The sequence below is a fragment of the Bacillus sp. AR13-1 genome (genome assembly GCF_008042285.1).
Lineage (GTDB): Bacteria > Bacillota > Bacilli > Bacillales > Bacillaceae_G > Bacillus_A > Bacillus_A mycoides.
The window spans coordinates 1-57,671 of the sequence record NZ_QNUA01000023.1 but is presented as its reverse complement, the minus strand read 5'-3'; the positions used below and the strand labels follow the sequence as shown (position 1 = coordinate 57,671).

Annotated in this window: 57 protein-coding genes, 9 tRNA genes, 1 rRNA gene, 1 pseudogene and 3 riboswitches (1 of these 71 running past the window's edge); of the genes and pseudogenes, 22 read left to right on the top strand and 46 right to left on the bottom strand. The window is 35.7% G+C overall.

Going from position 1 to position 57,671, the window contains the following annotated elements:
- Positions 1–1,276: the 5' portion of a ribosomal protection-like ABC-F family protein gene (gene abc-f / locus DN408_RS18465; protein ID WP_078178055.1), read on the bottom strand. It extends 611 nt beyond the left edge of the window; only the first 1,276 of its 1,887 coding nucleotides appear in the window; the start codon lies at positions 1,274–1,276; its stop codon lies off the left edge, out of view.
- 124 nt (positions 1,277–1,400) lie between these two features.
- Complete coding sequence (locus tag DN408_RS32350) at positions 1,401–1,535, bottom strand: RAxF-45 family protein (protein ID WP_000650295.1); 135 nt, start codon at positions 1,533–1,535, stop codon at positions 1,401–1,403.
- Positions 1,536–1,955: 420 nt separating this feature from the next.
- On the opposite strand from DN408_RS32350, the gene DN408_RS18455 reads away from it, so the two are divergent.
- Positions 1,956–2,084: a hypothetical protein gene (locus DN408_RS18455; protein WP_002029408.1), complete on the top strand. Its 129-nt coding sequence runs from the start codon at positions 1,956–1,958 to the stop codon at positions 2,082–2,084.
- A 133-nt stretch (positions 2,085–2,217) separates the two neighbouring features.
- Positions 2,218–3,012 (top strand): DUF4931 domain-containing protein, encoded by a 795-nt coding sequence (locus DN408_RS18450; RefSeq protein ID WP_147740284.1) that lies wholly within the window; start codon positions 2,218–2,220, stop codon positions 3,010–3,012.
- 11 nt (positions 3,013–3,023) lie between these two features.
- On the opposite strand, the gene DN408_RS18445 is transcribed toward DN408_RS18450, so the two are convergent.
- Positions 3,024–3,557 (bottom strand): transglycosylase SLT domain-containing protein, encoded by a 534-nt coding sequence (locus tag DN408_RS18445; RefSeq protein WP_000713256.1) that lies wholly within the window; start codon positions 3,555–3,557, stop codon positions 3,024–3,026.
- Between the two features lie 248 nt (positions 3,558–3,805).
- Between DN408_RS18445 and DN408_RS18440 the strand changes: the two genes are divergently transcribed.
- Positions 3,806–5,455, top strand: a complete 1,650-nt coding sequence (locus tag DN408_RS18440; RefSeq protein ID WP_078178054.1) for a DUF2334 domain-containing protein — start codon at positions 3,806–3,808, stop codon at positions 5,453–5,455.
- A gap of 32 nt (positions 5,456–5,487) precedes the next feature.
- Here the strand turns inward: DN408_RS18440 and DN408_RS18435 are convergent, their stop codons facing one another.
- The 5 genes from DN408_RS18435 to DN408_RS18415 form a co-directional block, all read right to left on the bottom strand.
- Positions 5,488–6,258 carry a TatD family hydrolase gene (locus DN408_RS18435; RefSeq protein ID WP_002009903.1) on the bottom strand — a complete coding sequence of 257 codons (771 nt, stop codon included), beginning with the start codon at positions 6,256–6,258 and terminating at the stop codon, positions 5,488–5,490.
- A gap of 747 nt (positions 6,259–7,005) precedes the next feature.
- Positions 7,006–7,362, bottom strand: coding sequence for a YxeA family protein (locus DN408_RS18430; protein ID WP_078178053.1), 357 nt, complete (start codon positions 7,360–7,362; stop codon positions 7,006–7,008).
- A gap of 261 nt (positions 7,363–7,623) precedes the next feature.
- The gene (locus DN408_RS18425) at positions 7,624–8,460 is read right to left on the bottom strand and encodes a YitT family protein (protein ID WP_002009911.1); all 837 of its coding nucleotides are present in this window, start codon (positions 8,458–8,460) and stop codon (positions 7,624–7,626) included.
- A 117-nt stretch (positions 8,461–8,577) separates the two neighbouring features.
- The gene (locus tag DN408_RS18420; RefSeq protein ID WP_002091410.1) at positions 8,578–8,907 is read right to left on the bottom strand and encodes a PH domain-containing protein; all 330 of its coding nucleotides are present in this window, start codon (positions 8,905–8,907) and stop codon (positions 8,578–8,580) included.
- A 160-nt stretch (positions 8,908–9,067) separates the two neighbouring features.
- Complete coding sequence (locus DN408_RS18415; protein ID WP_002124775.1) at positions 9,068–10,045, bottom strand: LacI family DNA-binding transcriptional regulator; 978 nt, start codon at positions 10,043–10,045, stop codon at positions 9,068–9,070.
- Between the two features lie 305 nt (positions 10,046–10,350).
- Between DN408_RS18415 and DN408_RS18410 the strand changes: the two genes are divergently transcribed.
- Entirely contained in the window at positions 10,351–10,443 is a 93-nt protein-coding gene (locus DN408_RS18410) for a DUF3948 family protein (RefSeq protein WP_012260201.1), read from the top strand.
- A 71-nt stretch (positions 10,444–10,514) separates the two neighbouring features.
- Here the strand turns inward: DN408_RS18410 and DN408_RS18405 are convergent, their stop codons facing one another.
- Positions 10,515–11,120 carry a lysophospholipid acyltransferase family protein gene (locus DN408_RS18405; RefSeq protein ID WP_002124771.1) on the bottom strand — a complete coding sequence of 202 codons (606 nt, stop codon included), beginning with the start codon at positions 11,118–11,120 and terminating at the stop codon, positions 10,515–10,517.
- A gap of 336 nt (positions 11,121–11,456) precedes the next feature.
- On the opposite strand from DN408_RS18405, the gene DN408_RS18400 reads away from it, so the two are divergent.
- Positions 11,457–11,552: a DUF3948 family protein gene (locus DN408_RS18400; protein ID WP_002124767.1), complete on the top strand. Its 96-nt coding sequence runs from the start codon at positions 11,457–11,459 to the stop codon at positions 11,550–11,552.
- A gap of 68 nt (positions 11,553–11,620) precedes the next feature.
- Here DN408_RS18400 and DN408_RS18395 read toward each other — a convergent pair whose 3' ends face one another.
- A complete protein-coding gene (locus DN408_RS18395) occupies positions 11,621–11,761 on the bottom strand; it encodes a YrzO family protein (RefSeq protein ID WP_002063481.1) in 141 nt (46 codons plus the stop codon).
- A gap of 21 nt (positions 11,762–11,782) precedes the next feature.
- Positions 11,783–12,751 carry a DMT family transporter gene (locus tag DN408_RS18390; protein WP_002124765.1) on the bottom strand — a complete coding sequence of 323 codons (969 nt, stop codon included), beginning with the start codon at positions 12,749–12,751 and terminating at the stop codon, positions 11,783–11,785.
- A 127-nt stretch (positions 12,752–12,878) separates the two neighbouring features.
- Between DN408_RS18390 and DN408_RS18385 the strand changes: the two genes are divergently transcribed.
- Together DN408_RS18385 and DN408_RS18380 are read left to right on the top strand one after the other, a co-directional pair.
- Complete coding sequence (locus tag DN408_RS18385) at positions 12,879–13,745, top strand: LysR family transcriptional regulator (RefSeq protein ID WP_002029391.1); 867 nt, start codon at positions 12,879–12,881, stop codon at positions 13,743–13,745.
- Between the two features lie 255 nt (positions 13,746–14,000).
- A complete protein-coding gene (locus DN408_RS18380) occupies positions 14,001–14,102 on the top strand; it encodes a DUF3948 family protein (protein WP_002124760.1) in 102 nt (33 codons plus the stop codon).
- 65 nt (positions 14,103–14,167) lie between these two features.
- Here DN408_RS18380 and DN408_RS18375 read toward each other — a convergent pair whose 3' ends face one another.
- Positions 14,168–15,115 (bottom strand): helix-turn-helix transcriptional regulator, encoded by a 948-nt coding sequence (locus tag DN408_RS18375; RefSeq protein WP_078178052.1) that lies wholly within the window; start codon positions 15,113–15,115, stop codon positions 14,168–14,170.
- A 131-nt stretch (positions 15,116–15,246) separates the two neighbouring features.
- Between DN408_RS18375 and modA the strand changes: the two genes are divergently transcribed.
- The 3 genes from modA to DN408_RS18360 all read left to right on the top strand — a co-directional run bounded on the left by modA (position 15,247) and on the right by DN408_RS18360 (position 17,875).
- Complete coding sequence (gene modA / locus DN408_RS18370) at positions 15,247–16,044, top strand: molybdate ABC transporter substrate-binding protein (protein ID WP_002169309.1); 798 nt, start codon at positions 15,247–15,249, stop codon at positions 16,042–16,044.
- Positions 16,045–16,049: 5 nt separating this feature from the next.
- Positions 16,050–16,724, top strand: coding sequence for a molybdate ABC transporter permease subunit (gene modB, locus DN408_RS18365; RefSeq protein ID WP_002169310.1), 675 nt, complete (start codon positions 16,050–16,052; stop codon positions 16,722–16,724).
- A gap of 299 nt (positions 16,725–17,023) precedes the next feature.
- Positions 17,024–17,875 carry a GRP family sugar transporter gene (locus DN408_RS18360; RefSeq protein WP_000353554.1) on the top strand — a complete coding sequence of 284 codons (852 nt, stop codon included), beginning with the start codon at positions 17,024–17,026 and terminating at the stop codon, positions 17,873–17,875.
- Positions 17,876–17,942: 67 nt separating this feature from the next.
- Here the strand turns inward: DN408_RS18360 and pnuC are convergent, their stop codons facing one another.
- The gene (pnuC, locus tag DN408_RS18355; RefSeq protein ID WP_002091429.1) at positions 17,943–18,593 is read right to left on the bottom strand and encodes a nicotinamide riboside transporter PnuC; all 651 of its coding nucleotides are present in this window, start codon (positions 18,591–18,593) and stop codon (positions 17,943–17,945) included.
- A 196-nt stretch (positions 18,594–18,789) separates the two neighbouring features.
- Here pnuC and proC point away from each other — a divergent pair, with 196 nt between their 5' ends.
- The 4 genes from proC to DN408_RS18335 all read left to right on the top strand — a co-directional run bounded on the left by proC (position 18,790) and on the right by DN408_RS18335 (position 24,608).
- Complete coding sequence (gene proC / locus DN408_RS18350; protein ID WP_002124750.1) at positions 18,790–19,593, top strand: pyrroline-5-carboxylate reductase; 804 nt, start codon at positions 18,790–18,792, stop codon at positions 19,591–19,593.
- 1 nt (position 19,594) lies between these two features.
- A complete protein-coding gene (locus DN408_RS18345; protein ID WP_002063472.1) occupies positions 19,595–20,428 on the top strand; it encodes an aldo/keto reductase in 834 nt (277 codons plus the stop codon).
- Positions 20,429–20,581: 153 nt separating this feature from the next.
- A riboswitch (SAM riboswitch) is annotated at positions 20,582–20,686 on the top strand.
- Positions 20,687–20,821: 135 nt separating this feature from the next.
- Positions 20,822–22,462, top strand: a complete 1,641-nt coding sequence (locus DN408_RS18340) for a peptide ABC transporter substrate-binding protein (RefSeq protein WP_002187524.1) — start codon at positions 20,822–20,824, stop codon at positions 22,460–22,462.
- Between the two features lie 505 nt (positions 22,463–22,967).
- The gene (locus DN408_RS18335) at positions 22,968–24,608 is read left to right on the top strand and encodes a peptide ABC transporter substrate-binding protein (RefSeq protein ID WP_078178050.1); all 1,641 of its coding nucleotides are present in this window, start codon (positions 22,968–22,970) and stop codon (positions 24,606–24,608) included.
- Between the two features lie 45 nt (positions 24,609–24,653).
- On the opposite strand, the gene DN408_RS18330 is transcribed toward DN408_RS18335, so the two are convergent.
- The 3 genes from DN408_RS18330 to DN408_RS18320 are packed head-to-tail and all read right to left on the bottom strand — an operon-like array spanning position 24,654 to position 26,022.
- Positions 24,654–24,926 carry a hypothetical protein gene (locus DN408_RS18330; protein WP_002091435.1) on the bottom strand — a complete coding sequence of 91 codons (273 nt, stop codon included), beginning with the start codon at positions 24,924–24,926 and terminating at the stop codon, positions 24,654–24,656.
- Complete coding sequence (locus tag DN408_RS18325) at positions 24,913–25,104, bottom strand: hypothetical protein (RefSeq protein WP_002124741.1); 192 nt, start codon at positions 25,102–25,104, stop codon at positions 24,913–24,915. Before DN408_RS18325 ends, DN408_RS18330 begins: the two co-directional genes overlap by 14 nt.
- Positions 25,105–25,122: 18 nt before the next feature.
- Positions 25,123–26,022, bottom strand: a complete 900-nt coding sequence (locus DN408_RS18320) for a helix-turn-helix domain-containing protein (RefSeq protein WP_002124740.1) — start codon at positions 26,020–26,022, stop codon at positions 25,123–25,125.
- A gap of 172 nt (positions 26,023–26,194) precedes the next feature.
- Between DN408_RS18320 and DN408_RS18315 the strand changes: the two genes are divergently transcribed.
- On the top strand, positions 26,195–26,662 hold the full coding sequence (locus DN408_RS18315; RefSeq protein WP_002187526.1) for a YusW family protein: 468 nt from the start codon (positions 26,195–26,197) through the stop codon (positions 26,660–26,662).
- A 24-nt stretch (positions 26,663–26,686) separates the two neighbouring features.
- Here DN408_RS18315 and DN408_RS18310 read toward each other — a convergent pair whose 3' ends face one another.
- The 5 genes from DN408_RS18310 to DN408_RS18290 are packed head-to-tail and all read right to left on the bottom strand — an operon-like array spanning position 26,687 to position 31,986.
- Complete coding sequence (locus DN408_RS18310) at positions 26,687–28,297, bottom strand: peptide ABC transporter substrate-binding protein (protein ID WP_002124737.1); 1,611 nt, start codon at positions 28,295–28,297, stop codon at positions 26,687–26,689.
- A 13-nt stretch (positions 28,298–28,310) separates the two neighbouring features.
- Positions 28,311–29,084, bottom strand: coding sequence for an ABC transporter ATP-binding protein (locus tag DN408_RS18305; protein ID WP_059037503.1), 774 nt, complete (start codon positions 29,082–29,084; stop codon positions 28,311–28,313).
- Positions 29,081–30,091 carry an ABC transporter ATP-binding protein gene (locus DN408_RS18300; RefSeq protein ID WP_147740283.1) on the bottom strand — a complete coding sequence of 337 codons (1,011 nt, stop codon included), beginning with the start codon at positions 30,089–30,091 and terminating at the stop codon, positions 29,081–29,083. Before DN408_RS18300 ends, DN408_RS18305 begins: the two co-directional genes overlap by 4 nt.
- A complete protein-coding gene (locus DN408_RS18295; RefSeq protein WP_002169315.1) occupies positions 30,048–31,052 on the bottom strand; it encodes an ABC transporter permease in 1,005 nt (334 codons plus the stop codon). The genes DN408_RS18300 and DN408_RS18295 overlap by 44 nt, the downstream gene beginning before the upstream one ends.
- Before the next feature lie 16 nt (positions 31,053–31,068).
- Complete coding sequence (locus DN408_RS18290) at positions 31,069–31,986, bottom strand: ABC transporter permease (RefSeq protein ID WP_147740282.1); 918 nt, start codon at positions 31,984–31,986, stop codon at positions 31,069–31,071.
- Between the two features lie 137 nt (positions 31,987–32,123).
- Positions 32,124–32,229, bottom strand: a riboswitch (SAM riboswitch).
- A gap of 171 nt (positions 32,230–32,400) precedes the next feature.
- Between DN408_RS18290 and DN408_RS18285 the strand changes: the two genes are divergently transcribed.
- Entirely contained in the window at positions 32,401–32,616 is a 216-nt protein-coding gene (locus DN408_RS18285) for a DUF3951 domain-containing protein (RefSeq protein ID WP_002169316.1), read from the top strand.
- Positions 32,617–32,634: 18 nt separating this feature from the next.
- On the opposite strand, the gene DN408_RS18280 is transcribed toward DN408_RS18285, so the two are convergent.
- Positions 32,635–33,147: a hypothetical protein gene (locus DN408_RS18280; protein ID WP_002187529.1), complete on the bottom strand. Its 513-nt coding sequence runs from the start codon at positions 33,145–33,147 to the stop codon at positions 32,635–32,637.
- A 274-nt stretch (positions 33,148–33,421) separates the two neighbouring features.
- On the opposite strand from DN408_RS18280, the gene DN408_RS18275 reads away from it, so the two are divergent.
- Positions 33,422–33,883: a hypothetical protein gene (locus DN408_RS18275; RefSeq protein ID WP_147740281.1), complete on the top strand. Its 462-nt coding sequence runs from the start codon at positions 33,422–33,424 to the stop codon at positions 33,881–33,883.
- Positions 33,884–33,902: 19 nt separating this feature from the next.
- Here the strand turns inward: DN408_RS18275 and DN408_RS18270 are convergent, their stop codons facing one another.
- The 5 genes from DN408_RS18270 to DN408_RS18250 form a co-directional block, all read right to left on the bottom strand.
- Positions 33,903–35,162, bottom strand: coding sequence for a multidrug effflux MFS transporter (locus DN408_RS18270; RefSeq protein ID WP_003186924.1), 1,260 nt, complete (start codon positions 35,160–35,162; stop codon positions 33,903–33,905).
- Between the two features lie 117 nt (positions 35,163–35,279).
- Positions 35,280–36,998 (bottom strand): DUF3981 domain-containing protein, encoded by a 1,719-nt coding sequence (locus DN408_RS18265; RefSeq protein WP_033709756.1) that lies wholly within the window; start codon positions 36,996–36,998, stop codon positions 35,280–35,282.
- A 90-nt stretch (positions 36,999–37,088) separates the two neighbouring features.
- Entirely contained in the window at positions 37,089–37,622 is a 534-nt protein-coding gene (locus DN408_RS18260; protein WP_002091456.1) for an MFS transporter, read from the bottom strand.
- Complete coding sequence (locus DN408_RS18255) at positions 37,619–39,055, bottom strand: FAD-binding oxidoreductase (RefSeq protein ID WP_002167147.1); 1,437 nt, start codon at positions 39,053–39,055, stop codon at positions 37,619–37,621. The genes DN408_RS18260 and DN408_RS18255 overlap by 4 nt, the downstream gene beginning before the upstream one ends.
- A 112-nt stretch (positions 39,056–39,167) precedes the next feature.
- Positions 39,168–39,932, bottom strand: coding sequence for a DUF6612 family protein (locus DN408_RS18250; RefSeq protein WP_002009840.1), 765 nt, complete (start codon positions 39,930–39,932; stop codon positions 39,168–39,170).
- A gap of 145 nt (positions 39,933–40,077) precedes the next feature.
- Here DN408_RS18250 and DN408_RS18245 point away from each other — a divergent pair, with 145 nt between their 5' ends.
- The 4 genes from DN408_RS18245 to DN408_RS18230 all read left to right on the top strand — a co-directional run bounded on the left by DN408_RS18245 (position 40,078) and on the right by DN408_RS18230 (position 43,774).
- Entirely contained in the window at positions 40,078–40,986 is a 909-nt protein-coding gene (locus tag DN408_RS18245) for an NAD(P)-dependent alcohol dehydrogenase (protein ID WP_078178046.1), read from the top strand.
- Positions 40,987–41,066: 80 nt separating this feature from the next.
- Positions 41,067–41,180: riboswitch (SAM riboswitch) on the top strand.
- Between the two features lie 85 nt (positions 41,181–41,265).
- On the top strand, positions 41,266–42,078 hold the full coding sequence (locus DN408_RS18240; RefSeq protein ID WP_002009844.1) for a MetQ/NlpA family ABC transporter substrate-binding protein: 813 nt from the start codon (positions 41,266–41,268) through the stop codon (positions 42,076–42,078).
- 12 nt (positions 42,079–42,090) lie between these two features.
- Positions 42,091–43,131: a methionine ABC transporter ATP-binding protein gene (locus tag DN408_RS18235; protein ID WP_002124721.1), complete on the top strand. Its 1,041-nt coding sequence runs from the start codon at positions 42,091–42,093 to the stop codon at positions 43,129–43,131.
- Positions 43,106–43,774 carry a methionine ABC transporter permease gene (locus DN408_RS18230; protein ID WP_002124718.1) on the top strand — a complete coding sequence of 223 codons (669 nt, stop codon included), beginning with the start codon at positions 43,106–43,108 and terminating at the stop codon, positions 43,772–43,774. Before DN408_RS18235 ends, DN408_RS18230 begins: the two co-directional genes overlap by 26 nt.
- Before the next feature lie 48 nt (positions 43,775–43,822).
- Here the strand turns inward: DN408_RS18230 and DN408_RS18225 are convergent, their stop codons facing one another.
- Positions 43,823–44,599: an SDR family oxidoreductase gene (locus DN408_RS18225; RefSeq protein ID WP_002124715.1), complete on the bottom strand. Its 777-nt coding sequence runs from the start codon at positions 44,597–44,599 to the stop codon at positions 43,823–43,825.
- Between the two features lie 374 nt (positions 44,600–44,973).
- Here DN408_RS18225 and DN408_RS18220 point away from each other — a divergent pair, with 374 nt between their 5' ends.
- Entirely contained in the window at positions 44,974–45,480 is a 507-nt protein-coding gene (locus DN408_RS18220; protein ID WP_000236347.1) for a DoxX family membrane protein, read from the top strand.
- Positions 45,481–45,661: 181 nt separating this feature from the next.
- Here DN408_RS18220 and DN408_RS18215 read toward each other — a convergent pair whose 3' ends face one another.
- The 18 genes and pseudogenes from DN408_RS18215 to rrf form a co-directional block, all read right to left on the bottom strand.
- Positions 45,662–47,629, bottom strand: coding sequence for a S9 family peptidase (locus DN408_RS18215; protein WP_078178045.1), 1,968 nt, complete (start codon positions 47,627–47,629; stop codon positions 45,662–45,664).
- A gap of 417 nt (positions 47,630–48,046) precedes the next feature.
- The gene (glmS, locus tag DN408_RS18205) at positions 48,047–49,849 is read right to left on the bottom strand and encodes a glutamine--fructose-6-phosphate transaminase (isomerizing) (protein ID WP_002091471.1); all 1,803 of its coding nucleotides are present in this window, start codon (positions 49,847–49,849) and stop codon (positions 48,047–48,049) included.
- 12 nt (positions 49,850–49,861) lie between these two features.
- Positions 49,862–50,047: pseudogene (locus tag DN408_RS18200) on the bottom strand (hypothetical protein).
- A 286-nt stretch (positions 50,048–50,333) separates the two neighbouring features.
- On the bottom strand, positions 50,334–51,680 hold the full coding sequence (glmM, locus tag DN408_RS18195; RefSeq protein WP_002029377.1) for a phosphoglucosamine mutase: 1,347 nt from the start codon (positions 51,678–51,680) through the stop codon (positions 50,334–50,336).
- A complete protein-coding gene (locus DN408_RS18190) occupies positions 51,673–53,160 on the bottom strand; it encodes a CdaR family protein (protein WP_002169321.1) in 1,488 nt (495 codons plus the stop codon). The genes glmM and DN408_RS18190 overlap by 8 nt, the downstream gene beginning before the upstream one ends.
- A complete protein-coding gene (gene cdaA, locus DN408_RS18185) occupies positions 53,153–53,974 on the bottom strand; it encodes a diadenylate cyclase CdaA (RefSeq protein ID WP_002124707.1) in 822 nt (273 codons plus the stop codon). Before cdaA ends, DN408_RS18190 begins: the two co-directional genes overlap by 8 nt.
- A gap of 248 nt (positions 53,975–54,222) precedes the next feature.
- Complete coding sequence (gene rocF, locus DN408_RS18180; protein ID WP_002029355.1) at positions 54,223–55,116, bottom strand: arginase; 894 nt, start codon at positions 55,114–55,116, stop codon at positions 54,223–54,225.
- Positions 55,117–55,386: 270 nt separating this feature from the next.
- Positions 55,387–56,532: a glycerate kinase gene (locus DN408_RS18175; protein WP_078178044.1), complete on the bottom strand. Its 1,146-nt coding sequence runs from the start codon at positions 56,530–56,532 to the stop codon at positions 55,387–55,389.
- Positions 56,533–56,657: 125 nt separating this feature from the next.
- Positions 56,658–56,730, bottom strand: a tRNA-Ala gene (locus DN408_RS18170).
- Between the two features lie 10 nt (positions 56,731–56,740).
- Positions 56,741–56,812 (bottom strand) — tRNA-Gly (locus tag DN408_RS18165).
- Between the two features lie 5 nt (positions 56,813–56,817).
- Positions 56,818–56,893 (bottom strand) — tRNA-Lys (locus DN408_RS18160).
- A gap of 5 nt (positions 56,894–56,898) precedes the next feature.
- Positions 56,899–56,973 (bottom strand) — tRNA-Gln (locus tag DN408_RS18155).
- 65 nt (positions 56,974–57,038) lie between these two features.
- Positions 57,039–57,122 (bottom strand) — tRNA-Tyr (locus DN408_RS18150).
- A gap of 16 nt (positions 57,123–57,138) precedes the next feature.
- Positions 57,139–57,214: transfer RNA gene (locus DN408_RS18145), tRNA-Val, on the bottom strand.
- Between the two features lie 5 nt (positions 57,215–57,219).
- Positions 57,220–57,294 (bottom strand) — tRNA-Glu (locus DN408_RS18140).
- Positions 57,295–57,316: 22 nt separating this feature from the next.
- Positions 57,317–57,389, bottom strand: a tRNA-Thr gene (locus DN408_RS18135).
- A gap of 4 nt (positions 57,390–57,393) precedes the next feature.
- Positions 57,394–57,468: transfer RNA gene (locus DN408_RS18130), tRNA-Asn, on the bottom strand.
- A gap of 9 nt (positions 57,469–57,477) precedes the next feature.
- Positions 57,478–57,593: ribosomal RNA gene (gene rrf, locus DN408_RS18125) — 5S ribosomal RNA — on the bottom strand.
- Between the last annotated feature and the right edge of the window lie 78 nt (positions 57,594–57,671).

The following is a 57,671-nucleotide window of genomic DNA, read 5'->3' as shown; positions in this document are numbered from 1 at the left end:
CTGTTACAGCCACGCAATCTCTGAAAGCTTCCAATACATTGTTCTTCATATTCCCGTACGCATGTTGCGATAAATAACCAATTTTCACACTACTACCAATCCGAATTTCTCCAGCATCTTGCTGCATTTCTTTTAGTAATAGTTTTAATAACGTAGTCTTTCCTGTACCATTACGTCCAACGATAGCTGCGCGCTCCTGAAAACGAATATGCAAATTTACTTTCTCGAATAAAGACCGTTCATCAAATCCTTTACTCACTTCTTTCATTACAACAACATCTTTCCCGCTTCTCTCTTGCCCTTCAAACTGAAGTCCCATCTGTTTTCTATCCAAAATGGGTCTCTTTAGTTTCTCTATGCGCTCTAATGCACGTTCCATATTTCTGGCTCTCTTATGCAATCCTTCATTCGGCGGATTCGCTTGATTTGCCCATTCACGTAGACGCTTAATTGCTTCTTTCATTTTCTTTATTTTCTTTTGCTGTTCTTGATACGCTTGAAATTCTTGAAGCAGCCTTTCTTCCTTTTCCTCAACAAACTGTGAATAGTTCGTATGATATACGTGAATTTCTCCATCTTCTAAATCAAAAATTTTCGTTACAACTTCATCAAGGAAATAGCGATCATGCGAAATGACCATAACTGTTCCTGTATATTCTTTTAGAAATTGCTCTAACCACTCGACTGCAAATAAGTCCAAATGATTTGTTGGTTCATCTAACAAAAGTAGATCTGGTTTCTGCAATAGCATATACGCAAGGCTTACTTTTGTTTGTTCTCCACCACTTAACTCCATAAATGATCTTTGAAATAGTTCCGTCACCTGTAGACCATTTGCTACCTTCATAATATTCGCTTCTATTTCATAACCACCGAGAAACGCGTACCTTTCTTGAATTACTCCGTATCTCTCCATCAATTTTTGTAAAGCAGATGATTCCTGTTCTTCCGCCATATTTTTTTCTAAAGCATGCATTTCTATCTCCAACTCTTTTTCCTTTTTAAAAGCGGAGCTTAATACATCATATACATTCATTTCATTATTAAATTTTGGAATTTGTGCTACATGACCGATGCATGTACCTTTCTTCATATGAATGGCTCCTGCATCCAAACTCTCCATTCCTGTTAGAAGCTGAAAGATAGTTGTCTTCCCACTACCGTTACGACCAACTAATCCAATACGTTCTCCATTCTTTATTTCAAGCGATATATTTTCAAATATGATGTTTCCACCAAAAGATTTCTTTACATTATTTACACTACAAATTGTCATTTTCCGTACTCCTTTCAATATAAAAAACCATGGGAAAGAAACATTCCCCATGGTTTTTGTCATAGAAAAAGGAAGCCAAATAGCTCCCTTTTCACACGTTTATCAAAAATGGGTGAAGAGACTTCTATCGTTCAATAGCTACTATGCAATTGTTAAAAAAGGGCATACGTATCCCGTTAACAACTGCATCATGAAAAATCGCACGACAAATATAGATATAATCTAAAAATTTTGCGCGCGTAGCTAAAGAACATTTCATCTCATTCACTCCTTTCGTACGGAATTTAATACTTACTTCTTTATTATACTTCCCCGATTTATGTTTGAATAGTCATTTTTCTGAAAATAATGAAGATAGACTAAACATTTCAATAAGTGACATCAAATCTTACAAAACTGTTATGTTCACGTAATGGAAAGCGATAGTACGAAAAGATGCCTCCCTATACAATAAAGATATAAACAAGAGAGACAAAAACAAGGAGGAAACAATCATGATGAAAGAAATCGTAAAAGCAATCTTTGAGGTATTAGTGAACGGACAAGCAGTTGTAAAAGAACTAAACGAACTATAAAAGGGAGGAAAGAACTATGATGAACATGCTAAAAATGATCTTACATGCTTTAGTTGATGCGAAAGCAGTTAGCCAAGAATTAAACCAACAATAAAAAGGGGTATATGAATATGAAGAAAGCCATTATTGTAATCGCAAGTACAGCAATTGCCTTATACACAATAAAAAATAGAAAAAAGAAACAAAATGAAAATGCTCTATATTATCCATACACACTATTAAAGAAAAAATAAAAGACAAGGTACCCTATTGCAATGAGGATATCTTGTCTTTTATTTTTCTCTATTCCCTTTAAAGGATTTCCTTCTCCTTTTCCCGAATGTATTAAGCGGGATTTTTACATATATTTTAAAGGGGCATATACAAATGGATACACAACAACTATATTTTTTAAACGATATCGGTAAACAAAAACCAGAAAGCATTCGGAACAGAAGCGCTGCATGTCCTTTTTGTGACAGAGAAAATTTAACGGATATTTTAGCAACTGAGGGCTCTATTATTTGGTTAAAAAATAAATTTCCTACATTAAAGGATACCTTTCAAACCGTGCTAATCGAAACAGATAATTGCGAAGACCATATCGCAACATATACAGAAGAACATATGAGAAAACTAATTCGCTTCTCTATTCTCCATTGGTTAAACTTACAGGAAAATGAAGAATTCACTTCTGTGATTTTATACAAAAATCATGGTCCATTTTCAGGCGGAAGTTTGCATCATGCACATATGCAAATTATCGGAATGAAGCATGTAGACTATCTTGAAAATATTGAGGAAGCAAATTTCCAAGGGGTAATTGTTCAAAAAAATGAACGCATTGAACTCAATATTTCAGAGCGTCCTATTATCGGCTTTACTGAATTTAATATCATCATTGAAGATATTGCATTTATAGATGAAATGGCCAATTATATTCAGCAAACTGTACGTTACATACTGACAGATTTCCATAAAGGATGTAGTAGTTATAACTTATTCTTCTATTACTTAAACAGGAAAATCATTTGTAAAGTTGTTCCTAGGTTTGTCGTTTCACCGTTGTATGTAGGATATAAAATACCGCAAGTTTCTACAAAACTAGAAGATGTGAAAATACAACTAGCGCATTATTTCACGAAAGAAAAGGATGAAATTGTTCATAAAAAAACAGAGTAGGTATAGAAAACCTACTCTTTGATTACACCTTTATTTCGATAGTATACATCCTCTAATCCGATGTTATACTTCATATTGTTATCCGTCCACTCTGGTCCTAAATTCCCTGGCCATCCAGATGTATTCGCTATATATTTCAGTAATGCAAAATCAGTCAAACCTTTTTGCACCCCGCGCTTATAACCTTTCATTAAATGCGGCATTGCAATTTGCGCATTTGTACGTGGATCTTTCAGCTCTTCATCAGTTAAATGATCTGGCGCAAGCCCACCACCGCGGTGTAATTGAAACAATCCGAATGAAGTTCCGTTATCTCCAACACTTCTTGGATTTAACCTACTTTCATGTTCGGCAATTGTAAGAGGTATCCATTCCGGAAGGTTTACTTTCTTTGCTTCCTCTATAATGATTTGTTTCATCTGTTTTGCTTCTTCTGAATCAACATAGCTTGTTTCATTCATTAGCTTACCCATTCCTTCAGACTTTCCTTGGAAATATAAATACACTCCAAGAACAACTAAAAATCCTACAAAGAATTTCTTCACTACCTCTACCTCTTTCTCCGCTGAAATTTGTCCCCTTTCAGCCTTCCTTTTACAATTACCAACACTCTATCATTCTCTTACCTTTCAATCATAGCAAATTACTATACATATTATCATCATGCTTTAGACCGACTTTGCGAAAAAACATATGGTAAATACGTGCAAAAATGTAACTTACATGGACTATAAATTATTTATTGTATATAATTGTAAATTGAATTCTATATATAGAATAGGAGCATAAATAAATGAAAAGAACTCTACTAATCTTTTTCAGCATTTTACTACTCATTCCTATACATACCTCTGCACAAACATCATCAAAATCAAAAGTACTCGTTTTGTATAGTACAGAAGACAACAAAATTACAAACAATGTACAAATCCTTAATACTCAGTTAGGGCACTTTACAAAAGATATAACAGTAAAAAGCTTAAAGGAAGTAAAGGAAAGTACTGAATCATCTTCTTATACACATATTGTTTATATCGGAGAGAAAAAAGAAGATTTTTCTATTGCAGCAAAACAATTTCTAGAAAACTTCTCAGGTCCCATATTAGTTTTAGGACAAAATGTTGAACAATTATCTAATCGTTTTTCTTTCATTACCCTGAAAGAAACCGATATACGAATTCACACTATAGAATATCCGACTAACCAGTTAAAAAATGAATTACATGAAGAACGCTTAATGAAGAAAATTGAAACAAAAGGAACAACTCTTGCTTACGCCTTGAGTGCTGATGGAACTCATCCGTTAATCATTCAGCAAGGAACATCCTATTATGTTGCAACTCCAAACCTTTTCGATTGGATGTCTCATTACGTCGGTGAAATGTTATTTTCTTATTTCGGACAAAAACCTGAAACAAATAAAACTTCAGCTTATTTACGTCTTGAAGACGTTCATCCAGCTGTAGATGTAAAGCAATTAAAAGAAATCGCTGAATTACTAAAAGAGAAAAAGCTCCCTTATATGATTACCGTTATCCCTGTTTACAACGATCCAGACACAGGAAAAACAGTACATTTAAAGGATAACTCTGAATTAATCGATGTTTTACACTTTATGCAAGATAATGGTGGCTCTATCGTTATGCATGGTTACACACATCAGTTTTATGATAGTGAAACTGGCGAAGGTTTTGAATTTTGGGATGTAAAAACAGATCAACCAATTCGCCAACCAAACCATGAAAAATCAAAAACAAAAAAAGATTTTCAGTCTCCAGAAGACTATAATAAATACGTAAAAAACGGGAAAGCCTTCGAAGAAAAATATATTAAAGATCATATTGAAAAAGGGATTACAGAGCTTGTAGAAGCTAAATTATATCCAGTTGCCTTTGAAGCTCCGCACTATACAATGTCTCAAAAAGGATATGAAATACTATCACAATATTTTTCAACTTATGTAGGACAAATACAACTAAACGATACAACTTGGAAATCAATGCACTCACCAGCTTATATAAGTACACCGTCATTTTTGCATGGGATGAAATTAATTCCTGAAACTGTTGGCTTTATTGAAGAAGGGAAGCCACAAGCTATAGCAAAAATGAAAGAACGTGCTTTATCTATCACTAAACTATCTGATGGAATTATCGGTGCATTTTATCATCCTTACTTGGGCGTTGAACCATTAAAAGAAGTATTAAAAGAACTAGAAAGTATTCCAAACATAGAGTGGATTGATTTACAAAAAGACATGAATGAAGTAAAAATGAAAGATATTCATATTACTACTAATAAAGAAGGCATTCACGTTGAAAAACCAACAAGTGCGAATGACATAATTGATTATATAAAACAATATGGGTTCTTCCTTATAATTGGGTTCATTATAATTGTCTTTCTTTTATTATTAAGACGTGCGAAAAAATTAGAGTCATAAAAAAAACACCAAGCGAGATGCTTGGTGTTTTTTTATGACTCACTAACTTTATAAAATCGCACCGTATTCGCATATATTTGCTCAGTAACTTTCTCTACTGATATTTTTTTTATTATACTAATTTCTTGTAATACATCTTTTATCATATAAGGATGTGTCATCGTATCCTTCTGAAATTCCCACGGCCCATCTGTTTCTACCATCATATATTCAAGCGGATAATACGAAACTATTTTTCTAATTTTCTCCTTATGTAAAACATCCGGTGTGATAGAAATATAATAACCGTTCCTCATCATCCGTTTCATTGTCTCTTCACTTCCTTTAAACCAATGAAAGTGTGCACGCGAAACTTTATATTCTTCAAGTAAACCACATACAGTGTCAGTATCTTCATAAACCGCATGCAATATAATTGGTAAATCGTATTTACTAGCTAGTTCCACAAACTTTTTTAACACCGCTATGTATGGATCAATAGCAATATTTTCATCTTCTTTCCTTAAATAATATGGGAGTCCCACTTCACCAATCGCAACAATTTCATCTACATGATCTTCAATTAATTTATAAATTTTCTCACATTCCTCTTTATGAATCGGCTGCTCCGGATGAAAACCTATTGCTGGATGTACAAAAGGATATCGCTTTGCTAAAGATAAAGTTTCTAGACATGATTGATAATTCATAGATACTGCAATAAGCCCTTGTATCTCTTTACTGTTTTCCACATCTATAAATAATCTACTTTTCTCTTCATTCTCATATTGATCAACATGTATATGGCTATCAATCAATTTCATCTTTATGCCCCCATAAAAAAAACAAGAAAGGGTCTTCCTTCTTGTTTTATCATCTATATTAGTTAACAATTAAATTTGTTATTATATCAAATAATCCAATACATACTACGGCAACAGTAAAGTAGCTACAGAAATCTTTAATTGGAAACTTCACTACTTCTTCTTTACGCATCCCAGTTTTCTCCCTTCTTAATATATCCCTAATTATTTTTTATCTATTTGTATCTATTATGCAAAAAATATGACAAATTTACTATCGAATTAACTTACGTAAACCTTACAATGTTGTAAGGTTTGAAAAAAGGCCTCATCTTAAGCTAAGATGAGGGCTATTCAAAGTTAGTTGGTTTTTCGTTCTTCATTAACATTGCGAATCAGAAAGTAATAAAATGAGACTTTCTAGTTACACTATATTAAATTTACTATCTTTTAACTATCGAATTGCATTACAGGAGTCTTACATATTTGTAAGCTATGTGTAATGTAATTCGATAGTTCCCCTTACCTATACTTTGTACAATAAGGTTAGAAAGTAAGCCAAATAAGAAGAATACTCACATAACCAAATTACATTGCTAGTAGCCGACTCTTCTTATACCTTTCACTCATGCTACTACAATGTACCCCCTTCCCCCTTATATAATAAGAAAAGCCTTAGTCCATATGGACTAAGGCTTTTTCACGAATCTAAAATACCCCTACCTAGTATTTTTATTTTCGACAAAAAATAGGCGGGGGTATAATCCGCTATCTCATCATTAAAAGTTTACTCTTCGCATTAATAGGAATATTTCCAGCTTCAATTTCTTCAATTGCCTCGCCGTAGCGTCCTTTTGCGTACACCTTTAATGCTTCATCTCTCTTTAACATATGCTTAACAGTCTTCTTTATTTTTTGTTCTCTTCCACGTTCATCAAATGCAATAAATTCATATTCATACCATTCATCACCGACATGCTGACCAATCGCATCCACAATTGTATAGTATTCTTTCGTCGTATAAAGCGGATTATATTTATCAATAACCGGTCCAAGTTTCGTAGGTAGTAATACTACTACTATCACTACCATGGCTATTACAGTAGTAATTATTTTTTTCTTCATAATACTGATCTTCCTCCTCTACAGGATACTTATACATCCATTCTAAAGAGCAGGAATTTAATCTACCATTCAATCCCATTACATTACCCTTACATTTTTGTAAGAATAAAGTGAAACTTTAATCAGCCCTCACCAATCGGGCGTTTACGGGCAGTTGATCTCCCACCTAACTTCTTTGCTCCAGCTGAATTTTGAGGTGAGAGTTCTACTGCCCGTTAATGCGGGATAAAAAAAAGATGAACGAATTTTCTCGTTCACCTTTTAGCTTGCTTTAAAGCCACCGCCAAGTACATCACGCACATCGTGAATGACAACGAAGGCATCTTCATCAACTCTACTAATAACTTGCTTTAACTTAACAAGCTCTTGTTTATTAATAACGATATATAAAACTTCTTTATTTTTACCAGTATATCCGCCGCGTCCCTCTAATACAGTGACACCGCGTGTCATGTTTTTTGTAATAGTTTCACGTATTAAATCCGGTTGATTTGAAATGATTGTAACAGCTGTTTTTGTATCCATACCTTCCACGATGAAATCAATTACTTTCGCTCCGACAAATACAGCTACAAGTGTATACATTGCCTTTTCTTGTCCTATTATAAATACAGAACCCGCAATTACAACGATATCAATAATAAGTACGCCTTTACCAACGCTCCAACCTAAATATTGATTTGCTAGTCGAGCTAAAATTGCCGATCCTCCTGATGTACCTCCAGCTTTGAACATACAGCCTAATCCGATACCTACAAATACACCAGCAAATAAAGCTGCTAGTAACGTATCACTATTTACTTGATATTCGATATGTTCTGTAACATATAAAAACAAAGAGGTTTCCACAATACCTATAATTGTGTAAACCATCGTTTTCTTATCAAAAAATTTATAACCTACAGCTAATAAAATTGCATTCAAACCAAAATTCACAATTCCTGGTGACCAATCAAATAAATAGTACGTAACAACCGTTAAACCAATAATTCCACCCTCTGATAAACGGTTTGGAATTGCAAAGTAATTAATACCAATTGCGAATAATAATGAACCAATTGTAATTAGTGTTATTTCCTTTATACGTTGATTAACCATAGTTCATACCTCCCCCCATTTGACATTGTATCACTATCTCCTAGAGGTTTAGAAGTTGTTTTTATTCCGCATTTTCCCTCACAAAGACCAAGATATTATGTTTAAACAAAGGGGTGATTAATTATTCATATTAGCTCTAACTGTACGGACAAAGCGCTCCACATTCCCACTCTGAATATACTTAGCTCTAATGGTTTCACGATTACAAGTACATTCGAAATATGGACGGAAATCTATGTCATCTATATGCAAATATGAATACTCTTCAAATATCGCAGGATAGCACGAAAATTTCCCGTAAAATAGAAGACGTCTAGTAGTGGCAACAAAAATCCCATGTTGATAACATAAAGTAAAGTCATCCTTTTCAAATATCCCTACGACAAACGCTAAAATCTTTTCGTCATCCTCTACATATTTTTTCATACTTAATAAAAGTTCATTCATGCATATTCCTCCAAATTCTATTCATTGTTTTAGCACTTGAAAAGAATCCATGGATTATTACAGACCGGTGTAACTCTTTTATAAAGTATGAAACGCGTTTCCTGTCAAAGACATTTCAAAAAATAATCCGTTATGTGATTATACACATAACGGATAAATACTAAACCGTTGAGCGTTCCACAAGTTTATACGGAATTTCCATCTTTTCTTGTTTAGAACCCTCATCACTTACTTGCCTATAAAACATTTCAAAAGCCGTCTTACCTATTCCCTTTAAATTTTGGTCAATGGTTGTCAGTTGTAAAACTTGAGAAATCGGTTGATTATCAAAACCAATAATCGCTAAATCCTCAGGAACTTCAATACCTAATTTTTCAACTTCTGTCATGATCCCAATAGCAACTTCATCTCCTGCCACTATTAATGCTTCAGGAGGATTCTCCATCTCCTTGAATTGATGTGCAACTCTTACACCATCTTCTAACGTAAAGCATTCTGTGAAAATCCGATCTTCCATCACTTCTTCATCTATTAATTGTAGCTGTTGTTTATAAGCATCAAAACGTTTCTTACTACTTGGCCCTAACTTTCTTCCCGTACAATATCCAATCTTCTTATAACCTTTTTCAATAAGGTAACTCATCCCTAATTGAAAGGCATTAAAATGATCTGTATATACACTCGATATGCTTTCAATATCATTATCCTCACAAGCAATAACCGCCCCATACGCTGCATAAGGCTCTATAGTTTCCCACTCATTAGCACGAGAACAAATGATAAGACCGTCTAGTTGCTTTGTTTTCAACATATGTAAACTTTTCATTTCTTCTTTTTTATTGTAGTTCGTTTGACAAAGAAGCACCCTGTAATTATGAGCTAACGCAACTTCCATCATTCCACCCACCATCGCATCAAAAGACGGATGGTTAATATAAGGTAAAATCACGCCAACAATATTCGTCTTCCCTTTTGATAAATGAACAGCATTTGCATTTTGCGAGTAATTCAATTTCTCAACTATTTCTAAAACAACTTTCCTTTTTTCTTCACTTACATATGGATGATCATTTAATACCCTCGAAACAGTCGTAACTGAAACCCCAGCCATCTTTGCAATATCTTTAATATTAGCCATACACTCACCTCTACTTTTAACTTAATGAATCACATGAACATATGTCAAATCTTCTCATCATGACACTTTCATTCGTTTTTCTTACAAAAGTGTAATTTTCCTGTAAGCTAATTCGATAGTGACTCTCCGCAACATTTCATATAATTAAGTCAGAAACAGGGCAACAACCATTTGAAAAGGAGCGGATCTATATGATGAACAAAATGAAAACGAACAATTTCTTAAATACAATGAGCTTGGTATTTTCCGCTCTTATCGATGCAAAAGCTGTTGCTTCTACATTAAACAAGTAAGGAGAATACATTATGAACAACATCACTTTTAATAAATTAGATTTTTTAGGACTAGCTAGCGGCACGGTTCTTCTTACTGCTTTCATTTACGCTGCTACACTATAACTTCGTGTCCCCTTTCCCCTTTATATAAATAATAATAGAAAAGACGACCGTCTATGCACGATCGTCTTTTCTTATTTTTGATTCGGCTGCAAGACTTCCTTTAGTTCTTCAAACTTTGCATTTAATTCATCTGTCATCATTTTCATAGCCGTTTTTCGGTCTATTTGTTCTTCAGCATCGATTTGAATTGGGTCTCCAAAAACTAATCGCGCTTTTTTTCCTTTTATCAATTCTTTTATACTTGATGGACCAACATAAGCTGCCGGTATTAACGGAACGTTAGAACGCATTGCAATCGTAACAGCCCCAGCTTTTAGTGAAACGTCTTCTGATGACCTCGTCCCACTCGGGAAAATCCCTACTACTTTTCCTTCTTTTAATAAACGTGATGGAATTTTTAATGTGCTTGGCCCTGGATTCGCACGGTCTACAGGGAATGCATTTACATTTTTAAAAAACCAATTTTTAAATTTCCCTTCAAACAATTCTTTTTTTGCCATGTAATGAATTTGGGTTGGGTACATTCCTGCCGCTAACATTAAAACATCCATAAAACTCGTATGTGTACACGCAACAACGTAAGGGCCACCTTCCGGTAATTTCTCTCTCCCTTGTACTTCTACCTTCCCAGCCATTTTAAATATATATTTCAACGAAAATGTAATTGGTTTATACATTTGTTTCGTTCCTTTCTGAATATCCGAAGTATAATCATTTTCTTACAACGATTATAACACTAAGTTTTAGGAGTTGGTAATAAAAATAAGTATTTATTGTTAAATTTCAATTCTTACAAAAGTGTAATTTTCTTGTAAGCTAATTCGATAGCGGCTCCCTCCACTATCTTATACAATTAAGTCAGAAAGTAACAACAACCATTTGAAAAGGAGCGGATCTATATGATGAACAAAATGAAAACGAACAATTTCTTAAATACAATATGCATGGTATTCTCCGCTCTTATCGATGCAAAAGCTGTTGCTTCTACATTAAACAAGTAAGGAGAATTTATAATGAATAACATGACTTTTAATAAATTAGATTTTTTAGGACTAGCTAGCGGCTCGATTCTTCTTACTGCTTTCATTTACGCTGCTACGCTTATATAACTTTGTGTCCCCTTTCCCCTTTATATAAATAATAATAGAAAAGACGACCGTCTATGCCCGGTCGTCTTTTAATTTTTTCTTTCCTTCAAATCTTTTAAAAGCTGTATCAATTCAGCTTGTTGTTTTATATTTTTACGACCGTTTCGATTAATTGCTGCAAGCTCGCAGGCAACTCCAGCAGCAAAGAAAAACAATAAACTTTCTAACATATAAAATCCTCCAGTTGCCTATTAAACAGCTTGACGCAATTGCTTTTCTTGCAAAATTTGTTTATTTATATTTTCTTCTTTTCTCTGACAAACATTATTACGAATAAGCGCTGCAATAACAAATAATGTTCCTACAATATCAAATGTTGTTATTTTATACCCTTGCATCATCATAATAACTAAAGTAGTAATTGGCACAAAGTTAATAAATAAAATACCATTAATGGATGATAAGATTTTCACACCGTAGTTCCAAGCAAGTAGTGCTACGATACCTGGTAATGTCATCATAAATAACAAATCATACTTCACAATAGAAATCGTTTCCATACTTGGAACAGATACATATCCAAGCACTGTAATGACCACAGTTATAATCCCTGTGACAGTTGTACCCAATACACATGTCAAAGTAGAATAGCGTAATGTTGACCAATCGCTACACGTTTGACCACCCATCGTATAAATAACCCATCCTACAACACCAACAAATATAAATGCTAGCGAAAACATGTTATCTTTCAATGTTAAAAAGAAACTCATATCACCTTTCGTAATAACAAATACAGCCCCTACAAACGCAATAATCATGCTCGTTATCATATATTTCTTCGGCTTTATATTTTTATATCCCCATAAAATACAAATTGAAATCATTGGCATAAGCGCCTCCATAATAGAAGCTACCATTACACCTGATTTTCCCATTAACATTTGTCCTAGAAAAATTAATACATTATATACGGTAAAAGCCATTGTTCCAAAAAAGACGAGTAACTTCCCTCTTCCTTCTAAGCGAAATGCCTTCTTTCCTTCTTTCATTAGCAATAATACAATCAATACAATTGCTACCGCACCATAACGAATAAACGAAAAATAAAATGGATCTATGTATTCTAGAGCATGATCAGCAACCGGAAACATCGCTCCCCATGACATACTTGCAATTAAACATGCCAAAGCACCTATTATCATTTGACCTTTTCTCACCACAATCCCCCGCTTCTTTCTATTTGCACAAAGAGAATTGTAAAAGAAAAAATATATCACGTAAAATGATTCAAAATGATGTTAACTATCATTTATAATGATAGTTAACATCAAGGAGGAGCATAAAATGGAATTACGAGACTTACAAATCTTCCAGAGCGTTGCCGACCGCGGTAGTGTAAGCGGCGCAGCAAAGGAATTAAATTACGTACAATCAAATGTAACCGCACGTATTAAACAATTAGAAAACGAGCTGAAAACACCTCTCTTTTACCGTCATAAGCGAGGCATGACTTTAACAGCTGAAGGAAGAAAAATGCTCGTTTACGTTCATAAAATTTTGCAAGATGTTGAAGAGCTAAAACAAGTGTTTTTAGATAGTGAAACACCATCTGGTATATTAAAAATCGGTACAGTCGAAACAGTCAGTACATTGCCTACCATTTTGTCTTCTTACTACAAAAGCTATCCAAATGTCGATTTATCATTACAAGCTGGTCTAACGGAAGAGCTTATTAGAGAAGTACTCGATCACCAATTAGATGGCGCCTTTATATCAGGTCCTATTAAACATCCACTAATTGAACAATACGATGTTAGTACTGAGAAATTAATGCTTGTTACACAAAATAAAGCTTTTCATATAGAAGAATTTACTACGACGCCCCTACTCGTTTTTAATCAAGGATGTGGATACCGTTCCAAGCTTGAACGATGGCTTAAAGATGAAGGTTTGCTACCAAAAAGAATTATGGAGTTTAACATATTAGAAACTATATTAAATAGCGTAGCGCTCGGTCTTGGGATTACACTCGTCCCCCAGTCTGCGGTGCAGCACCTTTCTACAGCAGGTAAAGTACACTGTCATCCAATTCCGGAGAAATATGGTAGTATTTCAACTGTTTTCATACGCCGTAAAGATAGTTACATGACCAATTCGATGCGAAGCTTTTTAAAAACAATTGAAGCACATCATCATATCAATATGCTTTAAAAGACATTCTTACACGAATGTCTTTTTTTCTTACAAAAGTGTAAGTCTTACGTAAGCCAATTCGATAGTTGCAGGCTGCTATATTTCATATAATTAAGACAGAAAGCAGGGCAACAACAATTCGAAAAGGAGCGGATACGCATGATGAACAAAATGAAATCAAACAAATTTTTCAATACAATGGGCATGGTGCTATCCGCACTTATCGATGCAAAAGCAGTTGCAACTACATTAAACAAATAAGGAGAGATTATAATGAACAACATTACTTTCAACAAATCAGACTTTATCGGACTTGCAAGTGGAGCTACTCTTCTTACTGCATTCATTTATGCACTTGCTCAAAGTCTTATTTAACACTTTGTTTCCCCCAACCCCTTTATATATAGAAAAGGCTGCTCGTCTTATAGACAAGCAGCCTTTTAGTTTGTTTCATATATAATTTGGCCTATTTTGCTTATATCATATCCACCAATTGCTTTTAATTCATTGTGAAACTCTTCAGATTGCAAAACCTCTTTTATAACCTCAATAAGTTCCTCATTTTCTTTATTCTTCAGAAGTACTAAATCATACTGTTCTTTCATTATTGGAATAAAGTCTACGTTCACAATTTGGGAAAACTTTTCTGATCCTACCCCAATATCAGCTTTTCCATTCGCGACTTGCGAGGCAACGCCAAGGTGATTCGATTCTTCCCATTCATACCCGTTAATATCTTCTTTACTTAATTTTTGAATTCGCAATTGCTCATCCACTAACACCCTAATACCAGAACCTTTTTCTCGATTTACAAATCGTATAGATGACTGAGCTAAATCAGCCCATGTTTTTATATTTTGTGGATTCCCTTTTTGCACATAAAACCCAACATTTCTTGCTAATAAATTCATCATAATATATGATTGTCCAACTAAAATACGTTTTACGTAAGGAACATTATATGTACCCGTTTCACCATCAAATAAGTGTAAACTAACGACGCTTCCTTCTCCTTGGTACATCTTCACTAAACTCGTTAAACTACCTTGATACGCTCTCAATATATTAGAATTTGGCAATCGATTTTCTATATGCTTTGCCAACATATCTAACGTTAGTTCTTGACCACTAATGATGCGTGTATTCGAACTACTAATTTCGTCCTTCTTTACAGGAGTAAATTGTACCTTCCCTGTTTTCATTTGCTTTATATATTGTTCTAAATCAGCTGCATCAATGCGCATCTGTCTACCAACTCTATAAGAAGGCAGTTCTCCTTTTTTAATTAAGTCGTATACAGTTAGTTTTGATACTTTTAATCGCTTTGCTACTTCTTCCGTTGTGTAGGAATGATGATCCATAGACGATTCCTCACTTTCTTCCTTCATTGTAACAAAGAAAAGAATATTTCTCCTAGTTTTTAAAAACAACTATATCGTTCAAATTATATTCAATTATAACTAGTTATATTTAGTTATGATTAGTTATAATTAGTTTAGTAAACGAAGGGGGATTTTTTATGAACAAATTTACATTACGATCCATTGGGGTACTTATACTTTCTTTTCTTCTTATATTCAGTGCAGCTTGTTCAAGCGAAGAAAAGTCAGCTGCTAAAGAGGGAAAATCAGTGGAGCTGACTATATCAGCGGCTGCAAGTTTACAAGATTCACTAAAAGAAATTGAAAAACAATATAAAGAGAAAGAACCAAACATTAAACTTTCTTTTAACTTCGGTGCTTCTGGTGCACTTCAACAACAAATCGAACAAGGTGCACCTGCTGATTTATTCTTCTCTGCAGCAGAAGATAAATTCCAAACTCTTGTTAAAAAAGGATTCATTAATGAAAAAGAAGGGAAAAACCTTCTTGGAAATGAACTAGTTCTAGTCGTTCCAAAAGATAGTTCTCTTACAAAATTTCAAGATTTAAAGGATGCGAAAATCAAGAAAATCGCACTTGGTACACCCGAATCTGTACCTGCAGGAAAATATGCAAAAGCTTCTCTCACACATGAAAATCTTTGGAATGACGTTCAAAATAAAATCGTATTTACAAAAGATGTTCGCCAAGTGTTAACATATGTAGAAACAGGTAATGTTGATGCTGGTATTGTATATAAAACAGACGCTCTCGTTTCAGACAAGGTGAAAATTGTAGAGGCGGTAGCGGCTAATTCTCATGAGCCAATCCACTATCCTTTAGGTGTTATAAAGGAATCTAAGCATAAGAAAGAGGCGACTTCATTCTATGAGTATTTGCAATCAAAAGATGCACAATCTATCTTTAAGAAATATGGATTTACAATCCTGCCATAATTGCTATGAGCTTTGATACAATTTTGTCACCTGTCTTTCTATCCTTGCGAGTAGCTGCATGCGCCACCATTATCGTTACGATCTTAGGAACGATTATTGGACGAGCATTAGCGCGCTCCTCGTGGCGATATAAAGTACTACTAGAAACTATTTTCTTATTACCAATGGTGCTTCCACCAACTGTTATCGGCTTTTTTCTAATTATCATTTTTGGAAATAACAGTCCCATTGGAAAGTGGATTGAATCATTATTTCAGCAGTCCATTATGTTTACATCTACTGCTGCTATCATTGCTTCTACAGTCGTTGCATTTCCGCTCATGTATCAATCAGCAAAAACAGGATTTTCCATCGCGAATGTGCAAATTGAAGATGGTGCGCGCGACCTTGGTGCGAGTGAATATCAAGTTTTTCTACACGTTACACTCCCACTTGCATTCCCCGCGCTACTTAGCGGTATGATTTTAAGCTTCGTTCGCGCACTCGGGGAATTTGGTGCTACTTTAATGTTTGCAGGAAATATACCTGGCAAAACACAAACGATTCCAACTGCAATTTATATGGCTATTGATGCAAGTAATATGCAACTCGCTTGGACTCTTGTCATCATAACAATTAGCATGTCATTACTATTTTTATTATGTATTCAAATCATTAACAAGCGAATTACCACTTCCTAAAGCAGTTTTCGACAAAAGCTGCTTTTTTTATTTCCCGAAAAATAAAATGACCTAAATAATGACTGAATTTTATTTCTTATTTAAATATACATTTTATTTGAATTCACTTTCTAAAATAGGTAATTTCCTGTTATTATATGAAAGTGTTTCAAAAAGTGAAGAAATGAAAACGCATTTATATCGTAAGTTCTTCATCCTGTTTTAGCGATCGGTAATCTTCTACTCTATTAGTGGGGCATTACCGATCGTTAGAACGATATGTAATTATATTGGTATAGAAAACCGAAGGGAGTCTTGTAATGGACATTTTATTAGCGCTTCTTCCTGCAATCGCATGGGGAAACATCTTATTAGTAAGCGTAAAAATGGGCGGTGGTGCATATAGCCAAACGGTAGGTATGACAATCGGTGCTCTATTCTTCGCAACAGTTATGTATGTATTTACTCAACCAGCTTTAACAATGACAGTCTTGATTGTTGGTTTTATTTCAGGTTTATTCTGGGCTTTAGGACAAGTAAACCAATTAAAAACAGTTGAAAAACTAGGTGTTTCAACTACTGTAACGATTTCTACTGGTATGCAACTTGTTGCAACTTCTATCTTTGGGGTTATCGCTTTCCGTGAGTGGACTACTACAACAACGATTGTTCTGGGAACGATTGCAATCCTATTAATCGTAGTTGGTGTTGTATTCACATCACTAGATGATAAAGAAAATGCACAGCCACCAGGACAATTGAAAAAGGGACTTCTTACTTTAATTGTTTCTACTTTCGGTTATCTTGTATATGTAATTATTATTCGTTGGTATAACATTGATGGTTGGTCTGCTATTTTACCACAGGCAGTTGGTATGTTCGTTGGTGCGGTTGTACTGACGTCTAAACATAAACCATTTAACAAATATGCAATGCGTAATGCTTTATCTGGTTTACTATGGGGAACAGGAAACTTATTCTTACTTCTTTCATTACCACGTGTCGGAGTAGCGACAAGCTTCCCATTATCTCAAACTGGAATCGTTATCTCAACATTCGGTGCGATTGTCTTCTTAGGTGAAAAGAAAACAAAACGTCAATTGATCTTTATTGCACTAGGTAGTGTTTTAATTATCGGCGGCGCTGTATTGCTTGGTATGACAAAAGCATAAATTCACACTATATTTACCCCCCCTGAAACGTATATGCTTCAGGGGGGTTTTTGATTACAATTATTTTCTAAATATAATTATTTACACGTTCTCGCTCTTTATGGTTTTTCTTCCATTCTAGCAAGCCATCGATACATAAAAATAGATTAATAATAGCTAATACTAACATGACGTATAAGCCCGTTGAAATATAAATCACAATGCTAACTATGTTATACAAAATCCATAAATGCCAATTTTCTAAGATTTTTCGGCTCAGCATAAATTGAGCTACTAATCCTAATACAGCGTTTAAAGCATCTAAATATGGACTTGTCGATTCTAAATAACGGACTTGATAATATCCCCAACCAATCCAAGCAACTAAAATAAAAAGTATATAAATAATCCATCCTTTCAAATCTAAGCGAACTGTCGGCTTTACCTTCTCCTCTCCACTACGCGCAATCCAGTAATACCAACCGTACACATTAAATATAAATTGGAAGGCTGCTAATACTGCCATTGCGTATAAGCCTTGTGTAGTGAAAATATACAGAAATACCGCAACTGTAATCATCCCAAATAAAAAGTTTGATACCTTTTCCCTTGCAAGTAACCAAACATTAATAATCCCCATAACCGATGCGAAAATTTCAATATAACTTGATCGGATATAGAATCCAACTAATATGCAAATAATACTAGAAATGAGTAAAAAAAGTGGACTTCTAACCATATTTATCTCTCCCCAGATATGTAATAAACTCCCTATCAACAGTATAAGAAATAACTCTTATACTTACTATAAATTTTCTCCTGTAAAACCCCCCACTCATCTATTCCACTTACGATAAGCCGTTTCTTTTTACAAAATTCTCTTAAAAATGGTATCGTTTTTTATAACATATTCTCATCAGAAAGGAATAAAGGATATGCCTAATAAACATCGAATTTTATTTATTGGTGCCGGTCGTATGGCAGAAGCTATATTTACTGGACTACTTACAACAAGTAAAGAATACATCGAAGAAATTATTGTTTCCAACCGAAGTAACATAGAAAAACTAACGCAATTACAAACTCAATATGATCTATCGATTACAACAGATTGGAAACAGCATATTAAATCTGTAGATACAATCGTTTTAGCAATGCCGCCTGTCGCACATGAACAGCTATTAGCGGATCTATCCCCTCTTCTAACTAATCAATTTGTCGTGACAGTTGCTGCCGGAATCGGACCATCTTATCTAGAAGAAAGACTTCCCCAAGGGACACCTGTTGCTTGGATTATGCCAAATACAGCTGCTGGGATTGGAAAGTCTATCTCCTTATATACGACGGGACATTCTGTAGATGAAACACATCAAGAAACGTTACAACTTCTTTTAAAAGGTATCGGTACCTCACAGTTTTGTACCGAAGAGGAAGTTCACCAACTTACCGCAGTTACTGGTAGTGCACCCGCTTTTCTCTATCACTTTGCTGAAGGTTTAATTGAAGCAACGAAAAGCTATGGGATTGATGAGGAAACAGCAAAACACCTTGTCATTCAAATGATTGCTGGCTCTGCCGCTATGCTCCAGCAAAATCAGGATCCAGCTATGCTCCGCGAACAAGTAACAACACCAGGAGGTTCAACGGCTGAAGGCTTAAAAGTTCTATATGAAAATAATTTTTCAGAAGTCATTCAACAAGCAGTTGAAGCGACCAATAAAAAAGCTAGGGGGAATTAATATGACTTTAACAAGTTTAAACGACTATACAACATTACATAACGGCGTGAAAATGCCTTGGTTCGGCTTGGGTGTTTTTAAAGTTGAAGATGGTACAGAAGTAATTGATTCTGTAAAAGCAGCTATAAAAAATGGATACCGTAGTATCGATACTGCTGCGATATATAAAAACGAAGAAGGCGTTGGACAGGCAATTCAAGAATCTGGTATTCCTCGTGAAGAGTTATTCATCACTTCAAAAGTGTGGAATAGTGATCAAGGTTACGAGTCAACACTACAAGCATTTGAAACTACATTAGAAAAATTAGGTCTAGAATATTTAGATCTATATTTAGTACATTGGCCTGTAAAAGGAAAATACACTGAATCATGGAAAGCTTTAGAGCAGCTTTATAAAGATGGTCGTGTTCGTGCTATCGGTGTGAGTAATTTCCATATTCACCATTTGCAAGACGTATTTGAAATTGCAGAAATTAAACCAATGGTTAACCAAGTGGAATACCACCCACGTTTAGCACAAGAAGAATTACATGCCTTCTGTAAAGAACATAACATCCAGCTTGAAGCTTGGTCACCATTAATGCAGGGGCAGCTACTTAATCACCCAACATTACAAGAAATCGCTACGAAATATAATAAATCGACTGCACAAGTTATTTTACGTTGGGATCTACAAAATGAAGTTGTAACAATCCCTAAGTCTATTAAAGAACACCGCATTATTGAAAATGCAAACATCTTTGACTTTGAATTAAGCTCAGATGATATGAAAGCAATTCAAGCTTTAAATGAAAATCATCGCGTTGGTCCAGATCCAGATAACTTTAACTTCTAGTAGGGAAACCACTGCCATATGCAGTGGTTTTTTCAAAAAAATAAAACTGAAAATTTAAACTATATTCCATTTGATTGACACTTCATTATCTAAGGTGTAAGATTTTGAATTATCAAAGAAACACAAAAATTAATAAAATTTATTTGTTTACTCATTGTATCAAGAGAGGTGGAGGGACTGGCCCTTTGAAACCTCGGCAGCAGGTTCATTTTGAATACTGTGCCACTTCCTGCAAGCTTTGTGCTTGAAAGATAGAATGAGGGACTTCGTTTATATACGGGTGCATAACTTGTACGTAAAAATCCCTCTTTCTCAATACGAAAAGAGGGATTTTTTGTTTTTCATTTCCCTCATCATCATCCAATCTTATTAACTATTTAGGAGGAAAATCAAATGAAAAAGAAGTTTGTACCCGGTATTGCATCAGTTGTAGGAGTAAGTATTTTATTATCTGGTTGCGGTAGTTATAAAAACGAAGCGAGCGGAGCAAATGCAAAAGATGAGGCACCTAGTAAGCAAGTTTTAAACTTATCTTCTCCTACTGAGATTCGAACAATGGATACGGCTCGTGCTACAGATACTGATTCTGGTCAAGTAATGAGAAACGTATTTGAAGGTTTATACAATCTTGGTGAAGGTAATAAACCTGTTCCTGGCGTTGCGAAATCTCATGAAGTAAGTGCTGATAAAACGAAATACACATTCCATTTACGAGATTCAAAATGGTCGAACGGCACACCTGTAACAGCGAAAGATTTTGTCTTCGCTTGGCAAAGAGCTGTCGATCCAGCAACAGCTTCTGAATATGCTTTTTTATTCCTGGATATTAAAAACGCTAAAAAAATTAATAGCAAAGAACTCCCATCCGATCAACTTGGTATAAAAGCAGTTGATGACCATACGTTTGAAGTAGAATTAGAGCGCCCTGTTCCGTATTTTATTAGCTTAACGGCGTTCCCAACATTTCTACCAATCAACGAGGAATTCTTTAAAGCACAAGGTGATAAGTACGCTTTAGAAGATAACAAAATCTTGTACAACGGAGCTTTTACACTAAGCGATTGGAAGCATGAACAAAGCTTTAAATTTAAGAAAAACCCTACCTATTGGGATAAAGATAATGTCAAACTCGAAGAAATCAATTTCAACGTTGTGAAAGAGAAATCAACAGAAGTAAATTTATTCGAATCCAAACAATTAGACCGTATAAAACTAACATCTGACTTCGTTGATAAATATAAAAAGGATGCTAACTTTAAAGAACGTCCGAACGTAGGGGTACAGTTTTTACGTATGAATCAGCAAAACAAAGTACTTCAAAACGTTTCTGCACGCCAAGCAATCGATCAAACAATTGATCGAAAATCTTTTGTAAATACGTTATTAAATGATGGCTCTACACCAACCTTTAGTCTCGTGCCGAAAAACTTTGCAAAAGGGCCTGATGGAAAAGACTTCCGTACTGCAAACGGCGATTTAACAAAAGTTGATACAACATCTGCACAAGAATTATGGAAGAAAGCAAAAAAAGAACTTGGTTCTGAAAAGATAACATTAGAATTATTAACAAGTGATGGTGACCTTGAGAAGAAAACTGGTGAGTTCCTAAAAGGACAACTAGAAAAGAATTTAGATGGCTTAACGGTAAATATAAAACCGCAACCACGTAAACAACAAGTTTCACTCTTATTAAAAGGTGACTACGAGATTGGAATTGACGGTTGGAGCCCTGACTTTGCTGATCCAATTACATTCCTTGAACTATTTACGACGAATAACCCTTACAATTTAGATCATTACTCTAATAAAGAGTTTGATGAGACAATTGAAAAAGTTAAAACTACTTTGGCTGGTGATGAAAAAGCTCGCTGGGAAGCGTTACTAGCATCAGAAAAAATCTTATTTAAGGACTCTGTTATCGCTCCTCTTTACCAAAAAGGAGAATCTTATTTAGAGCGTTCTTATGTGAAAGGCATTGTGCAAGTAGACTTTGCAGGTCAATTAAACTTCAAATGGGCAAAAATTGAAAAATAAAGTGAAACTTTAATCAGCCCTCACCAATCGGGCTTTTACGGGCAGTTGATCCCCCCTAACTTCTTTGCTTTCACTGAATTTTGAGGCGAGGATCTTACTGCCCATTAATGCGGGATAACATGCAACTTAGATCATCGTGTTCTCACCCACCCCCATTGTTTTTTTAGCAAAATATATTAAAAGCAGATTCCCTAATATGAGGAAATCTGCTTTTTCAATATATTATTCCAAGAAATTAACACTCCACTTTTTATTATTGACATATAGTTCTTTCCAGTGTTAATATTCTAAATAATCAAAGAAACAAAATATTTTATCATCAAAATGTAATGTCTACTAAGTTGAAACATATAACGATAGATTATAGTTCAACATGTATATACATATAGAATACCTGATTACCTATATACACATATTTATAATAGGTTTTCTCTCCTTCTATAGCTACACTTCAAGACATGGACATTATGACGTTACGAACAACACATTTAGGGAGGAAAGAACAATGAAGAAAAAAGTTGTACCTGTTGTTGCATCTGTTTTAGGGGCAAGTCTACTACTAACTGCTTGCGGGGGAAATAAAGATAATGCAGGCGGAGCAAAAGCGAATGATAAAGCACCTGATAAACAAGCGATTAACTTATCATTTGCTTCAGAAATTCCAACAATGGATGTTGCAAAAGCGACGGATGGGGAATCCATGAATGTAATGAGAAATGTTTTTGAAGGTTTATATGCTATAGGAGAAGATAATAAACCGATCCCTGGTGTTGCTGAATCGGTTGACATTAGTCCGGATAAAACAAAGTATACTTTCCATCTTCGTGATTCAAAATGGTCAAACGGTACTCCTGTTACAGCAAAAGATTTTATTTTCGCTTGGCAACGTGCCGTTAACCCTGAAACAGCTGCTGAATATGCATTCTTATTCTTTGATATAAAAAATGCGAAACAAATAAACCAAAAAGAAGTAGCAATCGATCAATTAGGCGTTAAAGCTCTTGACGATAAAACTTTAGAAGTACAACTGGACCGCCCTGTTCCCTACTTCTTAAGCTTAACGACATTTGCAACATTCTTACCAATCAATGAAGAGTATTTAAAATCTCAAGGCGATAAATACGGTTTAGAAACAAATCATTTAATTTACAATGGTGCTTTCACATTAGATAACTGGAAACATGAACAAAGCTTCCAATTGAAGAAGAACCCTAACTATTGGGATGCTAAAACTGTAAAACTAGAAGAAATCAACTTCAATGTCGTTAAAGATAAATCTACAGAAGTTAACTTATATGATTCAGGACAAATTGATCGTGTTGCTTTAACTGCGGAGTTTGTTGATAAGTATAAGAACGATTCCAACTTCAAGGAACGCGCTGAAGTCGGTATCCAATTCTTACGACTAAATCAGAAAAATGCAGTATTAAAAAATCAACATGCACGCCTCGCTATTAACGAAGCAATGAATAAAAAAGCGTACGTAGAAACAATTTTAAATAACGGTGCAATCCCAGCAGAAGGAATGGTTCCTGCGAAATTCGCAAAAAGTCCAGACGGTAATGACTTCCGTAAAGAGAATGGAAATCTAGTCAAAGATGATGTGAAATCTGCAAAAGAAAACTGGAAAAAAGCGAAACAAGAACTTGCTACTGACAAAGTAACAATTGAACTATTAACAAGTGATAATGCTTTAGCTAAAAAGACTGGCGAATATTTAAAAGGTGAATTAGAAAAGAATCTAGATGGATTAACAGTGACTTTAAAACCTCAACCACGTAAACAACAGTTAAAACTACTATTAAGTGGTGATTACGAAATCGGAATCGATGGCTGGGGCCCTGACTTCGCAGATCCTATTACATTCTTAGATCTATTCACAACAGATAGTGCTTATAACTTCGATAAATACTCTAACAAAGAGTACGACGAGCTTATTCGTAAAGTAAAAACTGATTTAGCTGGTGATGAAAAAGGTCGCTGGGAAGCAATGAAGCAAGCTGAAAAAATCTTATTACAAGATGGTGCTGTCGCTCCTTTATACCAACAAGGTCGCTCTTACTTACAACGCTCTTTCATTAAAGGACTTGTAACAACTGACTTCGGCGGTGAATTTAACTACAAGTGGACAGAAGTTGCAAAATAATAAACACTAGTAAAAAAGGTATCCCACGAAGGATACTTTTTTACTTTATGCTTCTTTAACTACAGAACTTCCCCTCTTTACTATCACTTTTATACCTATAGTGATTCCCGCTACCAATTGTGTAACTAGTATAATAAGTAATAATGAAATAATATTTTCCGCTAAATTAACTCCACCAAATATTATTGTGTAATAACCATTCGCTGCATATGTTGCGGGAAATAATCCCGAACGGCAAACCTGTTTTTCCAATGCAGTGATAAATACATATGTATTAATACTAAGAAGACTAAAAGGACGATTATCAACTCTCTTCATAGCTCTCTTTTTGTATTGAACCAAAACTCATCATAAATATAACCATAAATATCAAATATGTTCTCCACGTCAAAGAAGGTATATGCCCTGACCAAAGATAACTAATTAAATAGTTGATTCCCATAATACACGATGATACTACTAAACTAATACTTATCAATTTCACATATTTGAGCATATCTTTTCTCCTTACTTTTTAATTTTCTATTTCTTCAAATTGCAGATTCACCGGCTCTTCTAGGAGTGTTTCATAAAAATTTTCTGCCAAATCTGTTGAAGGAATTTTTTCATCCACTTCATCAAAACGAATACTATCTAGCCAGACACAGCCTTCTCCTGATAATAAAACACCAAATGCAATACCAAGTGCTTCTTCTTTTATATCTAGTACAACCGAGTATGATTGCCAGTTATTCGTATTTTTAATTGGACGATTTTGCATGTTATCCATAGCAATAGGCTCTGTATCTTTTCCGTCTACTCGCATCCACAATCCTGCCCAGTCTTTTACATTTTCACTCTTAATAAATGCTGTTAAACGCAACCTCTTACCTACATATTTATCCGCTCGGAACATTTGCATTAATGTTGAAAACCCTCCGTGTGTAACGTTCTCTTTTCCTTTTATATATGCAGATACTTTTCCTTGATGAACAACTTCGTAATCTAAACCCATCTCATATTCAGCAGGATGACTTCCACTTAATACCCATCCTTTCGGTATACCTTTTTCCATTGAAACGCCCTCTCTTTCTATATAAAATGACTGGAAATATTTCCGATATTTTTTTGGTGGTAATTGAAACATTCTTTTAAAAGCTCTAGTAAATGCCTCTTGTGAGGAAAAGCCATTTTGCACTGCAATATCAATGACTGCTCTTTCAGTCGATACTAAAGCCTGTGCAGCATGAGTTAATCTTCTCTTACGAACATAATCCGTTACACTCATCCCAATATAACTTTGAAAAATACGATGAAAATGGTACATCGATACTGCCCCGTGAAATGCCACTCTTTCTGTTGTAAGCTCTTCATGTAAATGATTCTCTATATATTCGATTGCTTTTTTTATCATCTCTTTATATTCTTCATGCATTTCAGTACCTCCTCACAACTTCAATTTACCATATACATACAAATCATTTTTGATTTAAATTGCGGATTAATTCTTAAAGCTATAAGAAAATAATTTATTTTCATCACATACATAATTACATGAAATTAGGAAAAACTTGTATAGAACAAATTTACATAAGGAGGAATTTATAATGAGAATTTTACTATCAATTTTATTAGCTCTTATGCTAGTACCTGCATTAACAGGATGTAAAGCTCCTGCAAAAGAAGATACAACTTCTAATAAGAAAACGACTGAAGAAGCAAAAAATGAGGCTCCTGCAGATTTAAAACTAAACTTTAATGAATTTGATTTAAAGGCAGACTATCAAGATACGAAGAAAGACTACGAAGCTGATTATAAAAATGTAGCAGCGGATAAGAAAATGGAAGCAAAAGTTGAAGACCATAAAGCAGATGTAAAATTGACAGGTGATGAAGCTATTACAAAATTAAGCCCTCTTCTACAAGAATTAAAATTCGATAAAAACACACCAGATCAAGAAGTAATCGATCAAGTAGTAAATGTATTCAAACTTGATAAAGACTATCAAAAATTCGCTTTAGAAGTTGTCTTCTCTGACGGAACGAAAAAAGAATATAAAAGAGAAATAAAATAAAGAAGTAGGCGGTTGCCTACTTCTTTATTTTTTAATTTTTACGTATCTTAGTTCTGGACTAGAACCGATAATGAATTGGACGCCAGATACTGATGATTTTTGTAAATACGAAGAGCTTGGGAAAATAATTGGGATTAATGGTGTATCATCAAACATAATATCTTCTGCTTTATGCAATAGGTCAAAGCGCTTATCTTCGTTTTGTTCAACTTCTGCTTCTTTTACTAAAGCGTCAAATTCTTTATTATGCCATTTTGCATAGTTGTTTGGACCATCACCTGCATATAAATCTAGTTTAGTAATTGGATCTAATAGAGAGCCGCCCCATCCCATATAAGCTAATTGGAAATCACTTTGCTTGTATGTGTCGATGTAACTCTTCCACTCTTTATTCTCTAATTTAATATCTACACCAAGATTTTTCTTAAACATTTCCTGCATTGCTTCTGCTACTTTTTTATGTTGTGTATCTGTAGTGAATTTTAATGTTACTTCAGGTAATGTAGACCAACCTTGCTCTTTCATGCCCTCTTCTAATAATTTTTTCGCTTCTGCTGAATCGAATTTTACGTAATCGCCTTTTTCTTTACGGAAATCACGACCACCTTGTGTTTTTGCTCCTTCTGGAACGAATGCATATGCTTCTTGTGCATTATTTTTATACAATTTTTCAACGATAAACTTACGATCAACCGCTAATGAAAATGCCTTACGTACTTTCGCATTTGTAAACGGCTCTTTTTCTACGTTAAAGGAATAAATATAAGATGAGAATCCTGCAACACGCTTATATTCTTTGTTTCCTTTTTCTTTTTCAATCATCTCTTGTGGTAAACCACTTAGTAAATCTAATTCTTTTGACTTGTACAATTGGTACGCTGTTTTAGAATCTGGAATAATACGAAACTCAATTTCTTTTAATGTTACCTTTTTATCATAGTATTCTTTATTTTTTTGTACTGTAATAGCTTGGTTATGCTTCCATTCTTTTAACGTGAATGGTCCGTTCGTAATTAACTCTTTTGGATCTGTTTTTAATTTATTATTATCATCAATTGATTTTTTAGATAATGGAATAAATAATGAACTTGCTAATTTTTGTTTAATAGAAGCAACTGGGTGCTCAAGTGTTACCTTTAATGTTTGAGGATCAACGACTTGAATACCAACTTGTCCTTCTTCACCTTTTCCAGTATTATATGCCTCTGCTCCTTTAATAAAATACATTTCTGTCGCATTCATAGAACCCGTTTTCGGATTTAATAATCGCTTCCAGGCAAACTCAAAATCATTTGCTGTAATAGGAGAACCGTCCGACCAGTTAATATCTTTCTTTAAATGAATTGTATATTCAGTTCCATCAGCGTTTACTTCTTCTTTCTCTGCTAATTCATTTTGATATTTCCCGTCACTATCTTGCGTATATAAACTTGAAAACAATTGCCCAATTACATAACCTGACGTGCTATCTGTCGCAATGGCAGAATCAAGCGTATACGGATCGCTACTAATATTCGTTACTAATCGATCGCCTTCACCCTTACCAGCACTTGCCTTTTGCGTCTCTTTCTTACCGCAAGCAACAGAAGTAATTGCTAAAACAGTCATAATGACAAACAGTAAAAACTTCTTCATCCTACATTCTCCTTTAACCTGAAATTTTTGGTGTTGATGCTAATAATGTTTTTGTATAAGAATGTTGTGGATTACGGAATACTTCGTCCGTATATCCAAATTCAACAAGTTCTCCTTTGTATAAGACAGCCACTTTTTCACATAAATAGTGAACCATCGGTAAATCATGCGCGATAAATAAATATGTATAGCCTTGTTCCTTTTGAATCTTTTGCAACAAGTGCACAATTTGGATTTGAAGTGAAACATCTAATGCTGAAATTGGTTCATCAAGGATTAAAACTTCTGGCTCACATAATAACGCTCTTGCAATAGCAATACGTTGACGTTGTCCGCCGCTAAATTCGTGTGGATAGCGATCAATATATCGTCTATCTAATCCAACACGCTCTAGTGCATCACCTGCGACTTTATCTTTCAATCCTTTATCGCCTAAACCGAATGAAATATAGCCTTCTGTTACAATATCGCGTACTTTCCAGCGCGGATTTAATGCCGCTGTGGAATCTTGAAAAATGAACTGTACTTTCTGTAAGAAATCCCGCTTATGAGCTGACTTCAGCTTGTGAACAACTTGACCGTTATAATCAATTTCACCAGACGTTGGACGCTCGATCCCAGCTATGAGCTTACCAAGTGTTGTCTTTCCAGAACCACTTTCCCCAATAATGCCAAGCGTTGTTCCTTTCGGGATAGAAAGTGATATATCTTTTAAAGCTGCGATTTTTTTATTTTTACTTCCATACGTTTTCGTTACTTGCTTTACAGTAATTAAATCTGTCGTCATGAGGCATTCACCTTCTCTTTTGATTTCGCTTTATTATGCTCCAGAATATGTTGCCAGCAATGTGAGCTATGCTCCTCAGAATATGTCGTTCTCTCTGGGAAGCGATGAATACATTCTTTTATCGCTACTGGGCAACGATTTACAAAAGGACAACCAAAGCTATTTAATGTTTCAATGGAAGGTGTCGTTCCTTCTATAGCACGTAATACTTTTTCGGAATCATCCATATTCGGAATTGCTTGTAATAAACTTTTCGTATATGGATGCTTAGGTGAACCTATTACTTCTTGTATCGTCCCTTTTTCAACGACACGTCCTCCGTACATTACCACTACTCGATCAGCTACTTCACGTACAAGTGCCAAATCATGTGTAATTAATAAAATACTCGTATTTTGTTTTTCTTTTCTTGCTTTTAACAACTCCATAATTTGCTTTTGAATCGTTACATCTAATGCTGTTGTAGGTTCATCTGCAATAACGAGCTTCGGGTGACAAGCAAATGCAATTGCTAAACAAATACGCTGCCTCATACCTCCGCTCAATTGATACGGGTATTGTTCAAAGCGTTTCTCTGCTTCATGTATCCCTAAATCATTTAGTAAGTTAATCGTAATTTCTTTCGCTTCTTTTCTCGATTTCTTTTCATGTTGCAAAATTACTTCTGCAATTTGTTTGCCTACCTTCATCGTTGGGTTTAAAGATGAAAGCGGATCTTGAAAGATAAAGGAAATATCTTTCCCGCGAATTTGATTCCATTCTGATTCTTGTAAACCAGTTAATTCCTTTGATTTGAAAGATACATTTCCATCATCAATATGAATTGATTCTTGATTTAAGCCGATAATAGATTGTGCTGTAACACTTTTCCCTGAACCACTTTCTCCGACAAGTGCAACTATTTCACCTTCGTTAATAGAAAAGGAAACATGCTTCACAATTGCTTGCTTACTATTCTCTTTTTCAACGGCCAACGTTACGTTTTCTAAAGATAAGATTTGTGCCATGTTTTTTCTCCTTTCGATTACGTTTTACGATTTTCGGATCAATTGCATCTTGCAAACCATCACCAATCGCATTAAATGCGAACATGATGAATGCAATCATGATTGCCGGGAAGAATAGTTGCCACCATTCTCCGCTTAGTAACGTCCCAAGTGCATCGTTCGTCATCGTGCCCCAGCTTGCCGCCGGTGATTGTACTCCAAGTCCGATAAAGCTTAAAAATGATTCTGAGAAAATAGCTGCTGGAATGGTAAATGATAAATTTACGATAATAATCCCTGTTAAGTTTGGAATTAAATGCCCATATATAATTTTCATATGAGGTGTACCTAATCGCTCTGCTGCAATAACAAATTCTCTTTGTTTTAAAGACAAGACTTGCGCTCTAATGAGGCGTGCCATGCCAATCCATCCCGTCAATGCAAGGGCGATAATAATTGTAAAAAGGCCTGGTTTCATAACAATTAATAGTAAAATAACAATTAACAAATATGGAATACCGTATAACACTTCAATCCCTCTTATAATCCACTCGTCAATTAACGTTCCAAGACGATTACGTCCTCTCACATATCCACTAAAGCCACCAATTAGTACACCTAGCCCAATATCAAGAGCTGCTGCTACCAATCCAACTGTTAATGAAATTTTCCCACCAGCCCAAGTACGCGCCCAAATATCTCTCCCTAAATCGTCTGTTCCGAACCAATGCTCACTACTAGGCGGTAAATTAGTTGCTTCTTTTACTTGTTCACTCGCAGTAAATGGTGTTAAACTTTCGCCAATAAGCGAGAAAACAATAATTAGTAATAACGTCACTGCCCCTAAAACTGCTATAGGGTTTGATATAAACTTGCGAAACACTTCCTTTTTCCGGCTAATCGTTTGCTGATCTTTATTTATCGTTAATTCTTTTTTCTCTTCATTCGTTAATAACTGGTCATTAATTTCATAAGCCCCCATTTAAACATCACCCTCCTTACGTAATAGAACGAATGCGCGGATCAACAATACGATGAATGATATCTGTAATAAAAATACATACAATTAATAGCGCACTATAGAAAATGGTTGTTCCCATAATCACCGGATAATCTCGGTTGAAAATACTGTCTACAAAATATTTTCCTAAACCAGGAATTGAAAAGATTTTTTCAATAACGAAAGTCCCTGTTAAAAGTCCAGCCATTAATGGGCCAACAAATGTAAGTACCGGAACAATCGCATTTCGAAGAGCATGTCTTATAATGATTTTCTTAATTGGTATACCTTTCGCTCTCGCTAGCTTAATATAATCACTCTGCAACACTTCAATCATATTAGAGCGAACAAATCTTGTAATAACTGCAATTGGTCCTAACGCTAATGCGAAGGAGGGTAATACAGTATGCTCAAATGTTCCCCAAGACGCCACTGGAAGTATTTCAAATTGTATGGCGAATACTTGTATAAATAGCGGTGCTAAAATAAAACTAGGAATAGAAATACCGAGAATCGCAAGCAAGCTCACACTATAATCAATCACTTTCCCATGATATAGCGCGGCAAATGTACCTGCGGCAATTCCGACTAACAATGAAATAACAAGTGCTTGTAAACCAATAATTGCCGATGGTCCAAAACCAGTTGTTATAATTTCCGATACACCTTGACCTGTCGATTGAACAGATTCGCCAAAATCAAAATGAACTACCCCATCCAAATAAGCAACATACTGATTCCATAACGGTTCATCAAGGTGATACTTCGCTCTCATGTTTTGTATTACTTCTTCAGGAAAGATTTTCGCATCTGATGAAAACGGATCACCTGGAATAATATGCATAATTAAAAATGTTACTGTCGTAATGACCCATAGCGTGAATACCATAACCGATAGTTTTTTAATAACATACACTTCAATAACCCCCTAAACAAATGAATTTACTTTGTTTTATTGACATATTTGTTGCCATTACTCCTTCTCTACTTCTTAAAACACAAAAAGCCTTGATCTTAAAAAATAAGATCAAGGCTTAATAAACGAAGGCCCATCACTTATCTTTCAAGACTTGCTTGCTGGAATTAGCACGGTGTTCCTGTTACAGAACCCGCTGCTGAGGTGTCATAGGGCCAGTCCCTCTACCTCTCTGGATAAGTAAATTGCTATATTATTATTTGGTTCAAATTGTATATTTTGAATTATAATTCTGAAAAAATGAAAAGTCAATCAAATTGGATATATTTAGAAAAATCAGTTTTTAATAGCGTTATTTCTTAAAATCACTACTTTAGCTTATAATAAAATTAATTACTTTAAAGGAGTTATAAAATGGATCCACTACTTCTGGCTACTATAGGATTGCCATTAACAATCGTCATACTCGTCATCATCGGCTTCTATAAACTCTTCATTAAAAAGAAAAGCATCACTTCTCTTTACACTCCATTCGATAATATTACTGGACAAACAATTTCAGAATTTCACGAAGAACAGAAGATATTAGTATCCGAGGATGAAGACGGAGATGGTAAAAAGAAAAAATAACCTTGCGCATGCGCAAGGTTATTTTTTCGCCTCTGTTTGAAAGCGTTTATAGTATGTCGATGCTGTTGCAAAATTAATTTCTATATCACGAATTAATGATGAATCTTCTTCTTTAGCTAACTTCTGTAATTTTTTCATCGCTTGTTCCGATTCATTCAAGAAACCAACATATACCTCATGTTCTTGCTCTTTCGACTTTGGAACACGAATTTCTTTACGTATATTATCAATATCTTCTAACATGCTCGTTGTTACCTTTTGCACATCTTCTTTATATGTAGCATTCGTTATTTCCTTACCGCCCTTTTCTTTTGCCACTTCAAATAACTGTAACGCCTTATTAATTTCTTTATTTATTTTCGCATCATATTTTTCATGTACTGCGCTGTATTCTTTCATTTCTTCTGTTTGCTCAGTGGATTGCTCTACCTTTTCTTTCGGTTCTTTCGGTTCTTTCGTATCTTTATTTCCATTACATCCTGCTAGAAGGATCATACTTCCCATTACAGCAATACCCAAAACCTTCTTCATCTCGAATTCTCCTTTTATCTACAGCTATTACTCATTATAGTTTCTTTTATCTCCACTTGTTATTATACCGAGAACGCCCCACTTTTTACACTTAAGACGATATCTTAATATACATACCAACATTTTTGTCACAGTATCGTCACTTTATGCAAATAACTTTTGCATCACCTTACTACATCACCTTACAAAACTGTAAGCACACATAGAGAACAAACCATGCTAGACTTACATATGCATAAAGTAAGCGTAGTTCAGTTTGTAAGGAGAATCATCAATGTACAATACAATACCCTTTATGGGCGAAGATATTCGCGTCCTTATTCGCGAAAAGTCACTTCATATTGAAAATACAGAGAGCCTTCGCCGCGTATTAAAGAAGAAGCATGCTCCATTTAAGCTGGCCCAATATTTAAAGCAACAACATATAAATCAATTTCATACTGTGCTAAATATATCCGATAAATCTTTCACAATCGAGATTATCAGTCATGTCTACATTGGAAATTTTGCAGATGTCTTAAAAGAAATTCCACGCATACCGAAGATTGCTCCTATTATCGTTGAGAGGGCATATAGAATTACAGATCATACTGATATTATTGATTGCGGGGAGAAAGAGGTCGACAGTAACCGCTGGGTATGGGATAAACTTGCTTTCTTATATGATGCGATCATGAATAATATGTATAAGTTATTTCAAAGAAATGAAAAAAGAGCTGATTCAACACATGTTTGAATCAGCTCTTTTTTATAAATTAAGCCTCTAAATTTTGTCTTTGTTGCAGTTCAAACTGCTTCTCACTTCTTCTGGCCATAAATAGATAACATAACACAGCACCAATTTCACAAAGCGCTATCACAACCCCCATCGGTAATGCGGTATTGCTTCCGCCAATACCTACTAATGGTGCAACAAGTGCTCCTGAAATGAACTGTAATAAACCTAGTAAAGCTGATGCTGTTCCTGCTGCTTGTTTTTGATTTCTCATCGCTAACGAGAAGCCGGTTGTTGATACAACCCCAACACTTGATACAACAAGAAATAGCGAGCATAAAACACCGATTAGCCCTATTCCTAATACGATTGTAAGTAGTAATGATAGACCGCCAACAGCCGCAATAATAATACCAGCAACAAATAAAGTTTTCTCATTAACTTTCCCTGCTAAACGGCCCGTAACCTGACTAGCAATAATAATACCGATACCGTTAATCGCAAAGAATAAGCTAAATTGCTGTGGTGATGCTCCGTATATGTTCTGCAACACAAACGGTGAACCAGAAATATAAGCAAACATTGCAGCTGTTACTAATCCTTGCGACAATGCATACCCCATAAATAAACGATCTTTCAGAAGCTTTCCGTATGTTGCAAGCGTTCCTGATAATCCACCTGTCTCTCTTTCTTCAGGAGGTAATGTTTCACGTAATACGAAAGTAGCTGATATTAGCATGAATACACTAATTGCTCCAAGAACGATAAAAACGCCGCGCCATGATGTGAACTGTAATAATTGCCCTCCAATAATCGGTGCCAAAATAGGCGCTGCTCCGTTTACTAACATAAGCAGTGAGAAAAACTTCGTCATTTCAGAACCTGAATACATATCACGTACCATTGCACGTGATATAACGATACCAGCAGATCCTGAAGCACCTTGTAAGAAACGTAAAAGCACTAAACTCCAAATCGATGGTGCAACAGCACAAAGTAAAGAAGAAGCAACATAAATAATAAGAGCGATAATAAGAGGTTTGCGTCTTCCGTAAATGTCACTAATTGAACCAATAAATAACTGCCCTACTGAAAGCCCAAGCAGACAAGCAGTTAATGTAAGCTGCGCGAGGGATGCACCCGTTTGTAAATCATCCGTTAACTTTGGTAAAGAAGGCAAATACATATCAATAGATAATGGCCCAATTGCCGTAAGTGTCCCTAATACAAGAATCATCCATAACCTGTTTGTCTTTACAGGTTTATATATTTCGTGATTAACTCCATTCACTTTTTCCATTCACCCTTTCATATAAACACTTAATCGTAACAATTATAGTTACAACATGAATATACGTCAAGTATACCGTATTTTCCTGTTTAATAATGTAAAAAAAGCGATAGAATCTCTATCGCTTTACTTTTTCAAATTACTATTTGTAAATTTAGATACAGATGCCATCATTTCTCCTGTGTCTAAATATGTGATTTGAATTGGATCTCCTACTTCTGTAAACATTGCATATGGGAATTTCTTCGCCGGTACCATGAATACTTTTTGCTCGTTTTCTAATAGTACGTACACAATCGTATTTTCACCTGATTTTTCTTTATACACACGTTGTACAGTACCTTCTTTTTGCGCTTCTTTCCCATTTGAAGTCGGTCTAAATGAATCACCACTTCCGCTCAGCGCATTTTTATAATTCTCAAGTGCTTCTTTTTGCGTTGAACCTGTTGCAAACACTTTTGCATTAGAAGCATATATGACAGTATGAGCACGTACTAATCCTCCGTCATCAATAACAGGTACAATCCAAGAAGGTTTACCGTACACGTTATAAATAACCGGCATCGTTCCGTGCCATTTCTCTCTCTTAAAGGAATTATCCACTACTTCTGTAGCAGCCGAACCATCCATAATTCCCTTTACTTCTTTTCCATTATAGTAATACAACTTACCTGTACGCGCATCAATAAGCGAATAGCCTAGTGCAGAATCTACTCCTTCTTTCGGAGAGGTGAAATCAGTAAAATAATATAACGTTCCATCCTTACCGAAGATTGGTGTAACTCCTTCTTTCGTTCCCCACTCAGTCGGAATCTTCATATCCGTTTGTGAGAATTTTGTATTCCAAAATCCGTGAATATATTTACCAAAATACGTATTTAATGTAGATGCAGTCTCGTGATTTAATACGCCATCAACGAATTTAGGTGCCTTTCCTTTGTCGTATCTTTTCACTTCACCTGTTTGTGCGTCTACTACTACAACACCTTCTACTTCAAATCCAGATCTTCCTGAAATAAATTCACCATACGTCATTGTATAATACGGTTTCCCTTTATCATCAACTTCAAATTTTGGTTTCCCTTTAAAAACTAAATCTGGCTCTGCTTTTCGAACGACACGTTCTAATTTATTACCGAAAAACATGCTTGGCACATATTTCATTTTATAACCAAGGTGCAGTTTCGCTTCCGCATCAGGATTCGTACCTGACATCGTTACGTACCCTGGAATTGTCTCAGCTTTACGTGCTTTAAAAAATCCTGAAACTTCAATTGGTGCTACATATAAGGCCTCGCCATTTACCATTTGTGGCGTTAATTCTCCTAGCTCAAAATAAGCTACTTTCGGAATATCCCCAAATACTTTTTTCATCTTATTCTCCGCTGTCTTTGGCGGCACTGTAAACGGCTGATCATTTTCAGTAAATGGCTCTGAAATATCTTTCTCGATCTTCACAACAGAATCATATTTTTTTTGCGTGATTACTATATCGTGCAAATAACCAAAATAGCCGTAACTTGCGAGTAAAACAAACATTAGAAGTCCCTTTAACGTACCTTCTAATTTCCCTACCTGCTCTTGTGAGAATAAAACAAGCCCAATTAAAATTGCTACTGCAACAGAATAATGAGTAAGAATAGAATCTGCTCGATCATCAATTAGCCAGAAATATTCATAGATTGCAATACCTATCCAAAATAAAACAGGAATAACTAAAATAGATGATTTCTTACCCTTTACAACTTTCTCATTTCCTCCTTTATCCACCGCGCGAATTTTATTACCGCTTCTAGTCCATGGAATCAAAAACAAAGTGAGAATAGCTAAAACTATAAATTTCATCAAAGGCAATGTCCCCTTTTCTTTTGTCTTCTCCATAAGTATAACAAATAAAGGGTAATCAGGTAAAAATGGGAATGGAAATACTTTTAATTACTTATCACCGCGGCTTAATACAAATCCACTAACTACATATAAAACTGAAGCAATGTAAAAAATAGTCCCTATCGTAAAGAAATCCACTAGGTAACCAGTTGCAATTATAGCTACTCCGCCCCCAATTGATGTCCATACATGGTATTTTCCAATTTCGTAACCAGCTTCCTTATGCGCTACCTTTCGTGCTAACGATGTCTTCTCCGTATTACGCTGTACAGCACCTAAAATACCCATTAAAATTTGGAGAATGTATACATGCCAAACTTCTGTTGCAATAGGGAAAAAAAGCATTAATATAGCCATGGACCATGCGTATATAATTAATAACTTTCTATCACCTACCCTATCAGAGATTCTTCCAACTAACGGATATACTAGAGCTGAAGTTAAGGCAAATAAGCCGTACGCCCAGCCAAATTGCGAGAAACTATTTCCTACATTTCGAAGCAATAGTATATAAAAAGGAAATACCATACTACCCGCCATCATAATAATGCTTTGTGAGGCTACAAATCTTCTATATGTCATTTGCTATACTCCTTATAAAATAAATTCACAAACCTTTCCTCTGGGTCTACTTCCTTCTTCTTCTGAAGGAATTCTTCTATGCGAGGATACGCTTTCTTTAGTTGCTCCTTTTCCGGATAAGAATAATACGGTAAATAATAACTTCCATTATGCTTTAACGTAACATCAATCATCTTTTGAATGACCACTTTTGTTTTCTTTATTTCATCTTCAGAACGCCCTTGATTAATTAGAAGCACAAGCGCAAACATATCATCTTTCGCATAAGATAGCACCGCATTCTCATTCTTTTCTACATAGCGGATTGTAATGTTAAGAAGGTTTAATTCCTCTTCATTTAAAACGCTTCGCAAATCATCTATATACGCTGCAAAACCATCTATCGGTACAAAGTACTCTTGTAAAACTTCGGTCAAGTTTGGATTATCGTATTCCATAAAAGTACTATCAGATCTCATTACGTTATTTCGCGTTTCGTACTTACCATCTGTACGTTCAAAATAACTTCTTTGTATGTCCCAAAATGCGCCCTTTCCCCAGTCACTATAACGTGATAACCCGAGCAAAAATTTCGGCGCAGCTATAATATTTTCTTCTTTTAATTTGCTGTACTCTTTCAACTTCTGTTGATCTTCTGCCAGTACATAATCTGTCACATACATCTCTTTTAAAAATGAATTTGGGGCAACAGAAATACGTGCTAAATGCATACGTATATTCTCATCCCTTCGCACTTTATTCTTAAAGTATGAAGAGTATTCTTTATAATCTAGTACTTTCGTATGCGTTTCATACAATTCATCGTTTGTTAACTGTAGCGTCACATCTAAAATCACACCAAATAATCCATATCCCCCAATTACATACGGAAACAAGTCAGCATTTTCTTCTCTATTTACATTACGCACCGTACCATCTGCCATTAACAATCTGAACGACTCTACTGTATCAATCAATGCTTCATGACGAATATCACGCCCATGTACATTTACACTTAATGAACCACCAACAGTAAAAATATTTTGAGATTGCATCACTTGAACTGCAAGACCATATGGATTGATTTTCTTTTGAATGTCATTCCATGTGACACCGCTTTGCACCCTAATCCTCTTCTTCTCCGGATCGAATTCTAATATTTCATTATATCCTTTCATATCAAGCATCGTACCGTTCGGATAATACGTCTGTCCGCCTTGGCTATGTTGCATACCTGCAATAGAAATCTTCTCTCCAGAAACATTTGCATCTTGCACTAACTGTTTTAATGAACGTTCATCCTCAGCATTTTCAACACGTTTAATTTTCGTTGGAAGCAACTTTCCTACATCGCTCATAATAGGATGTTCTAGTTGCTCTTTATATGTATTTATAGATGTCGCAAGCAACACTGTATAAGCTACAATGACCACCGCTATCTTTCTTTTTTTCAAATGACACTCTCCTCTTCCACAGTTTTCCCTCTTCATATTGTACCTATTTTCCTAAGAAGAAAGTATAAAAAAGAGAGGGCACCTTATTTTAGGTCCCCCCTGATCAAAACTGTTACTTTGCTGCCGGCAATTGTATTGGGTCAAACTTTTCGTACGACGTATATTTTGCATTCGTAATAATGTGTGCCTTATCCTTACCATTACTACTCATAATCATATCTATCTTCGCTGATTCATATTTAAAATCTTTTGTAATGATATATTCTGCATCCACTTCTTCTATCTTCGCATTTTGTGCTTGTAACATTTTCTTCTGCGTTTCATCCATGCTAGTTAACATACTTTCTGTTTCTTGCCCTTTTAATGTAAATTTCAGTTTATATTTATCTCCGCTTTTCTCCATCTTCATTTTATCTAAAACTACTGCTGGTACTTCTAAATTATCTATAATATCTTGAGTCGCTTTCATTCCACCAGCGTTTAATTGCTCCTCTGGTACGGTTATAACTTCTCCTGTATTAGGGTTTTTCACCTCACCAGCAACTTTACCATCCACAGTATACACTACAACATCTGTACCAGAAATATTCATTTCAGAACGAGAATTCTTTGTCTTTGGCTCTAATTGCATCTTAGCCTTTAATATATCCATCTCTGTTCCCTCAGCTTTTAACCCTACATCATATGTCATCGTTACATTTTCTTCATTTTTAAAAGCTTCGTTCGTTTTCTTGAAAACATCCTTCGCTTCTAATTCCTTTTCTTTTTGCATGGCTTCTTTTTTCGGTTCATCAGTCTTTGTTGTTTTCTCATTGCTACACCCTACCCCTAGACTGATTGCAAGCACTAAACTTGAAATAATAATAGTTTTTTTCATAATATCGCCCCCTTTCCCAAAATAATATCACCTCTTTTCCTACGAAATCTATATAATTTTTAATCTTTATTCGCTATATAGCGACATGTTTAATGAAGGTTTTAAATATGATGTAAATAACAACAACTCATTTCAGGAGGTCATTATGAAGGCGATCATTTGCACACAGTATGGACCACCTAACGTTCTTCAGCTTCAAAATATAGAGAAACCTACACCTAAAAAGAACGAAGTATTAATTAAAATTCACGCAACAAGTGTAACGACTGGAGATTGTAGAATACGCGGCTTTAATAGCCCCCTCTTATTTTGGATTCCTATGAGGATCATATTAGGTTTCAGAAAACCGAGAAAACCTGTACTCGGCGTAGAGTTATCCGGTGAAATCGAAGAAGTAGGAACAGATGTAACTCAATTTAAAAAAGGTGATCCAATTTTTGCATTAACAGAACTAAACCTCGGTGGTTATGCCGAGTACACATGCGTACATGAAAGTGGATTAATAACATTAAAACCTACCAATGTGACGTATGAAGAAGCGGCAGTTATTCCTTTTGGCGGAACTTCAGCATTACATTTCCTGAGAAAGGGCCGTATAAAAAAAGGGCAACAAGTGCTCATATATGGTGCCTCCGGATCAGTAGGAACAGCTGCTGTACAACTTGTTAAATATTTCGGCGCGACCGTTACGGCTGTTTGTAGTAATTCAAATTTTGAACTCGTGCAATCTTTAGGAGCTGATAAAGTAATTGATTATACGAAAGAAGATTTTACTAAGCAAGGCAAATGCTACGATATTATATTTGATGCAGTTGGGAAGTATAAAAAATCCCTTTGTACAAATACATTAACACCCAATGGAAAATATGTATCTGTTAATGGAATGATGGCCAAGGTAAGTAAAGAGGATATGATTCTATTAAAAAAACTAGTCGAAACGGAAAAACTAAAGCCCGTTATTGATAGAACTTACCGATTAGAAGAAATTGCTGAAGCTCATATGTATGTGGAAAAGGGACATAAAAAAGGGAACGTTTCGATTACCTTAAAATAAAATATATTCAGAAAATAATATTGACAATTCTTTTTGTAAGATTTACTATTAGTACCATATTAAAAAACTACATACACATACTCTTATCAAGAGTGGCGGAGGGACTGGCCCGATGATGCCCGGCAACCGAGCTTATAACGTATAAGCTAAGGTGCTAATTCCTGCAGAACGATTTTCGTTTTGGAAGATAAGAGAGGAACCTATTTCGTCTATTCGGCACCTCTCTTATTTTTGAGAGGTGCTTTTTATTTTGGAACGTATATTAAGGGGGAATTATAGATGAAAAAGGTGTTATTAAGTATTGTAAGTGGAGCGGTATTATTGTTAGGTGCATGTGGTGCTAATTCTGATAAAGAGGTAAAAGCATTAGATGAGAAAAAGATTACTGTCGGCGTAACGGGTGGACCGCATGAACAAATTTTTGAAAAGGTAAAAGAAGTGGCAGCAAAAGATGGCCTCCAAATTGATGTAAAGGTATTTAATGATTATGTAGCGCCAAACGTATCTTTAGATGAAAAAAGTCTCGATGTAAACAGCTATCAAACTAAATCTTATTTAGACGTATTTAAAGCTGAACGTAATATGAAATTAACTGAAGTATTTTCCACAGTAACATTCCCTATGGGCATATACTCTAAAAACTTAAAAGATGTAAAAGAATTAAAAGAGGGCGACGCAATTGCTGTCCCAAACGATCCAACAAATGAGCTTCGTGCTTTAAAGCTATTTGAAAAAGCAGGGGTTTTAAAAGTGGATCCAAAAGCTACAGAAAAAGCGACTGCAAAAGATGTAATTGAAAATCCGAAAAATTTAAAGATTGTTGAATTAGAGGCATCTCAATTACCAACGCAGCTAGGTGAAGTGAAGGCAGCTGCAATTAATACAAACTTTGCATTAGGTGCAAAATTAAGTCCAGCAAAAGACTCCATTTTCCGCGAAGGAAAAGATTCACCATATGTGAATTGGGTCGTTGTTCGTACTGAAAATAAAGATGATGCTGTTGTTAATAAATTAAAAAAAGCTTATCAATCTAAAGAAGTAAAAGATTTCATTGAGAAAAAATTCGATGGTTCTGTTTTACCGTCTTGGTAGGAGCTGACTATAATGATTGAATTAAAAAACGTCTCCAAAGTATTTACAACAAAAAAAGGGAATGTTGAGGCTCTTAAATCAACTTCCCTTAAAGTAAAAAAGGGCGAAGTATTTGGAATCATCGGATATAGTGGCGCTGGTAAAAGTACATTAATCCGTTGTGTAAATTTATTAGAAAAACCAACGACAGGAGATATCATTGTAAATGAACAAGAGTTAACAACCTTATCGACAAAAGAACTCGCAAAGGCGAGAAAAAAGATCGGCATGATTTTTCAAGGATTCAATTTACTTAAAACCGTTACCGTTTATGAAAATATCGCACTACCCTTACGTCTATCTGGTCTTCCCAAAAATGAAATTGAAAAAAGGGTAGAAAAGTATTTACGCATTGTTGATCTCTTTAATAAAAAAGATGCCTATCCAAGTGAATTATCTGGTGGTCAAAAACAACGTGTAGCGATCGCTCGCGCACTATCTCATGAGCCTGAAGTTTTATTAAGTGATGAAGCAACGAGCGCATTAGATCCGGAAACGACTGATTCTATTCTTGATTTATTATTAAAGATCAACGAAGAAATCGGAATTACGATTTTGCTAATTACACACGAAATGAATGTCATCCAGCGTATTTGTGACCAAGTTGCTGTAATGGAACATGGATCTGTCGTTGAAAGTGGAACAGTGAAGGACATTTTTACAAATCCACAACATGTAACAACGAAGAAATTTGTAAATAGCGCGTTTGCAGCTAAAATTCCAGAAGAGGTACAGAAAGAACTACAAAGCACCGGGGTAATCGTAACACTTTCATTTATAGGAACCGCTTCAGGAGAACCAGCGTTAGCTGTCGCTACAAAACGTTTCCACGTATATCCTAATATTTTATCAGGCAATATTACACAGTTAAAACATGAGGCATATGGAAAACTGATCGTTCATATGCAAGGTGAAAAAAGTGAAGTACACCGTGCCTTATCATTTTTACAAGAACAAGGGATCATCGTAGAAGGAGGTAGAACAGATTATGGGAAACAAGTCCTTTTTGGATGAGTGGGGTAACGTAATATGGGAAGCAACAATTCAAACATTTCAAATGACATCTATTTCACTACTTATCTCTATTCTTATTGCATTACCACTCGGTGTCACACTTGTTTTAACGAGACCTGGTGGACAGCGAGAAAATAAAATTATCTATCCTATTCTTAATACAGTTATTAATATCATTCGTTCTCTTCCGTTTATCATTCTATTATTCTTCATTTTACCTTTTACAAAGTTTCTAATGGGAACGTCCATTGGCGTGCAAGGTGTTATCGTACCACTTGTTGTCTTCACAGCCCCTTACATTGCCCGTTTAATGGAAACTGCTTTATTAGAAGTGGATCGCGGTGTCATTGAAGCATATCAAGCAATGGGAGTCTCTACTTTAAAAATCATTTGGCACGTTATGGTTAAAGAAGCTCGCCCGTCTCTCGTACTTGGATTAACAATCGCAACGATCGGCTTAATCGGTGCAACAGCAATGGCTGGACTTGTCGGTGCTGGTGGCCTTGGTGATTTAGCATATCGATTCGGACATTTACGCTACGAACCTGAAGTAATGTATGCAACCGTCTTTATTTTGATTATCCTCGTTCAAGGATTACAGTCTTTAGGGAATGGTGTTGCACGAAGATTGAAGAAAGATTAAAAAGAAGGTATCTCATTGAAATGAGATACCTTCTTTTTAATTATAAAATTATCTCTTAAATCCACCTTCTGAATGAATAACTTGCCCTGTAATCCATTCGGCTTCTTCGCTCACTAAAAACTTAATAAGCCTTGCTGCATCCTTTGGCTCACCAATTCTGCCGAAAGGAAACATCGGTCTTAATCCTTGCTTTATCTCCTCAGTCATCCATCCTGTACTAGTTGGACCTGGATTAATTGCATTCACTGTTATCCCTAAATGGGCCACTTCCGCTGACAACGTACTAGTAAGAGCGTCAATTGCTCCCTTCGTTGTTGCATACGCTAATTCTCCTGCCATAGGTCCTTTAAATTGTCCCGACGTCATATTCACAATTCTACCACCAGATTTCTTATCAAAACCTTGGGCAAATTGACTACTTAACAATGTAGTCGCACGAACATTTACCATGTAGTGCTTATCTAGTTCTTCAGCAGTCAAATTAGAGAAATCATTATTTGTAGAATATGCTGCATTATTAATTAATATATGAGGGTACCCTAATTGTTCAGTAACTTTATTTATAAGCTGATTTGATGCATCATTCTGAGTTAGATCTAACTCCATGCTCGATACTTTGACACCGTTTTGTATCAACTTTTCTTTTAATTGTATTTGTTCATTTTTATCAACGCCCCAAGGCATCTCTTTATCGTATTCTGTCCAATACGTAAAAAATATATCGTATCCAGCCTCTGCTAACTCCGTGCAAATAGCTGCTCCTATACCGTCTAGACGACTTACACCTGTAACAACTGCTACTTTATTTTTTAATTGATTCATCATATACTCCTCCAAAGTTAAAGGACGCATATTTTATATAAGAGATATAAATTTCCCCACATAGGCATCTATCCTTACAAAAGGGATGTACAAAACAAATATGCATTCCTTGAATGATTTATAGGTAGCTAAATAAACCCTCACTTACGAGAGAAAAATTCATCTATCTAATTTCTAATCATTACAAGTTCATCCACATATCTATTCTTTGCCTCCTTTTGATATATCTCCATTATTAGTCTACCAAAATAAATGAAATGTTACAAAAAATAAAACAATTACTCCTAACCTATTTTTGTTCACATTTCCTCCATTGTGAATTTATTCACAATGGATATATAATAAACATGTAAATACAATACATTGGAGGGATTTCAATGGTTATCAATTTTTTAAGAACTGATAAACGCGCTACTTTCATATTATTATTTTTACGACTTTACATAGGATATGCATGGCTTGCTGCTGGAATAGGAAAAGTTTTTGGACAATCTTTTGACGCAAGTGGTTTTCTAAAAGGAGCTATTGCTCAAGCATCAGGTGACCACCCTGCAGTACAAGGTTGGTGGGCAGATTTTCTTCAACATTTTGTTCTTCCAAACGCAGACCTATTTAGCTTTTTAGTTCAATGGGGAGAAATTTTAGTAGGGCTAGGTTTGATTTTAGGTGGATTAACAAAAACAGCTGCATTTTTCGGCATCATAATGAACCTTTCATTTTTATTAAGCGGCACTGTTAGTGTAAACCCAAACCTGCTTATTTTAACTATGTTCATTTTAGTTGCAGGACAGAATGCTGGACGTATTGGATTAGATGGTTATGTTTTCCCAAAACTTTTCAAAAAAAATAACCGTGAAGCATATAAATTAAGTAAAACTGCATAAGAATAGTTCATCTTTTAAATATAAATAAGGAAAGAGCCTACATTCAGGCTCTTTTTTCATTTACACCAAAACATTTCACAGTTTGCCTTATCCGCAATGTTAAACTCAATCATATATAACCGAATAAATGTGTACGACTTTATTTCAAGCACCTAAAAAGCTTAAAGACTAAAACAAGCCATTATAAAACCCTAAATTCTTTCATACTTTCTCCAAGAATATAGTGTGAAAACCACATCAAATTCTGCTTCATAATAGCCACATTAATTCCTGGCTGGTCAGAACTATATGCCATTCCTTTAAAAATAATTAATTCTGTATTAACTTCCATATCCCTTAACCCTTGATATAGCTCATATGCATTGGAAGTTGGAATCCTTGCATCCTTTTCGCCATGTTGGATTAAGGTAGGCGTACAGGCTGATTTAATATATGTCATTGGCGATGTTTTTGTATATATATCTGGATCATTCCATGGAGTATTTCCTAAATGCATTTTAATAAAGTAAGGGATATCTGTATTTACATAATGGGTACTCCAGTTAGTAATTCCGCCCCCAACTGAAATAGCTTTAAATTTATTACTAAACGTAGAACAGAAGGCTGATATATATCCTCCGTTACTCCATCCCATAACTCCTACTCTATCTTTATCTACAATCCCTTGCTCAACTAGTTCATCCACTCCAGATATAACATCCTCGTAGTCAGCAATTCCCTGTTTTCTATAGTGGGCTTTTAAGAACTCATTACCATAGCCAGAACTTCCTCTATAGTTTGGCTCTAAAACTATAAAGCCTTTTTCGATAAACTGCTCAATCGGATATTTCTCATTAAAACAGTCTGAGAATATCGGAAAAGATGCCCAAGCTGGTCCACCATGGATTACTACTAATAAAGGATATTTTTTGTTGGCATCAAAATCTACTGGGGTTGATAAAACACCCTCTATTTCAAGACCATCACTACTTTGCCATGAGATTATTTCCCTGTTACTTTTCAGCTTCCCTTTAAAAAAGCTATTTTCATCCGTTATTTTTTTATCGTCTAAATAGATTTCAAAGGTTTCATTTGTTATAGCCTTACTATAGGATATATGATCTCCATCCCTTGTTATAGAAGCATCCATTATAAAGCCATCTACTTTGTCACTTAACATTTCCACAGTGCCATCCTCACATAGCAATCCAATACGATAGTTAGTTTTATCCTGCCATCTAATTAAAATCCCCTTATCTGTCCACTGTAATGGCATAACCGTACTATCAAAGTTTGTTAGAGGCTGAATTACCTCTCCAGTATTCATATCATATATCTCTAATGTACTTTCTTGTATATGGTTTCTATAGTAATCCTTCTCTCTTATGCTTGCTGAGTAACATATTTTGCTGCCCTCAGGAGAAAAGCAAACGCTCCCGCCCAACAACTTATCTACATTCATCTTTTGTAGTTCCTCAGCTTCAACATCTAATATGTATAGATCACCATTCATATGATCGTTTAGGCTTGGTGTAGCCATAAATACAATCTTTGTCCCATCATTTGAAATATCAAAGTTATGTATATAAAAATCCTTACCATCCGTTAGTTGATAAACACCGCTAATCTCACGTTCCTCTTTATCATTTTGTATCCCTTTTTCTATTTCAATGTAATATAAACAATTATTCCGATGTTCCTTACCTGCATGTTGGAAGTCCCCATATAGCTCTTTACGTTTCTTTATTTCCTCACATTCTTTTGACTGTGCAACATAATAAAAACCTTTACCAGTAGGCTCCCATTTGAATGTACTGACCCCTTCTTTCTCATCAGTAATTTGTAACTCACTATAACCATCTATTGACTTAACAAAGATTTGATTTTTCTTATTATCTCCGTCACCAACTGGGCTAAGGTATGCGATATCCCTAGAATCTGGGGACCATAATGGGTGTATACTATCTATATCCCCAGTTGTTAATAGGTAACTCTGCTCCTTATCTTTTTCATATATACATATATGATTCCTATATGTATTGTCTTTCCAGTTAGCTGTCTTCTTAACAAATGCTACGCCTTTGCCGTCATCACTTATATTTGCACCTGATAAGGTTGGTAATGAAATAATCTCTTCTATACTTAAATATGTTTTTTCTTTCACCTTCACTAATAACCCCCCTTGTAATGTCTAGTAATCTAATTTGTTCAATAAAGTGAAACTTTAATCAGTGTTTTTTTCCATCAACGAATATCTGAAATAACAACAGAAAATTCAGTTAAATAAAAGTAGTTCCGTCCCAAATCCGATAAAACCTCATGCTATCTGCCGGTTTTTATACTTTTTAAATCCCACTGACCGATCTAATGAGGGATCATCTTGATTTTCAAGACAAGGCTGATAATCTCTCCCACTGCCAGTTCCTTGCCCCTCTTTAATCCACTTATCGATTTTAGATATTCTTTTTTTCGACACAAAAATGCCCCTTTAGATAATCATATCCAAAGGGGCAAAGCTTCACAACTTTTTTATAAACGTCGTGACTTTATTTTAAATTTACAATAATCTAGTTACTCTACCAATCTCCTACTCAACAGTAACAGACTTAGCTAAGTTACGTGGCTTATCAACGTCACATTCGCGGTGAAGCGCTGCGTAGTATGAGATAAGTTGGAATGGAATAACTGCTACTAGCGGTGCTAGTGCTTCGTGTACAGCTGGTAATACGAAGCTGTCACCTTCCATTTCTAAGCCTTTCATTGAGATGATACATGGGTTAGCTCCGCGTGCTACTACTTCTTTCACGTTACCACGAATTCCAAGGTTTACGTGCTCTTGTGTAGCAAGTGCGATAACTGGTGTACCGTTTTCGATTAAGGCAATTGTACCGTGTTTTAATTCTCCTCCAGCAAATCCTTCTGCTTGGATGTAAGAGATTTCTTTTAGTTTTAACGCACCTTCTAAACCTACGAAGAAGTCTACGCTACGTCCGATGAAGAAGCAGTTACGCGTTGTTGCTAAAAATTGTTTTGCTAATGCGTCCATTTCTTCTTTTTGATCACAAAGTACTACCATTGCATTTGCTACAAGTCCTAATTCATGTGTTAAATCGAAATCAAGAACCTCACCTTTTGCTTTTGCAATGTCAGCCGCTAAGATTGAAAGTACTGCAAGCTGTGCTGTGTATGCTTTCGTCGATGCAACTGCGATTTCTGGTCCTGCATATAAAGGAAGTGTATAATCAGCTTCACGAGAAAGCGTAGAACCAGGTACGTTTGTAATTGTTAATGCTTTATGACCCATTTCATTTGTTTGCACAAGTACTGCACGGCTATCAGCTGTTTCACCACTTTGTGAAATATAAATGAAGAATGGTCTTTCTGTTAATAATGGCATGTTGTAAGAGAATTCACTTGCTACATGTACTTCAACTGGTACTTTCGCAAATTTCTCAATGAATTGCTTTCCAACAAGACCTGCATGATAACTTGTTCCACATGCAATGATGTAAATGCGATCGCTATCTAAAATTGCGTTACGGATATCTTGATCTAATTCAATTTCGCCATTTTCATCTTGGTACTTTTGAATAATATTACGGATTACAAGTGGTTGCTCGTCGATTTCTTTTAGCATGAAATGAGGATACGTTCCTTTTTCAATATCACTTGCGTCTAATTCCGCTGTAAACGGTGCACGTTCAATCGTTTCACCTTGTAAGTTTTTAATTGTAATGCTTTCTTTTGTTACGATTACCATTTCTTTATCCATTAACTCGATAAATTGATCTGTAACTTGCAACATCGCCATAGCGTCGCTTGCAATAACATTAAAGTTATCACCAGCACCTACTAATAGCGGGCTTTTGTTTTTAGCAACATAAATCATGTTTGGATTTTCAGCATCAAGTAGTCCGATTGCGTAAGAACCATGTAAAAGAGATAACGTTTGACGGAACGCGTCTTCTACACTTAGTCCTGTACTTACTTGTTGTTCCATAAGTTGCACGATAATTTCTGTATCTGTTTCACTTACGAACGTTACATCTTGTAAATATTCCTTTTTCACTAACTCATAGTTTTCAATTACACCGTTATGAACTAGTGTAAAGCGTTTTGATGTACTTTGATGCGGATGCGCGTTTAGTTTGCTTGGAACACCGTGTGTAGCCCAGCGTGTGTGACCGATTCCCACGCTTGCTGCTACGTTCTCTTCTACGACTTCGCGAAGTTTTGCAATACGGCCTTTTTCTTTGTATACAACAACACCGTTCTCTGCTTGTACTGCAATACCTGCTGAATCATATCCGCGATATTCTAGCTTTTCTAAACCTTTTAATAAAATTTCCTTTGCATCTTGCTCTCCAATAAATCCTACGATTCCACACATGTTTAGTCGCCGTTACAAATGCTTACACTGCTCTGCGAACATGTAACGACATAGTCCGATACCATTTTTATTTATACTAAAAAACGGATTACATATTGCTAGCCCTGTAAGCTTGTAACGGCTTTCACCTTCCTCTCGATTGGGTTAAAGTCCGTATATACTTATACAGCTAGTATTCATCCGTTCCTCTTCTCTCATCACACTTTCACCTTTGTCCACTAAGTCACCTTAATGTTTTAAGTAAAAGATTGCGGTTGTGATGAACAACCGGGAGTCATCCGCCGAAATCTCGATAAACTCCACCTCGTCAACTACACTACTTGTAGTTCTGGCGCTTTTATAATTTACAATATTTCCTTTGAGAAAAAGAACAAGACCATCGTATAACAAACAATATAAATCGTCAATGAAATTTTTTTCATTATCTATAAAACATATGAAAAAGGAGCACTTCTTGTGCTCCTTTTAAAACAAATTTGGTAAATTATTCAGCTCCAACTTCCGCTTTCACAACTTCTACAATACGATGTACATACCCATCACAAATTTCTTGTGTCGGTGCTTCTGCCATTACACGAATAAGTGGTTCTGTTCCAGATGGACGAACAAGAATACGACCGTCTCCGTTCATTTCTTCCTCTACAACACGAATAATTTCTTTAATTTTCTCGTTTTCTAATGCTAGTTTTTTATCTGTTACACGAACGTTTACTAGTAATTGTGGGAATTTTGTCATCTCGCCTGCAAGCTCAGATAATGGCTTTTTCGTCATTTTCATGATGTTTACAAGTTGAAGTGCACTTAACATTCCATCACCAGTTGTAATGTAATCAAGTAAGATAATATGACCTGATTGTTCTCCGCCCAGGTTATATCCACCACGTTTCATCTCTTCCATTACGTAGCGATCACCAACTGCTGTTTTATCACTTGTAATATTGTTTGCTTCAAGCGCTTTGTAGAAACCTAAGTTACTCATAACTGTTGAAACAACTGTATTATGTTTCAATTGACCAGTTTCTTTCATATACTTCGCGCAAATAAACATAATTTGATCGCCATCAACGATGTTTCCTTTTTCGTCTACTGCGATTAAACGGTCTCCGTCACCATCAAAAGCAAGACCAATGTCAGCACCTTTTTCTTTTACTAATTCAGCTAACACTTCTGGATGCGTAGAACCTACTCCAGCGTTAATATTCATACCGTTCGGTGAAGTTCCCATTGTTGAAATATCAGCTTCTAAATCTGCAAATAAATATGGAGCTAAAGAAGATGTAGCACCATGTGCACAATCTAAAGCAATATGTAAACCAGAGAAATCTTCCTCTACAGTTTGTTTAATGTATTGTAAATATTTTTGTCCACCTTCAAAGTAATCACTCACTTGTCCAAGGTTAGTACCTGTTGGACGTGGTAGCTCATCAACTTCTTTGTCTAATAACGCTTCAATTTCTGCTTCTTGCTCATCTGTTAATTTAAATCCATCTGAACCGAAGAACTTAATTCCATTATCTTGTACTGGGTTATGAGATGCAGAGATCATAACACCTGCTTGCGCCCCTAAAGCTTTTGTTAAATAAGCCACACCTGGTGTAGAAATAACACCAAGGCGCATTACTTCCGCTCCAGTTGATAATAGGCCTGCTACTAAAGCTCCTTCTAGCATATGTCCAGATACACGTGTATCACGGCCAATAATTACTTTTGGACGATCTGTATCTTTTGTTAATACATAGCCGCCAAAACGTCCTATTTTAAAAGCTAATTCAGGTGTTAATTCCTTATTTGCAACCCCGCGTACTCCGTCTGTACCAAAATATTTACCCATTATTATTCGCTCCTTTTTCGTGCTCTTTTTGATTATCTACTGTTGGTTCTTGGCTCGTTTCTTGGCCATTTTCTTTGTCTTTTTCTTTTTCTTTGTCTTTTTCTTTTTCCTGATCCTTTTCTGGATTAGGTTCAGGATTTTTTGGTTTTTCAGTTTGATTTTCTTGATTGTTTTTTGAATCTGGTTGTTCAATATTACCCTGTACTTCTTTATCCGGCTTTTCTTTCTTCACAATTGTGACTTTAGCACTTTTTTGTTTTGCTTCTATCGAAATATTACCAGGACCACTCACTTGAATAGAAACATCTGTCGTCCCCGGAGATACATTTTGCAGATTAATCGCCGCTGTTATTTGAGCAGCTGTTATTTTATCTACTATACTTGCTTCTCCTGAAATATCAACGCTTATCTTTCCATCTTGTGGCGAAAGTAGCTGCGCAGTAACATCATTCGGAATTCCACTTTTTTGAATCGGGATACCATCAATAGTTTTACTTTTCGTTTGTTTTACCTTTTGTACCCCTACGGAAACCTTCACTTGATTTGGTTTTGCACTTGTTACACCTTTTGGCAATAAAACAGAGGCATCGAATGTTGTAGAATCCGTCAATTGACTAAAATCTACCTCGACCCCCTCTATAGATTGTATATTATCCAAAATGTCTTTTGGACCTGCTATCGTTACTTCTCTCGGCTCAACGCTAATATTTGTAACAGTCAATCCTTCTGGCAAACTCCCCTTTTTCGTATACGTCACAGGAACAGTTTTTTCAGTATTATTGGCCGTAGCTTGCGTCGCCACATTCAATGTTACACTAATTTTAGATGGACTCGTTCTTACATTTAAACGTTTTCCTTCTTTATTGTATAATGTAACTTCGGCTGTTTTTGTAACAGTTTTATTAACACCTTTTAAATCAATATACGCCTTAGCAGATGAAATACTTTCGATTTCTTCTTTCGTCCCAACTACCTCAACAGTATCAGGTTTAATGTTTGATTTTTCGAGAGTAGCACCCGCTGGCATCTGATCCTCATTTGATAATTTTAAGTCTACATGAACATATTTTCTCGCTTTTTCATGAAGAGTAACTTTGATTGTTGCTGGTTGGACTGTTCCTTTCACATCATCTGGAAGCCCATTCGCTTTTAAAGAAACTTCATAAGTTCCTTTTTGACTATCTCGCAAATCAACTGATATATCAAATTGTTTTTTTGCTTTTGCTGTAGCAACTGCTGATTTTGGACCTTCCAACTTCACCTTAACTCCACCTGATGGAATACCACTTACAATATATTTCTCTTCATCATACTTCAGGGTAATAGGATAATCAGTTAATGTTTCTTTCGTTTCATTTACGAAAGGTAATATACTCGATGTCGTATTTTTTTCAGTTAAAGTTGCTGACATGAAAAGCATACACGCCAATAGTAATGAGATTCCTTTTAAAAACCAATGATTCTCCATTAACTTATCCATGACGCTTTCTCCTCCAATTCCATAAAGACGAAGAAGTCGTTTTTTCGTTCCCACTAAATTCTGCTAACAACATGTCCTTCAGCTGTTCTGTCTTCAAATCACGATGTAACTTACCGTTTTTCGTTAAAGAAATTTGGCCTGTTTCTTCCGACACAACTACTGTAATACTATCAGTGACTTCACTAACTCCCATTGCAGCGCGATGCCTAGTTCCTAACTCCTTAGAAATAAATGGGCTTTCTGATAACGGAAGGTAACATGCTGCTGCTTTAATTGTACTTCCCTGCATAATTACTGCTCCATCATGAAGAGGGGTATTAGGGATAAAAATATTAATGAGTAATTCCGATGATACATTTGCATTTAGCGGAATACCCGTTTCTACATAATCATCCATCCCAGTCTCTTTTGACAAAGTAATTAGTGCACCAATTCTACGTTTTCCCATATATTCCGTTGCTTTAGCTATCGCTGTTGCAACAATTTCAGGTTCATCTTCCCCCTGATTTCCCACACGCGAAAATAAGCTACCCCGTCCTAGCTGCTCAAGTGCTCTTCTCAATTCTGGCTGGAAGATAATAATAACGGCTAAAAATCCCCACGTTAATACTTGTTCCGTTAGCCAATATAGCGTATGCAATTCAAGTAAAATACTAATCATCCGGACGACAATAATAACTGTAATACCTTTTAAAAGTTGCACAGCCTTCGTGCCCCGAATTATAAGAATTAGCTTATATATAATAAACCATACAACAGCAATATCTAATGCCGTACTAAGATATTTCAAAATGGTCGTATCTTCAAAAGGCATGCTAACCCTTCCTCCTACTTACGAGCAATTCTATCCATATATTGAAATATTATTTTATGCTCTATCTGTATGTATTTCCAACAACTAGTTAATTATACCATACATGAACCAAACGACAATTACAAACGCCCCCCTTTAGCTTAAATTGGTAAGATGTCAAACTTTCTTATCCTACAGTATAATATAAGTCATTATTATACGCCTATTTTCAAATAAAAAAAGCAACTTCTCAGTTGCTTTTCTTACATTTATTTTAGTTTTTCACCGAACAAAGAACCCATTAAAGCAACCGCTGTTGTTGCTGTTCTGTTTCTCTCATCTAAAATCGTATTTACTTCAACAAATTCAGCAGATGTAACAATATCAGCTTCTGCTAACATCTCCATCGCTAAGTGGCTTTCACGATAAGATAGACCACCAATTACAGGTGTTCCAACTCCTGGTGCGTCATGAGGATCAAGCCCATCTAAATCTAATGATAAATGAACACCGTCAGTATGAGATAAATACGCAATTGTTTCTTCCATAACAGCCGTCATACCCATACGATCAATTTCATGCATTGAGAATACTTTAATGCCTTCTTCACGAATAAAGTCCTTTTCTCCTTCATCTAATGCACGTGCACCTATAATTACAACGTTCTCTTTTTTTACTTTCGGGTATGCCCCGTATAAATCTACAAGTGAAGAATGTCCATAACCTAAACTTGCAGCAAGTGACATACCGTGAATATTTCCAGATGGTGATGTTTCTTCTGTATTTAAATCACCGTGTGCATCATACCAAATAACACCTAAATTTTTATAATGTTTCGCCACACCAGCTAGCGTACCGATAGCAATACTATGATCACCGCCTAATACAAGTGGAAAACGACCTTCTTCTATAATATGATCAACCTTAGTCGCTAGTTCATTACATACAGTTGCAACTTGAGTAAGGTTTCGTAACTTTGTATTTTCATCTACTTCTTTTTCTCTCTCTATACATATATCTCCCATATCTTTTACGTCATATCCAATTTGTTCAATTCTTTCAACTACCCCTGCATAACGGATCGCGCTTGGTCCCATATCAACCCCGCGACGCATCTGTCCTAAATCCATTGGAACTCCAATAACTGAGATTTCTTTTTTCATAGATAGTATCCCCCTTTTATGCCTTCACTAAATATTTTAAATCTTTTATATAGTCTGACTCAACTCGACATTTTTCTGCATGGATATACATTTTATTCACTTATATTTACGTTGGACTCCCGATTTTTAAACTATTCTATGTATAAAGTTAACTTAATGAACCAACTAACTTTTCTATCAGCTAATATTTTTATCCGTGCCTTTCTCCATCAATACCTAGAATTACACAAAACATCCTCAAATAACTGAATTAAAAAAACACTTCTACACTTAGAAGCGTTTTTCTGATGCTATTTTCCACACTGCTGCAATATTTCTCGCTGTCATTTCTATATTCTCTTCTGCCCTTTTATATGCCTCTTCTAATGTCATTGGACTTGCTGTAATACTAAATACTGCATCAATTCCCTTTTCATAAACAATTGTATAGTTCGGAGATACAGATCCACCAATAGCAATTACAGGAATATGACGGCATTTCGCCCGCTTCGCGACACCAACAGGAGCTTTTCCATAAGCTGTTTGTTCATCTATCCTTCCCTCACCAGTTACAATAAGATCGGCACCCTCTATAGACTTATCAAAATTTGTATAATCTAATACAATTTCAATCCCTTTTCTTAGCTGTCCCTTTAGTACTGCAACGACAGCGGCTCCCATTCCTCCAGCTGCCCCTGCACCAGGTATTAGGGACACATCAAAAGATACGTACTGTTTAAGTATATTAGCATAATGTTTTAAATTCCCGTCTAGCTCTTTCATCATCTCTACATTCGCACCCTTTTGTCTCCCAAATACAAAAGACGCTCCCTTTGGTCCAACTAATGGATTGTCGACATCACATGCTGCCTCTAGCTTTATATCCTTCAAACGTGTATCCATACGAGAAAGGTTAAGAGCAGTAATCAAATGTAATGTTCCTCCAGAGGGCTCAATTACTTCACCTTTCCTATTAATAAACTCTACGCCTAAAGCAGACAACATACCTGCCCCACCATCATTTGTAGCACTTCCTCCAAGCCCTAAAATAATTTGTTTAGCTCCTTGATCTAATGCATGTAATATCAGTTCACCTGTCCCTTTTGTCGTTGTAATAAGTGGGTTTCTCTTTTCAATTGGAACGTGTTGTAATCCTGATGCTGCCGCCATTTCAATAAATGCTGTCTCCTTATCCTTAGACATACCATAATAGGCTTGCACACTCTCCCCAAGCGGCCCTGTCACATTAAGTGATATAATTCCCCCCATTGTAGCACCAACAAGAGATTCGACCGTTCCTTCACCTCCATCTCCAATTGGTACTTTAACGTACTCTGCTTTAGGAAAAACTGCTGCAAAACCCCTTTCAATAGCTTCACATACCTCTATAGCTTTCAGGCTTTCTTTATATGAATCCGATGCAATGACAACTTTCATAATTATCCCCCCTTATTCAATCCCTTTTTTTCATTTTAAACGATATACGGAAAAGTTTCCTTTTTGAGTGGAATTTAAACACAAAAAAAGCTTACATCATTTGATGTAAGCTTTTCCTATTTATATGGAGCCTAGCGGGATCGAACCGCTGACCTCCTGCGTGCAAGGCAGGCGCTCTCCCAGCTGAGCTAAGGCCCCTTAGTAATTAAGCGGAAGACGGGATTCGAACCCGCGACCCCAACCTTGGCAAGGTTGTATTCTACCACTGAACTACTTCCGCGAAAATGGTGAGCCATGAAGGATTCGAACCTTCGACCCTCTGATTAAAAGTCAGATGCTCTACCAACTGAGCTAATGGCTCGTAAATGGCTGGGCTAGCTGGATTCGAACCAGCGCATGACGGAGTCAAAGTCCGTTGCCTTACCGCTTGGCTATAGCCCATTAATATTTACTAGTATGGTTATCTTTTCAAAAAAATAAACCCTCTCAGGTTATTTTAAAGAAAATGGTGGAGGGGGGCAGATTCGAACTGCCGAACCCAAAGGAGCGGATTTACAGTCCGCCGCGTTTAGCCACTTCGCTACCCCTCCGACATTTAAAAATATATGGTGGAGGATGACGGGATCGAACCGCCGACCCCCTGCTTGTAAGGCAGGTGCTCTCCCAGCTGAGCTAATCCTCCAAAAGTGGTGACCCGTACGGGATTCGAACCCGTGTTACCGCCGTGAAAGGGCGGTGTCTTAACCACTTGACCAACGGGCCAAAAAAAACAAAACTTTTCCCAAGCTTCCAACCGGGCTTGAACCGGTGACCTCTTCCTTACCATGGAAGTACTCTACCAGCTGAGCTATGGAAGCATAATGGCTCCGCAGGTAGGAATCGAACCTACGACCGATCGGTTAACAGCCGATAGCTCTACCGCTGAGCTACTGCGGAATAATATAAGCCTGGCAACGTCCTACTCTCACAGGGACAAGGTCCCAACTACCATCGGCGCTAGAGAGCTTAACTTCCGTGTTCGGTATGGGAACGGGTGTGACCTCTCTGCCATCATTACCAGACTTTTAACATTATACACATTCTTTTGAGAATGTCCAAAGGAATTTTAAATATATATTCCTTCAAAACTAGATAACATT

Bases quoted from the DNA above. Each gene is read 5' to 3' on its own strand.
- DN408_RS32350 (WP_000650295.1), bottom strand. From the start codon at position 1,535: ATGAAATGTTCTTTAGCTACGCGCGCAAAATTTTTAGATTATATCTAT.
- DN408_RS18455 (WP_002029408.1), top strand. From the start codon at position 1,956: ATGAATATGAAGAAAGCCATTATTGTAATCGCAAGTACAGCAATTGCC.
- DN408_RS18450 (WP_147740284.1), top strand. From the start codon at position 2,218: ATGGATACACAACAACTATATTTTTTAAACGATATCGGTAAACAAAAA.
- DN408_RS18440 (WP_078178054.1), top strand. From the start codon at position 3,806: ATGAAAAGAACTCTACTAATCTTTTTCAGCATTTTACTACTCATTCCT.
- DN408_RS18435 (WP_002009903.1), bottom strand. From the start codon at position 6,258: ATGAAATTGATTGATAGCCATATACATGTTGATCAATATGAGAATGAA.
- DN408_RS18430 (WP_078178053.1), bottom strand. From the start codon at position 7,362: ATGAAGAAAAAAATAATTACTACTGTAATAGCCATGGTAGTGATAGTA.
- DN408_RS18425 (WP_002009911.1), bottom strand. From the start codon at position 8,460: ATGGTTAATCAACGTATAAAGGAAATAACACTAATTACAATTGGTTCA.
- DN408_RS18420 (WP_002091410.1), bottom strand. From the start codon at position 8,907: ATGAATGAACTTTTATTAAGTATGAAAAAATATGTAGAGGATGACGAA.
- DN408_RS18415 (WP_002124775.1), bottom strand. From the start codon at position 10,045: ATGGCTAATATTAAAGATATTGCAAAGATGGCTGGGGTTTCAGTTACG.
- DN408_RS18410 (WP_012260201.1), top strand. From the start codon at position 10,351: ATGAACAACATCACTTTTAATAAATTAGATTTTTTAGGACTAGCTAGC.
- DN408_RS18405 (WP_002124771.1), bottom strand. From the start codon at position 11,120: ATGTATAAACCAATTACATTTTCGTTGAAATATATATTTAAAATGGCT.
- DN408_RS18400 (WP_002124767.1), top strand. From the start codon at position 11,457: ATGAATAACATGACTTTTAATAAATTAGATTTTTTAGGACTAGCTAGC.
- DN408_RS18395 (WP_002063481.1), bottom strand. From the start codon at position 11,761: ATGTTAGAAAGTTTATTGTTTTTCTTTGCTGCTGGAGTTGCCTGCGAG.
- DN408_RS18385 (WP_002029391.1), top strand. From the start codon at position 12,879: ATGGAATTACGAGACTTACAAATCTTCCAGAGCGTTGCCGACCGCGGT.
- DN408_RS18380 (WP_002124760.1), top strand. From the start codon at position 14,001: ATGAACAACATTACTTTCAACAAATCAGACTTTATCGGACTTGCAAGT.
- DN408_RS18375 (WP_078178052.1), bottom strand. From the start codon at position 15,115: ATGAAGGAAGAAAGTGAGGAATCGTCTATGGATCATCATTCCTACACA.
- modA (WP_002169309.1), top strand. From the start codon at position 15,247: ATGAACAAATTTACATTACGATCCATTGGGGTACTTATACTTTCTTTT.
- modB (WP_002169310.1), top strand. From the start codon at position 16,050: ATGAGCTTTGATACAATTTTGTCACCTGTCTTTCTATCCTTGCGAGTA.
- DN408_RS18360 (WP_000353554.1), top strand. From the start codon at position 17,024: ATGGACATTTTATTAGCGCTTCTTCCTGCAATCGCATGGGGAAACATC.
- pnuC (WP_002091429.1), bottom strand. From the start codon at position 18,593: ATGGTTAGAAGTCCACTTTTTTTACTCATTTCTAGTATTATTTGCATA.
- proC (WP_002124750.1), top strand. From the start codon at position 18,790: ATGCCTAATAAACATCGAATTTTATTTATTGGTGCCGGTCGTATGGCA.
- DN408_RS18345 (WP_002063472.1), top strand. From the start codon at position 19,595: ATGACTTTAACAAGTTTAAACGACTATACAACATTACATAACGGCGTG.
- DN408_RS18340 (WP_002187524.1), top strand. From the start codon at position 20,822: ATGAAAAAGAAGTTTGTACCCGGTATTGCATCAGTTGTAGGAGTAAGT.
- DN408_RS18335 (WP_078178050.1), top strand. From the start codon at position 22,968: ATGAAGAAAAAAGTTGTACCTGTTGTTGCATCTGTTTTAGGGGCAAGT.
- DN408_RS18330 (WP_002091435.1), bottom strand. From the start codon at position 24,926: ATGAAGAGAGTTGATAATCGTCCTTTTAGTCTTCTTAGTATTAATACA.
- DN408_RS18325 (WP_002124741.1), bottom strand. From the start codon at position 25,104: ATGCTCAAATATGTGAAATTGATAAGTATTAGTTTAGTAGTATCATCG.
- DN408_RS18320 (WP_002124740.1), bottom strand. From the start codon at position 26,022: ATGCATGAAGAATATAAAGAGATGATAAAAAAAGCAATCGAATATATA.
- DN408_RS18315 (WP_002187526.1), top strand. From the start codon at position 26,195: ATGAGAATTTTACTATCAATTTTATTAGCTCTTATGCTAGTACCTGCA.
- DN408_RS18310 (WP_002124737.1), bottom strand. From the start codon at position 28,297: ATGAAGAAGTTTTTACTGTTTGTCATTATGACTGTTTTAGCAATTACT.
- DN408_RS18305 (WP_059037503.1), bottom strand. From the start codon at position 29,084: ATGACGACAGATTTAATTACTGTAAAGCAAGTAACGAAAACGTATGGA.
- DN408_RS18300 (WP_147740283.1), bottom strand. From the start codon at position 30,091: ATGGCACAAATCTTATCTTTAGAAAACGTAACGTTGGCCGTTGAAAAA.
- DN408_RS18295 (WP_002169315.1), bottom strand. From the start codon at position 31,052: ATGGGGGCTTATGAAATTAATGACCAGTTATTAACGAATGAAGAGAAA.
- DN408_RS18285 (WP_002169316.1), top strand. From the start codon at position 32,401: ATGGATCCACTACTTCTGGCTACTATAGGATTGCCATTAACAATCGTC.
- DN408_RS18280 (WP_002187529.1), bottom strand. From the start codon at position 33,147: ATGAAGAAGGTTTTGGGTATTGCTGTAATGGGAAGTATGATCCTTCTA.
- DN408_RS18275 (WP_147740281.1), top strand. From the start codon at position 33,422: ATGTACAATACAATACCCTTTATGGGCGAAGATATTCGCGTCCTTATT.
- DN408_RS18270 (WP_003186924.1), bottom strand. From the start codon at position 35,162: ATGGAAAAAGTGAATGGAGTTAATCACGAAATATATAAACCTGTAAAG.
- DN408_RS18265 (WP_033709756.1), bottom strand. From the start codon at position 36,998: ATGAAATTTATAGTTTTAGCTATTCTCACTTTGTTTTTGATTCCATGG.
- DN408_RS18260 (WP_002091456.1), bottom strand. From the start codon at position 37,622: ATGACATATAGAAGATTTGTAGCCTCACAAAGCATTATTATGATGGCG.
- DN408_RS18250 (WP_002009840.1), bottom strand. From the start codon at position 39,932: ATGAAAAAAACTATTATTATTTCAAGTTTAGTGCTTGCAATCAGTCTA.
- DN408_RS18245 (WP_078178046.1), top strand. From the start codon at position 40,078: ATGAAGGCGATCATTTGCACACAGTATGGACCACCTAACGTTCTTCAG.
- DN408_RS18240 (WP_002009844.1), top strand. From the start codon at position 41,266: ATGAAAAAGGTGTTATTAAGTATTGTAAGTGGAGCGGTATTATTGTTA.
- DN408_RS18235 (WP_002124721.1), top strand. From the start codon at position 42,091: ATGATTGAATTAAAAAACGTCTCCAAAGTATTTACAACAAAAAAAGGG.
- DN408_RS18230 (WP_002124718.1), top strand. From the start codon at position 43,106: ATGGGAAACAAGTCCTTTTTGGATGAGTGGGGTAACGTAATATGGGAA.
- DN408_RS18225 (WP_002124715.1), bottom strand. From the start codon at position 44,599: ATGATGAATCAATTAAAAAATAAAGTAGCAGTTGTTACAGGTGTAAGT.
- DN408_RS18220 (WP_000236347.1), top strand. From the start codon at position 44,974: ATGGTTATCAATTTTTTAAGAACTGATAAACGCGCTACTTTCATATTA.
- glmS (WP_002091471.1), bottom strand. From the start codon at position 49,849: ATGTGTGGAATCGTAGGATTTATTGGAGAGCAAGATGCAAAGGAAATT.
- glmM (WP_002029377.1), bottom strand. From the start codon at position 51,680: ATGGGTAAATATTTTGGTACAGACGGAGTACGCGGGGTTGCAAATAAG.
- DN408_RS18190 (WP_002169321.1), bottom strand. From the start codon at position 53,160: ATGGATAAGTTAATGGAGAATCATTGGTTTTTAAAAGGAATCTCATTA.
- cdaA (WP_002124707.1), bottom strand. From the start codon at position 53,974: ATGCCTTTTGAAGATACGACCATTTTGAAATATCTTAGTACGGCATTA.
- rocF (WP_002029355.1), bottom strand. From the start codon at position 55,116: ATGAAAAAAGAAATCTCAGTTATTGGAGTTCCAATGGATTTAGGACAG.
- DN408_RS18175 (WP_078178044.1), bottom strand. From the start codon at position 56,532: ATGAAAGTTGTCATTGCATCGGATTCATATAAAGAAAGCCTGAAAGCT.